The organism is Megalodesulfovibrio gigas DSM 1382 = ATCC 19364 (genome assembly GCF_000468495.1).
In the GTDB taxonomy this organism is placed as follows: Bacteria; Desulfobacterota; Desulfovibrionia; order Desulfovibrionales; family Desulfovibrionaceae; genus Megalodesulfovibrio; species Megalodesulfovibrio gigas.
Genome location: NC_022444.1, coordinates 1,025,839 through 1,081,872, shown reverse-complemented (window position 1 = coordinate 1,081,872; position 56,034 = coordinate 1,025,839). Strand labels below are relative to the sequence as shown.

Annotated in this window: 52 protein-coding genes and 1 tRNA gene (1 of these 53 only partly in view); 30 read left to right on the top strand and 23 right to left on the bottom strand. The window is 65.5% G+C overall.

The window, feature by feature from the left end; genetic code table 11:
• The 3 genes in view from DGI_RS04825 to DGI_RS04815 are tightly spaced (at most 18 nt apart) and all read left to right on the top strand, a layout consistent with a single transcriptional unit that may run on beyond the window.
• On the top strand, positions 1-14 hold the 3' portion of the coding sequence (locus DGI_RS04825) for a hypothetical protein (RefSeq protein ID WP_021759625.1). 505 nt of this gene lie to the left of the window's left edge; 14 of the gene's 519 nt are visible here — the last part of the coding sequence; the start codon falls outside the window, past its left edge; its stop codon occupies positions 12-14.
• The gene (locus tag DGI_RS04820) at positions 11-490 is read left to right on the top strand and encodes a universal stress protein (RefSeq protein ID WP_027193241.1); all 480 of its coding nucleotides are present in this window, start codon (positions 11-13) and stop codon (positions 488-490) included. The genes DGI_RS04825 and DGI_RS04820 overlap by 4 nt, the downstream gene beginning before the upstream one ends.
• Positions 491-508: 18 nt before the next feature.
• On the top strand, positions 509-1,303 hold the full coding sequence (locus DGI_RS04815) for a D-alanyl-D-alanine carboxypeptidase family protein (RefSeq protein WP_051286622.1): 795 nt from the start codon (positions 509-511) through the stop codon (positions 1,301-1,303).
• A gap of 97 nt (positions 1,304-1,400) precedes the next feature.
• On the opposite strand, the gene DGI_RS04810 is transcribed toward DGI_RS04815, so the two are convergent.
• Positions 1,401-3,692 (bottom strand): mechanosensitive ion channel domain-containing protein, encoded by a 2,292-nt coding sequence (locus tag DGI_RS04810; protein ID WP_158407288.1) that lies wholly within the window; start codon positions 3,690-3,692, stop codon positions 1,401-1,403.
• A gap of 214 nt (positions 3,693-3,906) precedes the next feature.
• Here DGI_RS04810 and DGI_RS04805 point away from each other — a divergent pair, with 214 nt between their 5' ends.
• Positions 3,907-5,073: a PAS domain S-box protein gene (locus tag DGI_RS04805; RefSeq protein ID WP_021759621.1), complete on the top strand. Its 1,167-nt coding sequence runs from the start codon at positions 3,907-3,909 to the stop codon at positions 5,071-5,073.
• A gap of 24 nt (positions 5,074-5,097) precedes the next feature.
• Entirely contained in the window at positions 5,098-5,370 is a 273-nt protein-coding gene (locus DGI_RS04800; protein WP_021759620.1) for a hypothetical protein, read from the top strand.
• Positions 5,371-5,373: 3 nt separating this feature from the next.
• On the opposite strand, the gene DGI_RS16930 is transcribed toward DGI_RS04800, so the two are convergent.
• Positions 5,374-5,667, bottom strand: a complete 294-nt coding sequence (locus tag DGI_RS16930) for an EF-hand domain-containing protein (RefSeq protein ID WP_021759619.1) — start codon at positions 5,665-5,667, stop codon at positions 5,374-5,376.
• Positions 5,668-5,907: 240 nt separating this feature from the next.
• Here DGI_RS16930 and DGI_RS04790 point away from each other — a divergent pair, with 240 nt between their 5' ends.
• Genes DGI_RS04790 through DGI_RS04765 form a run of 6 tightly spaced genes read left to right on the top strand, consistent with a single transcriptional unit; the run spans position 5,908 to position 13,208 of the window.
• Positions 5,908-6,729, top strand: a complete 822-nt coding sequence (locus DGI_RS04790) for a MotA/TolQ/ExbB proton channel family protein (protein WP_021759618.1) — start codon at positions 5,908-5,910, stop codon at positions 6,727-6,729.
• A 31-nt stretch (positions 6,730-6,760) separates the two neighbouring features.
• On the top strand, positions 6,761-7,672 hold the full coding sequence (locus DGI_RS04785) for an Lcl C-terminal domain-containing protein (protein WP_021759617.1): 912 nt from the start codon (positions 6,761-6,763) through the stop codon (positions 7,670-7,672).
• A gap of 60 nt (positions 7,673-7,732) precedes the next feature.
• Entirely contained in the window at positions 7,733-9,700 is a 1,968-nt protein-coding gene (locus DGI_RS16925; RefSeq protein WP_021759616.1) for a PP2C family protein-serine/threonine phosphatase, read from the top strand.
• Positions 9,693-10,043 (top strand): hypothetical protein, encoded by a 351-nt coding sequence (locus DGI_RS04775; RefSeq protein WP_034607867.1) that lies wholly within the window; start codon positions 9,693-9,695, stop codon positions 10,041-10,043. The genes DGI_RS16925 and DGI_RS04775 overlap by 8 nt, the downstream gene beginning before the upstream one ends.
• Position 10,044: 1 nt before the next feature.
• Positions 10,045-11,775, top strand: coding sequence for a transporter substrate-binding domain-containing protein (locus tag DGI_RS04770; RefSeq protein WP_021759614.1), 1,731 nt, complete (start codon positions 10,045-10,047; stop codon positions 11,773-11,775).
• Positions 11,772-13,208, top strand: coding sequence for a sigma-54-dependent transcriptional regulator (locus DGI_RS04765; RefSeq protein ID WP_021759613.1), 1,437 nt, complete (start codon positions 11,772-11,774; stop codon positions 13,206-13,208). The genes DGI_RS04770 and DGI_RS04765 overlap by 4 nt, the downstream gene beginning before the upstream one ends.
• Before the next feature lie 90 nt (positions 13,209-13,298).
• Here DGI_RS04765 and DGI_RS18705 read toward each other — a convergent pair whose 3' ends face one another.
• Positions 13,299-13,466, bottom strand: coding sequence for a hypothetical protein (locus tag DGI_RS18705; RefSeq protein WP_154661674.1), 168 nt, complete (start codon positions 13,464-13,466; stop codon positions 13,299-13,301).
• Here DGI_RS18705 and DGI_RS04760 point away from each other — a divergent pair.
• A complete protein-coding gene (locus DGI_RS04760; protein ID WP_021759612.1) occupies positions 13,465-14,895 on the top strand; it encodes an anion permease in 1,431 nt (476 codons plus the stop codon). The two genes, DGI_RS18705 and DGI_RS04760, sit on opposite strands and share 2 nt — an antisense overlap.
• Positions 14,896-15,000: 105 nt before the next feature.
• On the opposite strand, the gene DGI_RS04755 is transcribed toward DGI_RS04760, so the two are convergent.
• Both DGI_RS04755 and nifJ read right to left on the bottom strand, forming a co-directional pair.
• Positions 15,001-15,897: a hypothetical protein gene (locus DGI_RS04755; protein ID WP_021759611.1), complete on the bottom strand. Its 897-nt coding sequence runs from the start codon at positions 15,895-15,897 to the stop codon at positions 15,001-15,003.
• A gap of 101 nt (positions 15,898-15,998) precedes the next feature.
• Positions 15,999-19,640, bottom strand: a complete 3,642-nt coding sequence (gene nifJ / locus DGI_RS04750) for a pyruvate:ferredoxin (flavodoxin) oxidoreductase (protein WP_021759610.1) — start codon at positions 19,638-19,640, stop codon at positions 15,999-16,001.
• Positions 19,641-19,913: 273 nt separating this feature from the next.
• Between nifJ and DGI_RS04745 the strand changes: the two genes are divergently transcribed.
• The 5 genes from DGI_RS04745 to DGI_RS04725 all read left to right on the top strand — a co-directional run bounded on the left by DGI_RS04745 (position 19,914) and on the right by DGI_RS04725 (position 25,590).
• The gene (locus DGI_RS04745) at positions 19,914-20,909 is read left to right on the top strand and encodes a FlgO family outer membrane protein (protein ID WP_027193237.1); all 996 of its coding nucleotides are present in this window, start codon (positions 19,914-19,916) and stop codon (positions 20,907-20,909) included.
• 120 nt (positions 20,910-21,029) lie between these two features.
• Positions 21,030-21,362: a hypothetical protein gene (locus tag DGI_RS04740; RefSeq protein WP_144284120.1), complete on the top strand. Its 333-nt coding sequence runs from the start codon at positions 21,030-21,032 to the stop codon at positions 21,360-21,362.
• A gap of 122 nt (positions 21,363-21,484) precedes the next feature.
• Positions 21,485-22,558, top strand: a complete 1,074-nt coding sequence (locus DGI_RS04735) for a GspE/PulE/PilB domain-containing protein (RefSeq protein ID WP_021759607.1) — start codon at positions 21,485-21,487, stop codon at positions 22,556-22,558.
• Entirely contained in the window at positions 22,549-23,058 is a 510-nt protein-coding gene (locus tag DGI_RS04730) for a Fur family transcriptional regulator (protein ID WP_021759606.1), read from the top strand. Before DGI_RS04735 ends, DGI_RS04730 begins: the two co-directional genes overlap by 10 nt.
• Positions 23,059-23,121: 63 nt before the next feature.
• The gene (locus DGI_RS04725; RefSeq protein ID WP_021759605.1) at positions 23,122-25,590 is read left to right on the top strand and encodes a Lon protease family protein; all 2,469 of its coding nucleotides are present in this window, start codon (positions 23,122-23,124) and stop codon (positions 25,588-25,590) included.
• A 195-nt stretch (positions 25,591-25,785) separates the two neighbouring features.
• Here DGI_RS04725 and greA read toward each other — a convergent pair whose 3' ends face one another.
• Positions 25,786-26,277 (bottom strand): transcription elongation factor GreA, encoded by a 492-nt coding sequence (gene greA / locus DGI_RS04720; protein ID WP_021759604.1) that lies wholly within the window; start codon positions 26,275-26,277, stop codon positions 25,786-25,788.
• 157 nt (positions 26,278-26,434) lie between these two features.
• A complete protein-coding gene (locus DGI_RS04715; protein WP_021759603.1) occupies positions 26,435-27,661 on the bottom strand; it encodes an MFS transporter in 1,227 nt (408 codons plus the stop codon).
• Between the two features lie 191 nt (positions 27,662-27,852).
• Here DGI_RS04715 and DGI_RS04710 point away from each other — a divergent pair, with 191 nt between their 5' ends.
• Both DGI_RS04710 and DGI_RS04705 read left to right on the top strand, forming a co-directional pair.
• Entirely contained in the window at positions 27,853-28,044 is a 192-nt protein-coding gene (locus DGI_RS04710; protein ID WP_021759602.1) for a hypothetical protein, read from the top strand.
• A 360-nt stretch (positions 28,045-28,404) separates the two neighbouring features.
• Positions 28,405-30,864, top strand: coding sequence for a methyl-accepting chemotaxis protein (locus DGI_RS04705; RefSeq protein WP_027193234.1), 2,460 nt, complete (start codon positions 28,405-28,407; stop codon positions 30,862-30,864).
• Between the two features lie 142 nt (positions 30,865-31,006).
• On the opposite strand, the gene DGI_RS04700 is transcribed toward DGI_RS04705, so the two are convergent.
• Positions 31,007-31,525 (bottom strand): DUF3124 domain-containing protein, encoded by a 519-nt coding sequence (locus DGI_RS04700; RefSeq protein WP_051286621.1) that lies wholly within the window; start codon positions 31,523-31,525, stop codon positions 31,007-31,009.
• 35 nt (positions 31,526-31,560) lie between these two features.
• On the bottom strand, positions 31,561-32,856 hold the full coding sequence (locus DGI_RS04695; protein ID WP_027193233.1) for a response regulator: 1,296 nt from the start codon (positions 32,854-32,856) through the stop codon (positions 31,561-31,563).
• A gap of 208 nt (positions 32,857-33,064) precedes the next feature.
• On the opposite strand from DGI_RS04695, the gene DGI_RS04690 reads away from it, so the two are divergent.
• The 7 genes from DGI_RS04690 to DGI_RS16920 all read left to right on the top strand — a co-directional run bounded on the left by DGI_RS04690 (position 33,065) and on the right by DGI_RS16920 (position 41,782).
• Positions 33,065-34,009, top strand: a complete 945-nt coding sequence (locus tag DGI_RS04690) for a GGDEF domain-containing protein (protein ID WP_021759592.1) — start codon at positions 33,065-33,067, stop codon at positions 34,007-34,009.
• 146 nt (positions 34,010-34,155) lie between these two features.
• On the top strand, positions 34,156-34,926 hold the full coding sequence (locus DGI_RS04685) for a GGDEF domain-containing protein (RefSeq protein WP_051286620.1): 771 nt from the start codon (positions 34,156-34,158) through the stop codon (positions 34,924-34,926).
• Positions 34,927-34,935: 9 nt separating this feature from the next.
• The gene (locus tag DGI_RS04680) at positions 34,936-36,213 is read left to right on the top strand and encodes an RtcB family protein (protein ID WP_081696911.1); all 1,278 of its coding nucleotides are present in this window, start codon (positions 34,936-34,938) and stop codon (positions 36,211-36,213) included.
• Between the two features lie 39 nt (positions 36,214-36,252).
• Positions 36,253-38,664 carry a methyl-accepting chemotaxis protein gene (locus DGI_RS04675; RefSeq protein ID WP_456152271.1) on the top strand — a complete coding sequence of 804 codons (2,412 nt, stop codon included), beginning with the start codon at positions 36,253-36,255 and terminating at the stop codon, positions 38,662-38,664.
• Positions 38,665-38,737: 73 nt separating this feature from the next.
• Positions 38,738-39,463, top strand: a complete 726-nt coding sequence (locus tag DGI_RS04670; protein WP_051286619.1) for an AzlC family ABC transporter permease — start codon at positions 38,738-38,740, stop codon at positions 39,461-39,463.
• A gap of 7 nt (positions 39,464-39,470) precedes the next feature.
• Positions 39,471-39,797 carry an AzlD domain-containing protein gene (locus DGI_RS04665; protein WP_034607859.1) on the top strand — a complete coding sequence of 109 codons (327 nt, stop codon included), beginning with the start codon at positions 39,471-39,473 and terminating at the stop codon, positions 39,795-39,797.
• Positions 39,798-40,003: 206 nt separating this feature from the next.
• The gene (locus DGI_RS16920; RefSeq protein WP_144284119.1) at positions 40,004-41,782 is read left to right on the top strand and encodes a protein kinase domain-containing protein; all 1,779 of its coding nucleotides are present in this window, start codon (positions 40,004-40,006) and stop codon (positions 41,780-41,782) included.
• Positions 41,783-41,916: 134 nt separating this feature from the next.
• On the opposite strand, the gene DGI_RS04655 is transcribed toward DGI_RS16920, so the two are convergent.
• Both DGI_RS04655 and DGI_RS04650 read right to left on the bottom strand, forming a co-directional pair.
• Positions 41,917-42,294, bottom strand: coding sequence for a RidA family protein (locus tag DGI_RS04655; protein ID WP_021759579.1), 378 nt, complete (start codon positions 42,292-42,294; stop codon positions 41,917-41,919).
• Between the two features lie 61 nt (positions 42,295-42,355).
• Positions 42,356-43,012 carry an HAD family hydrolase gene (locus DGI_RS04650; protein WP_021759577.1) on the bottom strand — a complete coding sequence of 219 codons (657 nt, stop codon included), beginning with the start codon at positions 43,010-43,012 and terminating at the stop codon, positions 42,356-42,358.
• Between the two features lie 135 nt (positions 43,013-43,147).
• On the opposite strand from DGI_RS04650, the gene DGI_RS04645 reads away from it, so the two are divergent.
• Positions 43,148-44,836 (top strand): FAD-dependent oxidoreductase, encoded by a 1,689-nt coding sequence (locus DGI_RS04645; protein WP_021759575.1) that lies wholly within the window; start codon positions 43,148-43,150, stop codon positions 44,834-44,836.
• 191 nt (positions 44,837-45,027) lie between these two features.
• On the opposite strand, the gene DGI_RS04640 is transcribed toward DGI_RS04645, so the two are convergent.
• Positions 45,028-45,879: a GNAT family N-acetyltransferase gene (locus DGI_RS04640; protein ID WP_021759573.1), complete on the bottom strand. Its 852-nt coding sequence runs from the start codon at positions 45,877-45,879 to the stop codon at positions 45,028-45,030.
• 145 nt (positions 45,880-46,024) lie between these two features.
• Between DGI_RS04640 and DGI_RS04635 the strand changes: the two genes are divergently transcribed.
• From DGI_RS04635 to DGI_RS04625, 3 genes are all read left to right on the top strand, one after another.
• Positions 46,025-46,100: transfer RNA gene (locus DGI_RS04635), tRNA-Phe, on the top strand.
• Positions 46,101-46,439: 339 nt separating this feature from the next.
• Complete coding sequence (locus tag DGI_RS04630) at positions 46,440-46,721, top strand: hypothetical protein (RefSeq protein ID WP_027193230.1); 282 nt, start codon at positions 46,440-46,442, stop codon at positions 46,719-46,721.
• A gap of 162 nt (positions 46,722-46,883) precedes the next feature.
• Complete coding sequence (locus DGI_RS04625; protein ID WP_144284118.1) at positions 46,884-47,252, top strand: hypothetical protein; 369 nt, start codon at positions 46,884-46,886, stop codon at positions 47,250-47,252.
• Positions 47,253-47,337: 85 nt separating this feature from the next.
• On the opposite strand, the gene DGI_RS04620 is transcribed toward DGI_RS04625, so the two are convergent.
• From DGI_RS04620 to DGI_RS18970, 11 genes are all read right to left on the bottom strand, one after another.
• Positions 47,338-48,048 carry a DNA-methyltransferase gene (locus tag DGI_RS04620; protein WP_041725586.1) on the bottom strand — a complete coding sequence of 237 codons (711 nt, stop codon included), beginning with the start codon at positions 48,046-48,048 and terminating at the stop codon, positions 47,338-47,340.
• 10 nt (positions 48,049-48,058) lie between these two features.
• A complete protein-coding gene (locus tag DGI_RS17820) occupies positions 48,059-48,229 on the bottom strand; it encodes a Com family DNA-binding transcriptional regulator (RefSeq protein WP_081696997.1) in 171 nt (56 codons plus the stop codon).
• Between the two features lie 159 nt (positions 48,230-48,388).
• Positions 48,389-48,727, bottom strand: coding sequence for a hypothetical protein (locus tag DGI_RS04615; protein WP_021759568.1), 339 nt, complete (start codon positions 48,725-48,727; stop codon positions 48,389-48,391).
• Positions 48,718-49,737 (bottom strand): hypothetical protein, encoded by a 1,020-nt coding sequence (locus DGI_RS04610; RefSeq protein ID WP_021759566.1) that lies wholly within the window; start codon positions 49,735-49,737, stop codon positions 48,718-48,720. Before DGI_RS04610 ends, DGI_RS04615 begins: the two co-directional genes overlap by 10 nt.
• An 8-nt stretch (positions 49,738-49,745) precedes the next feature.
• Positions 49,746-51,842 carry a host specificity factor TipJ family phage tail protein gene (locus DGI_RS04605; protein WP_041725545.1) on the bottom strand — a complete coding sequence of 699 codons (2,097 nt, stop codon included), beginning with the start codon at positions 51,840-51,842 and terminating at the stop codon, positions 49,746-49,748.
• 7 nt (positions 51,843-51,849) lie between these two features.
• On the bottom strand, positions 51,850-52,848 hold the full coding sequence (locus DGI_RS19190; RefSeq protein WP_041725544.1) for a hypothetical protein: 999 nt from the start codon (positions 52,846-52,848) through the stop codon (positions 51,850-51,852).
• On the bottom strand, positions 52,841-53,293 hold the full coding sequence (locus tag DGI_RS04595; protein WP_021759564.1) for a hypothetical protein: 453 nt from the start codon (positions 53,291-53,293) through the stop codon (positions 52,841-52,843). Before DGI_RS04595 ends, DGI_RS19190 begins: the two co-directional genes overlap by 8 nt.
• On the bottom strand, positions 53,293-53,784 hold the full coding sequence (locus DGI_RS16915; protein WP_021759562.1) for a DUF1833 family protein: 492 nt from the start codon (positions 53,782-53,784) through the stop codon (positions 53,293-53,295). The genes DGI_RS04595 and DGI_RS16915 overlap by 1 nt, the downstream gene beginning before the upstream one ends.
• Positions 53,781-54,809: a WD40/YVTN/BNR-like repeat-containing protein gene (locus DGI_RS18300; RefSeq protein ID WP_144284116.1), complete on the bottom strand. Its 1,029-nt coding sequence runs from the start codon at positions 54,807-54,809 to the stop codon at positions 53,781-53,783. The genes DGI_RS16915 and DGI_RS18300 overlap by 4 nt, the downstream gene beginning before the upstream one ends.
• 187 nt (positions 54,810-54,996) lie before the next feature.
• A complete protein-coding gene (locus DGI_RS04580; protein ID WP_021759558.1) occupies positions 54,997-55,359 on the bottom strand; it encodes a hypothetical protein in 363 nt (120 codons plus the stop codon).
• Positions 55,359-56,034: hypothetical protein (locus DGI_RS18970; protein ID WP_202961833.1), on the bottom strand; the 676-nt coding region annotated here is incomplete at its 5' end. The genes DGI_RS04580 and DGI_RS18970, both read right to left, overlap by 1 nt.

The following is a 56,034-nucleotide window of genomic DNA, read 5'->3' as shown; positions in this document are numbered from 1 at the left end:
AGAAAACCAAGTGATTGCTGCCCCGCACGTGCAGACCATCATCGCCGCTGTGGACATGAGCCCGGTGACCGCCAAGGTGGTGGGCTGGGCCATGGCCCAGGCCAGGGCCTTCAACGCCCAGCTGGAACTGCTCTATGTCACCACGCCGGAGCCGGACTTCATCGGCTACGCCCCTGGCCCCCAGCATGAACGCAACGCCGTGGCCTGCCGCATGCAGGACGAGCAGCGCGCCCTGGCGGCCCTCAAAGCCCAGGTGGCTGCCCAGGGCCTGAAGGTGAGCGAACACGTGTTCCCGGGCGTGCCCGAGGACAAGATTCTGCAGGAAGCCCATCGCCTGCAGGCAGACCTCATCATCTGTGGCCGCCACGACCACGACTTCTTCTATCGCCTCTTCGTGGGCAGTGTGGGCGAGGAGCTGCTCAAACGCTCCCCCTGTCCCATCCTGTTCGTGCCGGCCGACCCCCTGTCCGAGACCGACACGGCGGCGTAGCGGAGTCCTCCGTCAGTGATGCGACGGTGCGTATTTCTGTGCAGCGTGCTCTGGCTGCTGCTCTGGCAGACCGATCCGGCCCGGGCGGCGGCAGCCGCGCTTGCCTGGACGCCGCAGGGCGATCTGGTGCTGTTCGAGGACCATGCCGACCAGCGCCGCGCCCCGGCCTCCCTGGTCAAATGCATGACCGCCCTGCTGGTCTGCGATGCCGCGGCCAACGGCACCCTGCGCTGGGAGGCCCCTGTGGCGGCGCCGCCCGATGTTGCCGCCGTCACCGGGGCGCGCCTGGGGCTCGTGCCTGGCCAGGAGGTGCCCGCGCAGGAACTGCTGGCAGCCCTGCTCATCGGCTCGGCCAACGACGCTGCCGTGGCCCTGGCCGTGCAGGTGGCCGGCAGCGTGCACGCCTTCGTGACCGCCATGAACGCCAGGGCCGCAGGTCTGGGACTCACGGGCACCCGCTTCGCCACGCCGCACGGCCTGCCCGCCCCCAACCAGTACACCACCGCCCGGGACATGGCCCGCCTGGCCTGGGCGCTGCTGGAGCACTACCCGTATGTTGTGAATTTTTCGGCCATGCCCAGCTGTCAGGTGCGGGGCGTGGCGCTGTACAATCGCAACGACCTGCTGCACCTGCCCGGGGTGGACGGCCTGAAGACCGGCGCCACGGCCGAGGCCGGCGCGTGCCTCATCCTCACGGCCCTGCGTCAGGAGCGGCGGGTGATCGTGGTGCTGCTGGGCGCCCGGGACGCAGCCGCCAGGGCGAAGGAAGCCGCTGCACTGCTGGAGCAGGCCTTTGCCGCGCTGCCGCAGTAGGGCAAGGTATCCTTGAAAAGAGTTCTCGGGGGAAAACCTTTCCAGCGCATGTTACTTTTGCAAATCTTGAGAAAGGTTTTCCCCCGGGAGCCGCGCCTCAGCCTTCCCCGGCCTGCTCGGCCTGCTGCTGGGCCTGGGCCTTCATGCGTGCTGCGGCCGAGGCGGCGGCCGCCTCTTCCTCGCCACCCTTGCCGGCAGTGTACACCGTGACGCCAGGCGCGGCGAAGCTCAGATTGTACTTCTTGAATTCCTTGTACAATCTGGAAAAGACTTCGCGCCGGATGGCGAACTGCTTGCCCGGCTTGGTCATGTACTTGATGCCGAAGATCATCACCGAATCCTCGATGCGCTTGACCCCCTGGCTCTTGATGGGTTCCACCAGATCGTTCTTGAATTCCTCGTCCGCCATGATGCTGGCGTTGACCTTCTTGCAGATCTTCTTGAACAGCTTGGGATCCGTCTCCATGGGCAGGGGAATCTTGATTTTCATGACGATGGGATTGCGCGAATAGTTCACCACGTCCTTGATCTGGCCAAAGGGCAGGATCTGCACATAGCCCAGGGTGTGCTGCATGGTGATGTTGCGCACGCTCATCTTGATGACGTAGCCTTCGGTCTTGCCCATCTGGATGTAGTCGCCGACGCGGAAGGCGTCGTCCAGCAGGAAGAACACCCCGGCCACCACGTCCTTGACCAGAGTCTGCGAGCCCATGCCGATGGCCAGGCCGAACACCCCGGCGCTGGCCAGCAGCGGCGCAATCTGCACGCCCAGCTGGGAAAGAATCATCAGCAGCGTGCTCAGGAGCAGGAACACGCCCAGCACCTTTTGCATCAGGGGCAGGAGGGTATTGATGCGCGGGTTTTCCTGCTCGCTCTGATTCTTGGGTTGCAAGGCCCGCTGCATGCCGGCCTTGGCCGCCTCCCAGAGTCCCAGGCTGACGGCCAGAATGAGCATGATGCCCAGCCCGTGGCCCACCACCGCCTGGGTCAAGGCGGTGCCCATGCCCCAGGCTTCGGCCATGGCCGCCCCCAAAAAGCCCAGCAACAGCGCGCGTACCCAGGCCCGAAGCGGGCCGAAGAACCGCATGGTCTCCACGTCCGGCAGCGGCTCGGCCTTGATCACGGTGACCTCGCCCACGGGTTGGCCGTCGTCGTCCAGCTTGGGCGGGGTGGCGGTGTCCGAAGGCCGGCGCTGGAATACGGTGAATATGCGCCGCAGCAGGACGTACCCCAGGCGGTCCAGCAGCAGAAAGGCAGGCACCGCCAGCAGGCCGGCCAGGAGCACGCCGCGGGAGCCCTCGAAGCCCTGCAGCAACAGCAGCGCATACCAGACCAGCGCCATGCCCAGAATGTACAGGATGGCCAGCATGTGCCAGACCGCCGCAAACTGGCGGCGCAGGGGGCCGGGCGTGTCGCCGTCGGTGGTCAGGAGCCAGGCGGCCACCGGTTTGCGATGGAACAAGGTCGCGCCGATCAGCAGCAGCATCCCCGCCAGGCCTATCAGGCCGCGCAGCAGGGTCAGGCTTGTGGGCGCCATCCCGGCATGGGCCAGGGCCTGGAGCACATGCAGCCGGAGCAGACTCAGTCCCAGCAGGGTCAGCAGCAGCAGGGAAATCGCTCTGGCGGCGGTGTCGCCCAGGGGCACGAGACGCACATCGGGCCGGCCGGGCGCCAGCAGCCAGCGCAGCGCCACCCAGACGATGCGCGCGCCGCCGCCGGCGGCCAGGAGGCCCGTGGTCAGCGGCCGGGCGGTCCAGGCCGGATCGAAACACAAGGAATACAGACCCAATGCCGTGAGCACGAAGACCAGCAGGCCGGAGACTGCCCCCACCAGCTCCGCGAGGATCCGGCGAAATCGCGGCAGGTGGGCGGCCAGATCCTCGGCAGAGGCGGCGCGGTGGCGGGCCCGGCGCAGTTGGCGTCCTGTCAGGCGCTCCACCTGCCAGGCCGTCAGCAGCACCAGCAGCACGCCCAGGCATTGCAGCGCAAGGCCCGACAGGCCTTGCGGCCCGGCCAGGACGGTCAGGGCGGCGTGCAGATCTGCCGGCAGGGAGGGCAGGGCGGCCAGCGCGCCGTGAATGCTGGTCTTCATCGCCGTGCTGGTGGCCACCAGCTGTTCCTCAAGGGTGGGCGGCGCTGTAGCCGTGGCGCTCAGCCGGGCCTGGGCGTTGCGATGCACGGTTTCCTGGAGCAACTGGCGCACCTGGGCGTCGGTGAGGCGGGCCAGCAGATCATCCACCGTGTCCGGGGGCATGGCGGCCATGGCATCGGGGTCGGGCAGGGGGGCTTCCTTGGCAGACGCCTTGCCCTTGCTCAGCTCCTTGGCCATCAACACCGAAGACGCACTCGCGGCCGGGATAACACCCCAGAAGCTCACGGCGCACGCCATGATCAGGGCACATACTCGCAAACAATATCGCATGGTTCTCCCCCCCCGCCCCCGGGATGGTATGCCGGTGTCGCGGCAGTTCGGTTGTGTCCTGCAATCTATCCCTTTTTTGCCCCGCCGCCTAGCGGGCAGAGAAGATCTCCCTTGATCTTCCTCTCACAATGCGTAGAAATGACATAATCCTGCCATGGGGGGCATGACACTGAGCGAATCTATGGGCAATCAATCAGAACAGTACCGGCTGTTGCTGGTAGAAGACGATTCCATTTCGGCGAAGACCATCGGCTTCATGCTGAAGCGATTGGGGCACGAACTGGTGGGGGTGGCGGCCACGGGGGAACAAGCCCTGGCTTTGGCGGCGGAGCACCTGCCGGACATGGTGCTGCTGGATGTCCGTTTGGAAGGCGATATGGACGGGCTGGAAGTGGCCCACCGCCTGCGGACCAGCGCCGCGACACGGGGCATGAGCATCATGTTCCTCACTGGCATGGAGCCGTACGAACAGATGGAACGGGCCCTGCCCGTGGCGGACTGTTTTATCCAAAAACCGGTCAAATTTGCGGATTTGTCCGCCAACATGCATATCTGCGTCCAGCGGCGACGCCTGGAACAGCGGCTGGCAGCCAGCGACCGCCGCTACCAGGCCCTGGTGCAGGATGCGCCTGTGGGCATCTACCAGGCCCGGCTCGGCGGCGGCCTCGTGACGGTGAATCCGGCCCTGGCGCGGATGCTGGGCTATGATTCCCCCGAGGAACTGCTGGCGGCCATGACCAATCCGGCGGCCCAGCTGTATGTGGACGACACGCGGCGGGAGGAGTTCACCCGGCTGCTGCACACCGTGGGGGAAGTGCGGGATTTCGAGTCCGAGGTCTACGGCCGCGATGGCGACATCTTCTGGATCCAGGAACAGGCAGCCCTGACGGCGGATGCCGTCGGTGAGCCGCTGGTGGAAGGGTTTGTCATCAACATCACCGCCCGCAAGGATGCCGAGCTGGAACGCGACGTCACCCTGCACCTGCTGCGCCAGACCCTGGACGCCCTGCCGGATCCCGTGGCCCTGGTGGACGACGAGCAGCATGTCATCCTGGGCAACCTTGCCCTGTGCAAGGCCATGGGCGTGCCGGCCCCCTGCGGGCTGGCCAACAGGGCGTTTTCGGAACTGCTGGCCCCACGCAGCCGCAAGGCCTGGGACGCCGTGTTCTCCCGGTTCGTGCAGGATGGCCAGATGCGCCAGGTGCGGTTGCTGCTGGCGGGCAACGCCGGCTGGTACGTGTTCACCCTCTCACCGTATGGCAACCCGTCCGGCGAGCGCATCGGCGCGGTGTGTCAGGGACGCTTCGTGGCCCCGGAAGTCCTGCCCCTGGGCAGGGAAGGGGCATAGCGGCCTGCCGGCACAGGGAGATGCATGCGCAAGCATCAATTCATCAAGGAAAAGTGCGAGTGCCCGCGCCGGGCCACGCGGTTCATCTGCCGGTACTGCAAGGCGCTGGAATACCTGAGCCCGCGCGAGATTCGCCAGCTCACCCTGCAGCAGGCGCGCTGCGATCATCCCGAAGCCCCGGAAATCCCGGCCACGGAGCTGTTCCGCGCCCGCATCGGCGGGGTGGTCAACTGCCTGGCGCCGGACTGGGAGACGCACACCGAGATCCACGACGCCGGCGAATGCGAGGCGTGCTGAGGGCTATTCCGCCCCCCCGCCCTGCTGCCGCATGCGCCGCAGTTCCTGCAGCTGGGTCATGCGCGCGGCCATCTCTTCCTGGGTCAGCACGCCGTCGTGGTTGGCGTCGGTCTGGTTGAACCGTTCCTGCATGGCTGCCTGATATTCCTGCTGATCCACCGTGCCGTCGCGGTTCGTGTCCATTTTGCGGAAGATGAATTCCTGGCCGCGGGACATGCCTGCGCCCGGCTGCGCAGCCACCGGGGCAGCGATGATCATGGCGGCAAGAATGATGAGGATGATGGCGATGTTGCTCATGGGTGACTCCTGCCATGCAAAGAGGTTGACGATGTCAGGCTGAAGCAACATCGATGCCACAAGGTAAACATCTGGTATGATAGGTTTTTTCTGCGAGATTTAGCCGGGGGTGTGCAAAGGGCTGCACATGCGCGGCGGTGTGCAAGGCATGGCGCATGCGGCTGCACAGGGCGGCAGGGCTGCACGGGGCCGGTGAAAACACCTTTCCCAACCGCCGCGGCTGGGGTACCTTCCCGGGCCATGGCGCAATTCGATCTGCTGACACATGTGGCCGGATCCACGCTGGTGGTCCAGGCGGAATATCTGCTGCTCCTGGGCATGAGCCTGGGATCCTGGGCCGCGATGTTCTGGAAGATCCGGCAGTATGGCCGGGCCGGCCGGCAGATTCGGCGCGATCTGACGGTCTTTCGTCGGGCTGCACGACTGCCCGAGGCCGTGCAGGCCGTGGGCCGGGACAGGGACTCCCCCTCCCTGGCCGTGGTCCGCGAGGCCGTGCACGAATACAAGCAGTTGGAAAAGCTGGAAGCCTCCCCCGGCGAAGTGGCGCGCATCATCCTGGAGAACGTCCGCTGGGGCCTGCGGGACGAGCAGGCCGCCCAGATCGCCCGTCTGGCCGTGTCCCTGAATTTTCTGGCCATGTGTGCCAGCGCCGCGCCGCTTCTGGGGCTGTTCGGCACGGTCTGGGGGATTTTCCATTCCTTCCAGGGATTCGCCGAGCTGAATCCCGGCACGCTGCAGATTGTGGGCAAGGGTCTGGCCGAGGCCCTGGGCACCACCATTGCCGGCATGCTGGTAGCCATCCCGGCGGCCATCGGTCACAACATGCTGCTCGGCTGGCTGGCGGATCTGGATGCCGCCCTGGGCGATCTGGGCACCCGGTTCCTCTTTCTGCTGCGCCAGGAACTGGGCGTGCCGCACAAGGAGGAGGACGCCGCCGGCCTCGCCAGATCCGGCCACCCTGGCCAGCCCGGCCCGCCCCCGGGCAAGCCGCGGCGGCTGTTCTTCCGGTTGCCGGGCGTGGGCCGGCGCGATGCCCCCACCGACGACGATCTGCCCACCTGAATCCACCTTTTTTCCGCGTACGAGGATGCTCATGCCCCACCTGCCGCCCTATCTGCACACCGGCCAGCAGTTGACCTTTGACGCCCAGGGCCAGCCCCTGCCGGCCCCGGATCCTGTGCAGGATGGCGCGCATGCGCCGGGCCGGTCCCTGCTGCAGGACCGCTTTCACGTGGTCGGCGAGCTGGCGGAGGATCGCCTGACCGGCTTGGTCTGGCCGCGCTGCGCCCGGCCCTTCGGCGAACCCCAGCACTGGGAGGAGGCCCGCCAGGCCATCGCCGCCTGGAACGCCGAAGCCCGCCACGGCCATGCCGACTGGCGGCTGCCCACCCGCCGGGAGCTGCGCACCCTGGTGGACCATGCCCGGCGTCTGCCTGCCTTTCCCGAAGACCATCCCTTCACCGACGTCTTTCCCGGCTGGCACTGGACCGACACCCCCTGGGCCGATGATCCGGACTATGCCTGGCGGCTGCAGTTCGAGGGCGGCCGGCTGTTCTTCGGTCGCAAGGACGAGTATTCCCTGACCCTGCCCGTGCGCGGCCGTTGTGAGTTCCTTGCCGCCGCGCCGGTCGAACCGCGGTTCGAGACGACGCAGGACGGACTGGTGCGCGACTGCCTGACCGGCCTGCTGTGGGATCGCGACGCCGGCGGCATGCGCATGACCACCTGGAACATGGCCTGTTCCCTGGCCCATGCCCGCCGGCAGGCCTCGGGCCAGCCCTGGCGGCTGCCCACCATCAACGAGCTGGAAACCCTGGTGGACGCCACCCGCGCCTATCCGGCCCTGCCGGCGGGGCATCCCTTCGGCCGCGTGGCCGATGCCTGCTGGTCCGGCACCACCAGCGGCGTGGACCCGGCCTGGGCCTTCTGCCTGTACACGGGCAAGGGCGCGGTGGGCGTGGGGTTCAAGCCGCATCCGGAATTCACCGTCTGGCTGGTGCGTTGAGCTCCCGTCGCCGGCGTGCTAGAATTGTCGCAGCCACCGCCCTGCAACCAGGATTCTTCCATGGCGTCAGATTCTTCCGCTCCGGTCCCCGAGTGTCTCCCCCCCCGGCAGGCGTTGTCCACGGAGAGCACCGGCGCAGAGGTGCTGCCCCTGGCCAAGGTCATCGTGGAAAAAAGCCCGGCCGTGCTCTTTCGTCGCCTCAATGACGAGGCCCACCGCCTGGTCTACGTGTCCGAGAACATCAGCCGCTACGGCTATGCCGCGTGCGAGTTTCTGGAAGGCCGCCGCGAATTCGCCGACATCGTCCACCCCGATGACCGCGACCGTCTGGCTGCGGAAATCAAGGAATATGCCAGGCTGGAGCGGGTGGAATACACCCAGGAATACCGCCTGGTGAGTCCCGGCGGTCAGGTGTTCTGGGTGCATGACGAGACCCTGGCCGAGCGTGACGAGCAGGGCCGCATCACGCATTATCAGGGCATCGTCATGGACATCACCGCCCGCCGGCAGGCCGAGGATGCCTTGCGGCAGGCAAATCTCATCGTGGAGCGCAGTCCCATCATCCTGTTTCGTCGCACGGCCGGCGCCACGGGGCTGGAGTACGTCTCCCAGAACGTCTCGCGCTACGGCTACGATCCCGAGGCCCTGCGCCTGGGCACCTTGTCCTTTCTGGACATCGTGCATCCCGAGGATCACGCCAGCCTTGTCAGCCAGGTTCGCGCCGCCCGGCTGGCCGGCAAGGACGAGTACGCCATGCGCTACCGCATCCGCACCGCCACGGGGGAATTGCGGTGGATCGACGACGTGACCACCGTGGATTTTGACGCCCGCGGCGAGCCCCTGCACTACCAGGGCGTCCTGGCGGATGTCACCGAGCGGGTCCGGGCCGAGGAGGCCTTGCGCAAGAGCGAGGAAAAACACCGCCGCATCCTGGAGACGGCCGCCGAAGGCTTCATCATGATGGATGCGGAACTGCGGCTGGTTTCCTGCAATGAGGCCTACGCCGCCATGCTCGGCTACTCGCCGCACGAGCTGCTGGGCCGGCGGCCGCACGAGTGGTCCACCCCGGAGTTCCGCGCCTTTCTTGTGGCCAACCGCAAGCGCCTGCTCGCCCAGGATCGGCGGTCCTTCGAAGGCTCCCTGGTGGCCAGGGACGGCACCGTGGTGCCGGTGCTGGTGCATGGCAATACCCTGCGCGATCCAGAGGGCAATTTTCTCAACCACATTGCCTTTGTCACGGACATTTCGACCCAGAAAAAGGCCCTGGCCCTGGCCGAGGAAGTGCAGCGCAGCCTGCTGCCCAGTGGCCCGCCCCGCTGGAACGGCCTGGAAGTGGCCGGCCGCATGGCGGCCAGCGAGAGCATCGGCGGCGACTATTACGACTATTTCGACCTCCCGGCCAGTTATCCCGGCTGGCTGGGCGTGGTGGTGGGGGATATTGCCGGCCATGGCGTGGACGCCGCCCTGCTCATGACCACAGCCCGGGCCTTCCTGCGGCAGCGCGTGCAACTGCCCGGCGAGCTGGCCGAGGTGATGATGGACCTCAACCGCGCCCTGGTGCGGGACATGGGCGATTCCGGCCGGTTCATGACCTGCTTTCAACTGCTCATCAATTGTTGCGAGCACCATCCCGAAGCCCTGACCCGGCTGTGCTGGGTGCGCGCCGGGCACGATCCGGCCCTGCTCTACGATCCGGAGACGGACTGCTTTACCGAGCTGGACGGCCCCGGCCTGCCTCTGGGCATTGTGGAAGACTATCCCTTCGAGTCCAGGACACTGGACAGCATCCGCCCCGGCATGGTCATCGCCGTGGGCACCGACGGCATCTGGGAGGCCATGGACACCCAGGGCCAGCTGTACGGCAAGGAGCGCTTCAAGGAGGTGCTGCGCCGGCACAGCCGGGCCTCGGCCGTGGACATGGTGGACGCCGTGTTCCAGGACGTGGGCCGGTTCTGCCAAGGCGTGCGCTTTCAGGACGACGTGACATTAGTGATCATCAAACTGGTTGGAGCTGTGCCCCATGCATGACGATTCCCGCGACCCCCTGTTTTTGACCGACGCCGCCAAGGCCCTGCTGCAGCGTTATTTCAGCCAGCATCCCCAGGCCGGCATCCGCCTGGAGCATGCCGAAGGCGGCTGTGCCGGGCCGCGGCTGCAGCTGCGCCTTGATGAAGTCCTGGATGCGGGCGGCAACCCTCCCGGCCTGAACGACATGCGTCTTGAGCGCGACGGCTTCGTCTTCGTGGTGGACGCCGTGCTGCTGCAGACTGCCATGCCCGTGACCATCGACGCCACCCGGCTGACCTTTGTCATCCGCTCCGGCCTGCAGCTGGAGGCCGGCGGCTGCAAGAGCTGCAAGGGGTGCTCCTGAGGTGCGGTGTGCGCTGCTGTTGGCGCTGCTGTTGCCGGCGCTGCTGCTGACGCCGGACGCCTCGCCCGCCGAGGAGGTGCCCGGCATCCTGCGGCCGGTGATCATCGGCGGCGACCGCGATTACCCGCCCTACGAATTCCTGGACAAGGACGGCCTGCCTGCCGGCTTCAATGTGGACATCAGCCGCGCCGTGGCCGAGGCCATGGGCCTGAAGGTGGAATTTCGCCTGGGCACCTGGTCGGACATGCGCACCGGCCTCATGGAAGGCACCATCCATATCCTGCAGGGCATGTCCTATTCCGAGGAACGCAGCCAGCAGGTGGACTTCGCGCCGCACACCATCGTCAACCACGCCATCTTCGGCCGCCGGGGCTTTGCCCCCGTGGCCACCCTGGACGACCTGGCCGGCAAGCAGGTCATCATGCATCGCGGCGGCATCATGCACGACACCCTGGCCGGCAAGGGCTTCGGCAAGGATCTGATCCTCACGGACACGCCGGCGGACGGTCTCCGGCTCCTGGCCTCGGGGCAGGGCGACTACGCCGTGGTGGCCATGCTGCCGGGCATCTACATCATCCGCGAAAACAAGCTGGACAACATCCAGACCGTGGCCCGCACCGTGTTCACCGTGCGCTATGGCTATGCCGTGAAAAAGGGCAACGAGGCGCTCCTGGCCCGGTTCAGCGAGGGGTTGGCGATCCTGCGGGAAACCGGCCGCTATCAGGCCATTCACGACAAGTGGCTGGGCGTGCTGGAGGCCCGGCGCATGCCCTGGGAAACCGTGGGTGTGGCCGTGGCCGCGGTGGTGACGCCTTTGCTGCTGCTGCTCATCGGATCCATGGTCTGGACGCGCAGCCTGCGCCGGCAGGTGGCCCAGCGCACGGAATCCCTCTCCATGGCCCTGGAGGAGCTTTCCCGCAACCAGCGCCAACTGGTGCAGGCGGACAAAATGGCCGCCCTGGGCATCCTCGTCTCCGGGGTGGCGCATGAGATCAACAATCCCAATGGTCTGATTCTGCTCAATATCCCCATCCTGCGCAAGGCCCAGGCCGATGCCGGCCGGCTGCTGGACGAGCGCTACGAGGTGGAGGGAGAATTCACCCTGGGCGGCATTCCCTACAGCCGCATGCGCCAGGAGCTGCCGCGCATGCTGGAAGAGATGCAGGAAGGCGCGCTGCGGATCAAGCGCATCGTCAACGATTTGAAAGACTTCGCCAGGATGGAGGAAGACGCCGGCCGCTCGCTGATTGACGTCAACGACGCCTCGGCCAAGGCCGTGCGGCTGGTGGAGCCCACCATCCGCAAGTGCACGGAGCATTTTTCCACCTGCTATGAGCCGGATCTGCCCCTGGTCTGGGGGCATTCCCAGCGCATCGAGCAGGTGATCGTCAATCTGGTGCTCAATGCCTGCCAGGCCCTGCCAGATAGAAGCCGGGGCATTGAGATCTTCACCCGGCACGATGCTGCCGCGGGCAAGGTGATTCTCTGCGTGCGGGATCAGGGCGTGGGCATTCTGCCGGAGCACCTGCCGCACCTGACGGACCCGTTCTTCACCACCAAGCGCGAGACCGGCGGCACCGGCCTCGGCCTGTCCGTCTCCGCAGGTATTTTGAAGGAATACGGCGGGATGTTGACATTTGAATCCCTGCCCGGGCACGGCGCCACGGCCTGCATTGAGCTGCCGGCGGCGGTGTCCGACGAGGCCGGGGAGCACACCGGGAGCGCCGCATGAGCACCACCCTGTTTCCCGCCTTCGGCATCCTCATTGTGGACGACGAGCCGGCCTGGCTGCGGTCCCTGTCCCTGACGCTGGAATCCTCGGCCGGCATCACCAACACGTACCTGTGCCAGCAGAGCACCGAGGTCATGGGCCTGCTGGACAACAAGGACCACGGCGGCATCGGCCTGGTGCTGCTGGATCTGACCATGCCCGGCCTCTCCGGCGAGGAACTGCTGGAGCGCATTGCCGAACGACATCCCGAGGTGGTCTGCATCATCATCAGCGGCGTCAACCAGCTGGATACGGCCGTGCGCTGCATGAAGCTGGGGGCCTTCGATTATTACGTCAAGACCGACGAGGAAGACCGCATCGTCAGCGGCGTGCTCAGGGCCGTGCGCATGCTGGAGCTGCGCGAGGAGAACCGGGCCGTCTCCAGCCGGCTGGTGGCCGGCGGGCCGGCGCACCCCGAGGCCTTTGCCGGCATTGTCACCCGGTCCCGGTCCATGCTGGCGGTATTTGCGTATGTGGAGGCCGTGGCCCGGAGCAGCCAGCCCCTGCTGGTGACGGGGGAATCCGGCGTGGGCAAGGAAAACATCGTCCGCGCGGCCCACGCCCTGAGCGGCCGGCAGGGCCGGTTTGTGGCCGTGAATGTGGCCGGGCTGGACGACATCATGTTTGCGGATACCCTCTTCGGCCATGTGCGCGGGGCCTATACCGGGGCAGACGCGGCCCGCAAGGGCATGGTCGAGGAAGCCGCAGGCGGGACGCTGTTTCTGGACGAAATCGGGGACTTGAGCCCGGCGTCCCAGGTCAAGCTGCTGCGCCTCTTGCAGGAGGGGGAATATTATCCCCTGGGCAGCGACCAGCCCCGCCGGCTGCGGGCGCGGGTCATCGTGGCCACCCACCGCAACCTGCCCGCTGCCGAGGCCGAGGGGCGCTTCCGGCGGGATCTGTACTACCGCCTGCGCACGCATCAGGTGCATATTCCGGCCCTGCGCGAGCGCAAGGAAGACATCGCGCCCCTGCTGCAGCATTTTTTGGCCCAGGCTGCGGCCGAAATGGACAAGCCGACCCCGACGCCGCCTCGGGAGCTGGCCGGCTGCCTGGCGGCGTATGCCTTTCCCGGCAACATCCGCGAACTCAAGGCCATGGTCTACGATGCCGTGAGCCTGCACAAGGGCCGCGTGCTCTCCATGGCCAGCTTTCTGACGGCCATGGGAATCAATCAGACGATGAAGCCCGAGACCGCCTGCGCCCCGGCGGTCAATCCCTTTCATCAATTCGAGCGGCTGCCCAGTTTCGCCGAGGCTGCCGAGCTGCTGGTGGAAGCGGCCATGGCCCGTGCCGGCGGCAATCAGACCATGGCCGCCCGGCTTCTGGGCATCTCCCAGCCGGCCCTGAGCAAACGGCTCAAGCAGATGCACAACGGCGAGGAAGGGGCATAACCGCCGGAAGGGGCATAACCAGCGCGCTCATGTGCAACCATCTGGTGTTAAATGCTTTTTCTGATTGTCCGCCGTGGGGCATAACCTGGGTTATGCCCGTTCCGGCGTGAAATCCCGAATATCTGTATTGATTTTTCCTTGTATTCCGTTATGATGATGGAGATTGCCATCCGTTGGCATTGTTGCTGCTTTTGGAGACGCGGCGGCCGTTCGCGCGCGCCGCGTTTCCTGCAACGTGTCCACAAGGAGAACCGTCATGCAACGCGTCCTGAAGATGCTGGCCCCGGTGCTGCTGGGCCTCGTGCTCTGGCTGCTGCCGGCCCCGGCAGGCCTGACCCCTGCCGCCTGGGCGTATTTTTCCCTGTTTGCCGCCGTGGTGCTGGCCCTGGTGCTGGAGCCCATTCCCCCCGCCCTGGCCGGCCTGGTGGGCGTGACCGTGGCCGCCGTGTTCCGTCTGGTGCCCCTGGCTCCAGACAAGGCGCCCAGCCCTGGGGAGGCCCTCAAGTGGGCGCTTTCCGGCTTTTCCGACGGCACGGTGTGGCTTATCTTTGGCGCGTTCATGTTCGCCCTGGGCTACGAGAAGACCGGCCTGGGCAAGCGCCTGGGGCTGACGCTCATCAAGCGAATGGGCAAGAAGACCCTGGGCCTGGGCTACGCCGTAGCCTTGGCGGATCTCATCCTCGCGCCGTTCATGCCGTCCAACACGGCCCGCAGCGGCGGCACCATCTTCCCCATCATCAAGAACATTCCGCCCCTGTACGGCTCCACTCCCGAGAATAACCCCCGCGGGCTGGGTGCGTATCTGATGTGGACGGCCCTGGCCACCACCTGCGTCACGTCCTCCCTGTTCCTCACCGGCCTGGCGCCCAACGTGCTGGCGCAGTCCCTGGTGGAGAAGACGGCCAAGATCACCCTGAACTGGAACTACTGGTTCATGAGCGTGCTGCCCGTGGGCGTGATTCTGTTTCTGGCCACGCCGCTGCTGACGTACATCATCTATCCGCCCACGCAGAAGACGTCCGAAAACGCCCCCATCTGGGCGGCGGAAGAACTGGAGAAGCTGGGCCCCATCAGCGGGCGCGAAATCAGCATGGCGCTGCTGGCCGTGGGCGCGCTCCTGGGCTGGATTTTCCTGAAGGATTACGTGAACGGCACCACCGTGGCGCTGGTGGTCATCTGCGTCATGGTGACGGCCAAGGTGGTGAGCTGGGAAGACGTGCTGGGCTACAAGCAGGCCTGGAACGTGCTGGCCTGGTTCGCCACCCTGGTGACGCTGGCCGACGGCCTGAGCAAGACGGGCTTTCTCAAGTGGTTTGCCGGCACGGCCTCGGCGTACATGCAGGGCTTTTCGCCCACGGCCACGCTGCTGGGGCTGGTGGTGCTGTTCTTCGTCAGCCATTACATGTTCGCCAGCGTTACGGCGCACGTGGCGGCGCTGCTGCCGGTGATGCTCGCCGCGGCCATGGCCGTGCCCGGGCTGGACATGACCGTGGCCTCCATGGCCCTGTGCGCCACGCTGGGCATCATGGGCATCATCACGCCGTACGGCACCGGCCCTTCGCCCATCTATTTCGGGTCCGGCTACATCAAGAGCAAGGAATTCTGGTACCTGGGCTTCATCTTTGGCACCATTTTCCTGGCGGTGTTCCTGCTGGTGGGCTTCCCCTGGATTCTGATGCGCGGCTGAAACTACGCCTGACTGGCACTGACACAGGGAGAATCTCCGCGGGAGGTTCTCCCTGTGTGTGTTCGTGCAGTAGTGTGAGGGCGCTGTCTCTTTGCAGCAACAGGTCTACTCTTCCTCGGGCAGCATGTCCGGGTCAATGGGCACGTGCTGCTCATGGGTCGGGGAGTCCAGGGGGTCGGTGCGGCCATAGATCGTCAGGCTCAGGGCGTCCAGGGAGCGGATGCGCGCAAGGGCTTCCTCCACGGTCATCACCGGCGGCGTGGCGCCCTTGGAGATGAGGGCCTCCATGGGCAGGCCCTGGGCTGTTTCCTGGAACTGGCGGGCCTTCTCCAGGGCGGCGTGGTAGAAGCGTTTGCGGTCCATGAGGGAGGCGTAGGTGGCGCGGCCGGCAGGGGCTTCTTCCAGAAAAGCGAGGGCGGCGCGGAACAGATCCTGGTAACGGGCTTCCTGACCCGGGGCCGGGGTGGCGCGCAGCAGAAAGGCCTGCATGAAGGCGATGTTTTCATCGCTCCAGGCGCAGCGGGAGTTGCGCAGCAAGGTGCGGTAGGGCAGGGCGCGGTTCTGGCCGAGGGCGGCATCCAGCTGGTCGAGCAGCGGCAGCGGGATGTGCCGGGTGAGCCGCATGCGGGAGAGCATGCGCTCCAGCACCCAGCGCGGCGGGGCCAGCTCCAGGGTGCTGCCGTCGGGAAAGCGCAGACAGACAAGGCGGCCGCGGGCTTCCACCTGATCCAGCAGCGTGCCGGCGGCGGCAGGCGAGAAGCCTTCTCCCAGCAGGGGTTCCAGGCGATTGCGCAGTGCCCGTTCGGGGAAAAAGATGAGCTCCAGGGCGCTGTGCCCTGTGGAGTCGTCCTCATCCAGCAGCGCTTGCAGGGCCTGGGCCGAGATTTCTCCGGTCATGCCTTCCAGAAAGGCCAAGACTTCCGAAGGCAGGGTCATGCCTGCGGCAAGGGACTCGTCGATGGCGGCGGCCACGGCTTGGATATTCGCGGTGGAGGCGTCCATAGCGGGTGTTCCTCGAACGAAAAAGGCGGCGGGAATATTCCCGCCGCCTTTATCAGTACGTCAGGGTTGCATATTAGGCAACCAGTTCGCGGGCTTTCCGATTAGGAAGCGTCGCAGGGGGCGCCTTCTTCGGGCCGGGCGTGTTCAGCAGTCTCGGTGAGAGTGCAGAACTCGGGAGCCGGGGCGGCAGGCATGCTCACCTTGGCCAGTTCGCAGGCTTCTTCCAGCACCGGGGCTTCGGCCATGGCCTTCAGACGGGCGTAGCGGGCCTTGACCTGGGCTTCGATTTCGCAGCGCAGGCGCTTGGATTCTTCCGGATGGCTGCGTTCCAGCATGCTGAAGCGGGATTCGCCGCCCAGGAAGTCCTGGACGGTGCCGTCCGGGGCCTTGGAATCCAGCTGGAAGGGATTCTTGCCTTCGGCCAGCAGCATGGGGTTGTAGCGGAAGAGCGGCCAGTAGCCGGAGAGGGTGGCCTGCTTGCCTTCTTCCTGGGTCTTGCCCATGCCCCTGCGCAGGCCCTGGTTGATGCAGGGGGCGTAGCACAGGATGAGGGAGGGGCCGGGGTAGGCTTCGGCTTCCAGGAAGGCCTTGAGGGTCTGCTGCTTGTTGGCGCCCATGGAGACGGAAGCCACATACACGTAGCCGTAGGTCATGGCCATGAGGGCCATGTCTTTCTTGGCGGTCTTCTTGCCGGAGGCGGTGAACTTGGCCACAGCGCCGGTGGGCGTGGCCTTGGAGCTCTGGCCGCCGGTGTTGGAGTACACTTCGGTATCCACGACGAGGATGTTCACGTCGCGGCCGGCGGCAATCACGTGGTCCAGGCCGCCGTAGCCGATGTCATAGGCGAAGCCGTCGCCGCCGAAGACCCAGAAGCTCTTCTTGGTCAGCAGGTCGCGACGGTCCCAGATGGGCTGCAGGGTGGGGCAGAGCTTGCCCATTTTGCCGAGCAGGAACTTGATGCGATCGCCCCAGCTCTTGGAGGCTTCGGCGTGGTTCATGTTGCGCAGCCAGCCGTCAAAGGCGTCCTTGAGTCCCTGGGGGATGTCCATGCCCAGGGCGGCGCGCATCTGCAGGGCCAGGGTTTCGCGGCCCTGGGTCACGGCCATTTCCATGCCGTAGCCGTATTCGGCGGCGTCTTCAAACAGGGAGTTGCCCCAGGTCGGGCCAAACCCTTCGGTGTTGGTGGTGTAGGGGAAGGACGGTGCGGAAGCGCCCCAGATGGAGGTGCATCCCGTGGCGTTGGCCACGAACATGCGTTCGCCGTACAGCTGGGTGAGCAGCTTGACGTAGGGGGTTTCGCCGCAACCGGAGCAGGCGCCGGAGAATTCCATCATGGACTTGATGAACTGGGAGCCCTTGAGGGATTCGCGCTTGAGCAGGCCTTCCTTGTAGGAGATCGCGGTCTCAGCGTAGTTGTAGTTGGGCACCTGGGCAGGAGCCTGGGTGTCGATGGGCTTCATCACCAGGGCCTTTTCCTTGGCCGGGCAGATGTCTGCGCAGTTGCCGCAGCCCATGCAGTCCAGGGTGTTGACCTGCATGCGGTACTTCAGGCCCTTGAGTTCCTTGCCGGTGGCGTCCAGGGTGCCGAAGCCTTCGGGCGCGCCTTCCAGCTCGGCGTCCGTGGCCAGCACGGGGCGCAGGGCGCTGTGGGGGCAGACAAAGGAGCACTGGTTGCACTGGATGCAGTTTTCAGCAAGCCATTCGGGCACCAGGATGGCCACGCCGCGCTTTTCGTACTGGGACGTGCCCACGGGGAAGCGGCCGTCGGGCTCAAAGGCGGAGACGGGCAGGGTGTCGCCCTTCTGGGCCAGGATGGGCTTCATCACATTGGTGATGAATTCGGGCTCGTCGGTCGTCGTCGCAGCATGGTCCACAGCCTCGGCCCAGGTGGCGGGGTAGGCCACTGCCTGCAGGGCGTCCACGGACTTGTCCACGGCGTCCCAGTTCATCTGGACGATCTTGTCGCCCTTCTTGCCGTAGGCTTTCTTGATGGAGGTCTTGAGCAGCTCAATGGCCTGCTCGAAGGGCAGCACGCCGGCCAGCTTGAAGAAGGCCGTCTGCATGATCATGTTGATGCGGCCGCCCAGGCCCACTTCACCGGCGATCTTCACAGCGTCGATGTTGAAGAACTTCAGCTTCTTGCGGGCGATGGCGCGCTTGATGGAGGCAGGCAGCTCGCGTTCCATGTCTTCCAGGGTCCAGGCGGAGTTCAGCACAAAGGTGCCGCCAGCCTTGATGTCGCCCAGGATGTCATAGATCTTGACGTAGGTGTCCTTGTGGCAGGCCACGTAATCCGCGCTTTCCACCAGATAGGTGGACTTGATGGGCGAAGAGCCGAAACGCAGGTGGGAGACGGTGATGCCGCCGGACTTCTTGGAGTCGTACGCAAAGTAGCCCTGGGCGTACATGTCCGTGTTGTCGCCGATGATCTTGATGGCGGTCTTGTTCGCGCCCACGGTGCCGTCGGCGCCCAGGCCCCAGAACTTGCACTGCACGGTGCCAGCGGGGGTGGTGTCGAAGGCCGGGCCCACAGGCAGGGACTTGAAGGTCACGTCGTCCACAATGCCCACGGTGAAGTGCGTCTTGGGCTGGGCGGAGCGCATGTTTTCGTACACGGCGAGCACCATGGAGGGAGTGAACTCCTTGGAGCCAAGGCCGTAGCGGCCAGCCACCACGCGGGGCTGGATGTCCTTCTCCAGGAAGGTGGCGCACACGTCCAGGTACAGCGGATCGCCCGTGGCCTGGACTTCGCGGGTGCGGTCCAGCACGGTGACGCAGGCGGCGGTGGCAGGCAGGGCCTTCAGGAACTCGTCCTGCAGGAAGGGCCGGTACAGCCGGACCTTGATGAGGCCCACGGCCTGGCCTTCATCGTTGAGGCGGTTGACCACTTCTTCGATGGCTTCGCAGCCCGAACCCATGGCCACGATGACGCGGTCCGCTTCGGGATGGCCCACGTAATCGAAGGGCTTGTAGGAACGGCCGGTGATGGAAGCCACCTTGTCCATGCACATGGGCACGATGTGCGCCAGGGCCTGGTGGAAGGGGTTGGAGGCTTCGGCAGCCTGGAAGTAGATGTCCGGGTTCTGGGCGCTGCCGCGCATGTGCGGGTGCTCGGGGTTCATGGCTTTGTCTTTGAAAGCCTTGACCTTTTCCCAGTTCATCAGCTTCTTCATGTCGTCATAGTCAATGACTTCGATCTTCTGGATTTCGTGGGAGGTCCGGAAGCCGTCGAAGTAATGCAGGAAGGGCACGCTGGATTCAACGGCCGCCAGATGCGCCACCAGGGCCAGATCCATGACTTCCTGCACCGAGGAGGAGCAGAGCATGGCAAAGCCGGTCTGCCGGCAGGCCATCACGTCCTGATGATCGCCGAAGATGGACAGCGCATGGGAAGCCAGGGCGCGGGCGGACACATGGAACACCCCGGGCAGCAGCTCGCCGGCAATCTTGTACATGTTGGGGATCATCAGCAGCAGGCCCTGCGACGCCGTGAACGTGGTGGTCAACGCGCCGGCAGCCAGGGAGCCGTGCACCGCGCCGGCAGCGCCAGCCTCGGACTGCATGGTCCGTACATCCAACACCTGGCCGAAGATGTTTTTACGGCCGGCCACGGCATATTCGTCCGCCAGTTCGGCCATGGTGGAAGAAGGAGTGATGGGGTAGATGGCGGCTGCCTCGCTCATCGCGTATGCGACGTGCGTTGCTGCGGTGTTGCCGTCCATGGTCTGGGTGCGCTGGGCCATCGAACGCTCCTGTGAGTAAGAGTGAGAGGTGCGGGCTGAAATTTGTTGGTTCTTACACGATGCTGTTTGATTCATCAATCAAAATCTTGTTTGATGAATCAGTTTTTATGCTCGTGCCCCTTGACCATCTCCAGGCCCTCAAGCATACCCCAAGGGCGTCTGCTTTGGGAAGACGCGTCCCGCCCTGCCTGCCCTGTGAGGATCTTCATGCCTTCCAAACTGTTGCCGACTTCTCTTCGCATCGCGCTTCTAGTTCTTTTTTGCACATGCAACATGCTGCCGGCACAGGCTGCCAGTGCAGGCCGGCCGCGCGTTGTGGCCATTCTGGGCTTTGAGTTTTTGGGCGAGGTGTCGGGCGGTCGTGCATCCATCAACGCCACGGCGGCGCACCGCGGCCGCATGGTCACGGAGATGTTCACCACCGAGGCCGTGCGTAGCGGCGTGTTCCATGTGGTGGAGCGCACGGTGCTGGACACCGTGCTGGCGGAAATGGAATTCGGCGATGCCGGCCTTTCCGGCTCTGCGGCCCAGAAGATCGGGCGCATGGTCAATGCCGATGCCGTGCTGTCCGGGGCGGTTTCCGAGTATCGCGGCGAGTTGCGCATTGACGCCCGGCTCATCAACGTAGCTGACGGCCGGGTGGTCCTGGCAGACAAGGCCTTTGCCGCGGACACCTTGCCCTCCATTTCCGACGCCGTGGAAGAAGTGCTGGAAAAAATGGCCGATGCCCTGGCCCCCACCACGGGCACGCCGGACGCCCATTCCCTGGCCAACGCCCCGGTAAAGGCGCCGGCGGCGTTGCAGTTCTCGGCCAGGGCTGCGCAGCCTCTGCCTGCGGCGGCCGTGCGCGTCACGGCGTCTTCCTTCGATGCCCCCACGGAACAGGCCAATTTCGAGCCGGACAATGTGACCGACGGCGACCCCACCACCGCCTGGGTGGAGGGCGGCGGCGAGGGCGGGACAGGCGAATGGCTGCGCATCGCCTTTGACACCCCGCAGCAGGTGACGGACATCCAGTGCGTCAACGGCATGGGCGCGCCGGCCATGTTTGCGCAATACAGCCGCATCCAGGATCTGGAGGTGGAATTGTCCACGGGCCGGCGCGTGCGCGTGCAGCTCCAGGATGCCAACGGCTGGCAGCCCATGGTGCGGGTGGACGAAACCGTGTCCTGGATCGCCTTCCATATCGTCTCTGTCTATCCCGGGGAACGTGCCCGTCGGGCGGCGCTTTCGGAGGTGGAGATTGCCGTGGGGGGAACCCCCCGGTGAGCCCGGACATTTCGCTCCGCGCTGTACAGAAGGCGTCTGATTTGATATGGAATGATTCCCACTGCCGGAAAATATGAATTTGCCGAGGACGGGACGTTGCCCGTCGCCTCTGGAGGTTTCATGCACGGGTTTCGGTTTTCACGCGGCCTGATTGTTGTGGCGATGTTCGCCGTCCTGTTTGTCCTGGCCGCCTGCACGGCCGTGGTGGTGGACGACCCGTATGTGTACCGGCCGGCCCCGCCGCCGCCAGCGGTCATCGTCCTGCCTGGAGAAACGTATGGCTCCCCGCCGCCTGACCGCAACCGCATCAACCGTCGTCTGACGGTCTGCAACGTGAACTACAACAATTGTCTGGTTTCCTGCAATGCACTTCCCCATCCTTCGCAGAAGGCGTTGTGCACGAGCCAGTGCAATGCGGCATTTCAGCAGTGCCAGCAGCGTTCGGTTAACTGAGGTTGCGTCCATTGGTCGTCTACTTTTTTGAAGTGGACATGAAATGCGCATCAGGACGAAGCGCGCGAGATGCGCAGTATTTCGAAATGAAATAAGATGTGATTTTGCATGGAGGCTCCGCCATGACGTCCGCTTCGTCCCCGCCCTCTGCCCCGCCCGCTGCCCCCCAGCGCCGCAGGCTCGGTGAACTGCTGGTCACGGCCAAACTCATCAGCCCGGAGCAGCGCAACCAGGCCCTGGATGAAGCGCGCCGCAACAGGATGCGGCTGGGGCAGTATCTGGTGTTGCAAAAGCTCATCAAGGAAATCCACCTGGTGAAGGCCATCAGCTTTCAGCTCAAGGTGCAGATGTTCCATCCGGAAAAGCATCGGGTGGATGCCGGGGTCCGGGAGTTGCTGTCCAGGGCGTTTGCGGTGCAGGGCAATCTGTGCCCCGTGTTTCGGGATGAGGACGTGCTGTACGTGGCCATGCTGGATCCCACGGACATGCATGTGGTGGACGAGATTATTTTTGCCACCGGCCTGGACGTGGAGCCCCTCATCTGCACCAAAAGCCAGCTGGGCGTGCTGCAGGCGGAGCTGTACGGGGCGGACGTCCTCGGGCAGGTGACCACGCCCATTCCCGTTGGCCTTCGCGATGGCGGGCTGGTGCTCAGGGACGCCATTGATCTGGAAGCCATCCAGAAACCCGGCGCCTTTGCCTCGCCCCAGGGGCTGGCCGCCAACCGGTTCCTCGACCAGTCCGAAAGTCGGCCGGACAGTCCCCCCGCGCAGACCGCCGGGGACGTGGCCGAACTGCCGTCTTCCCGTGCCGTGCTTTCGGGACCCGAAGCCGCGGCCCTGGCCAGCGATCTTTCCGAAATGGCCGCCAACACCGGCGCGGCCGTGTCCGCAGCGCAGCCTTCCCTGGAGCTGACCGGCGACCCCGAGGACGACCTGCCCTATGTGGAGGCCCTGCCCGTGGAGGAACTCCCGCAGGACGCTGCCGCCGTGCCCGCAGGGGCAGACACGGACGCCGCAGCGGACATCTTCCTGCGCGATACGTTCATCTCCCGGCGCATCCAGAAGGTGGCCGGGGTGAAGTACGAGCAGGCCGAAGTGGTCCGCGCGGCCCTCATGCTCGGCCTGGCGGTGTTGGAGGAGGAGCCCGGTCTGGTGGCGGCCCTGAACCTCCAAACCCGCGACCCATGGCGCTGAACGGCTCGCCCGGGCCTGATGTCCCGGTTGCGCAGGCGCGGCTGGAGCGGATGCTGGCCCGACTCAAAGAGGAAGGCCACCGCCTCACGCCGCAGCGCGTGGCCATCCTGCGTGTGCTGGCCGAGAGTGCAGGGCATCCCTCTGTGGAGCAGGTGCACCAGCGCGTACTGCGGCAGTACCCCAACACCAGCCTGGCCACGGTGTACAAGGCCGTGACCCTGCTCAAGCAGCGCGGCGAGGTGCTGGAGCTGGGCTTCAGCGAGCGGGACAACCGCTACGACGGCGCGCGGCCCGAGCCGCACCCGCACCTGATCTGCACTGCCTGCGGGGCCATCCTTGATCCACAGACGCACGATCCTGGCGTCCTGGAGGAGATGGCCCGGCGTGTGGCCGCGGAAACCGGCTACGCCATTGCGGCCTTCCGACTGGATTTCTACGGCCTGTGCCCGGCCTGCCAGGCCGGACAGCAGGTCCCCGGCATGTCCGGCAATCGCGGCTGAACCGCCCTCGACAGGTCCTGGCATCTGGCGTAGTGGAGGGGCAACAAGGAGCCGCCTTACACCATGACAATGCCTCGTCCTTTGCCTGCCGAACGTCTGCGTGCCTGGCTTGATCCTGCCAAGCTCCCCTGCGACGACTCCACCGCCATCTCCCTCGTTGCCAGGCTGCCCGACTCCCAGCCCCGGCCCCAGCCCCGGGCCCTGGACGCCATGCAGCTCGGGCTGGCCATCAACGACCGCGGGTACAATATCTACCTGTGCGGCGAGGCCAACCTGGGCCGCACCTACCTGGTGCGCGATTTCCTTGCGCCCCACGCAAAAAAACGGCCCACCCCGTCGGATCTCATCTACGTCACCAATTTCGACGATGTGGACAAGCCTCGGCTCATTGCCCTGCCTCCCGGCGGCGGCAAGCTCCTCAAGCAGGAGCTGGCCCAGGCCTTCACGCGCATCAAGCGGGACGTTCCGGCCAAATTCGAGCACGAGACCTACTTCAACCGGCGCAAGGCCATCACCGATGGCCTGCAGATTGCCCGGGACGAGTTGCTGGAGCAGATGGCCCAGGATGCGTCCTCCCAGGGCTTCAACCTGGACATGGACGACGAGGGCGGCTACACCATCTACCCCCTCATGGAAGGCAAGGTCCTTTCCCAGGACGAATACCAGCGCCTGGACCCCACCACCCGCAAGACCATCAAGCAGCGCAGCGATGCCCTGATGCACGCCATGAACGGCCACATGCGCAAGATGTTCCTGGAAGAACGCGACGTGCGCGAACGGGAACGCACCCTGGATGAAGACACCCTGCGCGAGGTGCTGGCCGAACATCTGCATCCCCTGCGGGATCGCTTCAAAAAAGAGTGGAAGAACAAGGCGCTGCAGGAATTTTTTGAGGGCATCGACCGCGATGTCATTGAGCATCTGGATCTGGTGGCTCCCCGGGAAGGCGGGTCGCAGGAACGGCCGGCCCAGGCTGGCAGCGCCTCCGGCCCCATGGCCTTCGAGGGGCCGCCGCCCTCCCTGGAAGACTTTTTCCTGCGCTACGAAATCAATGTCTTCGTGGACAATGCGGATACCCAGGGCGCGCCGGTGGTCATCGAGGATCATCCCACCCTCTCCAACCTGCTGGGCTGCGTGGAGCGCGAGGCCGAGATGGGCGCGCTGGTGGCGGATTTCTCCCTCATCAAGTCCGGCGCGTTGCACAAGGCCCAGGGCGGCTTTCTGGTGTTGCACGTGGAGGACATCCTCCAACACGCCGGGGCCTGGGAAGGCCTGCTGCGGGCGCTCAGATCCGGCCTGGCCAAGATCGAGGACCCCGCCGAGCAGCAGGAGACCGTCCGCACCAAGACCATCGAACCCGAACCCCTGGCGCTGGATGTAAAGGTTGTGCTCATCGGCGGCGACGAGGCCTACGAGGCCCTGCTGCACCACGACGACCGCTTTCACAAATTCTTCAAGATCAAGGCGCACCTGCAGGAGCACATCCCCCGCGACGCCAAGACCATCAAGCAGTATCTGGGCAGCCTGGGGCGCATCATCCACGAAGCCGGCCTGCTGCCCTTCGACCGGCACGCCCTGGCCCAGCTGGTGGATTACGGCTCCGTGCTGGCCGAGGACCAGAAAAAGCTCTCCCTCAAGCTGCCGCTGCTGCGCGAACGCATGCTGGAGGCCTCGGCCCTGGCCCGCATGGAAGGCGCAGCCATGGTGGACGGCGCCATCCTGGCCCGGGCCATCCAGGCCAAGGAATACCGCTCCAATCTGTACGAAGAAGAGTTCATGGAAGAGTACGACCGTGAACTCATCAAGGTGGCCACCTCAGGCTCGCGCGTGGGCACGGTGAACGGGCTCTCCGTCACCTGGTACGGGGACTACGAAATCGGCCTGCCGCATCAGATCAGCGCCACCGTGGGCGTGGGGCATGGCGGCATCGTGGATCTGGAGCGCGAGGCCGAGCTGGGCGGGCCCATCCACACCAAGGCCATGATGATTCTGAAGAGCTACCTCGTCTCCCTCTTTGCCCAAGATAAGCCCTTGGTGCTCACGGGCAGCCTGTGCTTTGAACAGAGCTACGCCCATGTGGAGGGGGATTCGGCCTCCGGTGCGGAACTGGCGGCGCTGCTCTCGGCCCTGTCTGGTGCGCCGCTCAACCTCTCCCTGGCGTTCACCGGCGCGGTGAGCCAGTCCGGCGGCATCCTGGCCGTGGGCGGCGTCACGCGCAAGGTGGAGGGCTTCTTCAAGGTCTGCAAACGCCGTGGCCTCACAGGCACCCAGGGCGTGCTCCTGCCGGCAGACAACATCGTGCACCTGATGCTGTCCGAGGAGGTGCTGGAGGCCGTGCGCGCCGGGGCCTTCCATGTGTATGCGGTGGCCTCCATTGAGGAAGCCATGGAGTTGCTGACGGGCATTCCGGCCGGCAAGCCGCGCAAGGACGGGGGCTTCACCAAGGACAGCCTGTATGATCGCGTGGACAAACGCCTGGCCGCGCTGGCCAAGACGGCGCGGGAGTACGAAGGGCGGGGCAAGAGCCGCTAGAGCATGTTGATTTAAAAAAGGACGTTGCGAGAGGGGAAACCTTTTGCAAAAGGCTCTCCCCTCTCTCGCTCTCCCCTTCAAAGATTCGAGAGTGACTTTGAATCACCATACAAATCTTTGGAAAGGGGGTTCGGGGGAAGAGTCTTTCTTTAGAAAGGTTTTCCCCCGACAGCTCTTTTCAAATGGTACATTGCCCTAATTCAGCCCGTGCGCGCCGCCCAGGTATTTGATGGAGACGATTTCGTACTGGATGCGGCCCTTGGGCGCTTCCACGGTCACTTCGTCGCCTTCTTCCTTGCCCATGAGGGCCTGGGCCACAGGGGAAAGGATGGAGATGGAGCCCTTGGTGGGTTCCGCTTCGTCCGGGCCGAGGATGGTGTAGGTCTTGCTGTCGCCGGTGTCCACATCCTCGATTTCCACGGTGGCGCCGAAGGTCACCTTCTCGCTGAAAATGGTCTTGAGGTCGATGATGTTGGCCGTGGCCATGCGCCCTTCGATGTAGCGGATACGGGCTTCCATCATGCCCTGGCGTTCGCGGGCGGCGTCGTACCCGGCGTTTTCCCGAAGATCGCCTTCCTCGCGGGCTTCCTTGATGGCCTGGATCACTTCCGGCCGAGCCGCCTTGAGCTGTTCCAGCTCCTGCTCCAGCCGTTTGAAGCCTTCCTTGGAAATGGGGATGCTGCTCATGGATGCGTCCTCGAAATGCCTGCAGGTGGATAAAAAAAATCAACCGCCGGCGAATCGCCGGCAGTCGATGTGAGCCTGACCGATGTGTTTGGGGTGGGTATGTTGGAAGTCACCCTGTATAGCAGAATCTGCCCCAGGTCAAGGCCCCCTGGTGTTGTTATGGGGGCGTCCGGCGTCCGCCGGTCAGGCACAGGGCCAGGGCGACCAGTTGCATTGCGCCCAGGGCGGCCATGGTCCAGGCCCAGGAACTGTGCCGATACAGTACCGCCGGCAGGGCGGAGCCGGCCGCGCCGCCCACATAATAGAAGGAAAGGTAGAGCCCGTTCACCACGCTGCGCTGCTGGCTGCCCAGCTCGTTGAGCCAGCCGGGCAGCACGGAATGCACCTGGAACATGCCGATGCACAGCACCAGCACGGCCACGAAGGTCAAGCCGTAGGTGGTGGCCAGGAACAGCGGCACGCACAGCAGAAGCACCAGTGCCCCCAGGCGCACGGTGCGCGCCTCACCGCCCAGACGCAGCACCGTCCAGGGCGCGGCCAAAGAAATAAGGATGCCGATCAGATATCCAACATAGAGCACGGCCACGCGAAACGGGGAGCTGCCGGCGCCAATCTCTGCTATGCGGAAGGGCAGGAGGTTCAGCAGCGCGGTAAAGATGAAAAATTCCACAAAAATAAAGCAAAAGAACGGCAGGAATCCCGGCTTGCGGAGCACCTCTGCCAGGGCGGAAAGCTCCAGCCGGGCAAAGCTGCCGCCGCGGCTGCGCGGGATGCCCAGGGCCATGAGCCACGCCGCCACCGTCAGCAGGGAAACAGCTCCCAGCCCCCAGCGCCAGCCCCACACAGACGCCACCGTCCCGGCCAGAAACCGTCCGAAAAAGCCGCCGAAGATGGTGGCCGCCACATACACGGCCATGGCCCGGCCGATGGAATGCTCGGACAGCATGCCCGCAGCCTGGCGCTCGCGCATGGTGGCGCCGGCCAGGGTCATCAGGGAGGTGAGTACCGCCGGCGCCAGCAGGCCCTGCACTACCCGCAGGCCCAGGAGCAGGGGGAAGTCCGGCGCCATGCTCAGGGCCAGGGTGGCGGCCATGAGCAGGCCCGAGCCCCACACCAGCAGCCGGTGCGCCGGGAACGCGCGCAGCAGGAGTCCGTAAAACAGGGGCGCCAACCCCAGGGGCAGGAGGGTGGCTGTGGTGACCAGGGAGACGGTAGTCTTCTCCACGTCAAAGGCCTGCTGCAACAGCGGCAACAGCGGCTGTGGACAGTGCATGGCCGAAAACGTGGCGATGGCGATGACGACCGGGGCGGTTTTGTCAAAGCCAAAGGATCGCAGGAGCCTGGCGCGCGCAGGCTCATTCGCAATGCTTATGGTGGTGCTCAAGGCGCATCCTCCTGCAATGGCGGCAGTTGCAATCGCAACGCACAGTACTGGCTGCGATGCTGCCGCGCCTTTTCCCGGCCCCGCTCGTCAAATGATGTCCCGCTGCTTGTCGCAGCGCGGTTCTTGCGCTATGGTCATGGCATTCCAATCACTCCGACCATCCCGCGAATTCGCGAAATCGGGAGGCAGCCATGGCGTTTTCAGAGTCCCTGCCCTTCAAGGGCGAAACGGTTGAGTACGATCCTGACCGCAACGTCGCCCTGGTGCATTGCGAACGCTGCAGCCACCCCAACGAGGTGGAATGCTTCAAGGCCCGTGACGGCAGCGTGGAAGTGCCGGGATTTTCCTGCGAAAATTGCGGACACTGGAACGCGCCGGAATAGCGATAGCCGAATCGCCGGACTGGTGCGGATTCGTAACATCTGTTTTGGTACGAGGACAAGCGACCGGGACTTTATTCCATAGCCTGCGGCAAACAGGCAGGTCTTTTGCGATGGATTCGGCGCGGTCACCGTCCTTGGAATGTGGGCAGGGGAAAAAACCGTGCTGACGATACGGTTTTTTCCCCGTAATTTATTTCGGAAGCAGATCCAAGCTGTTGGAGGCATGGAGATTGTGTCGGCGGCATGGCGTCAACGAAATGTCGCAAAACTGTCACGCGCAAGGCGCGGAAGAGGGGCATTGTCCCTACGTGAAAAGATGCGTTGCCGCCTCCGGCACGCTCCACGCAAGGAAGGCCCCCCATGCAACTGTTCCGCGCCGTGTCGCTTCACGCCGTGTCGTTCAAGGTCAAACTGCTCGGCGGTATTCTCACCACTGTGGCTGTGGTCATCCTGGCCATGACCGCCATCAACCAGTCGCTGGTGGGGGACTCCCTGGCCGTGCTGGGGCGTGCCTCGCTGCATTCCTTTGGCAAGTCCGTGGAAGCGATGATGGAGATGCAGCAGCGCCTGCTGCAGGAAAAAGCCCACACCGATACCGGCGTGGTGCTGCGGGAAGTGAATTCCAAGGGCTTCCCTTCCTTGAACAAAATGAACACGGCCCGCGTTGCCGTGCAGCATGAGGACGGCACCAAGACCACGGTGGAATTGCCCACCATCGACCTTGGCCCCGTGACCCTCACCGGCAACCACGAGTTTTTCGGCCCCATCCGCGAGGCGGTGGGTGGGCATGTTAGTCTGTATCAATTTGTTGATGGAGGCATGGTGCTCGTGGCCAGCACCATTCCCGGCGCTGCCCCGGGGCGCGATGCCCTCATCCCCAAGGACTCCCCCCTGGCCCAGGCCCTGGCCAAGGGCGAGGAATACTACCAGGTGGCCAGCATTGCCGGGCAGCTTCTCTTCAACGGCTATGCGCCGCTCATGGATTTTTACGGCGTGCCCCTGGGCGTGGTGGTGGCCAGCCGGCCCATCATCACCCCGGATTTCGAAAAGTCCATCCAGGCCCTGAACGTGGGCGGCAAGGGCGAAAGTTTTCTGTTTGATGCTGATGGGCTGCTCGTGAGCCATCCCACCAGGGCCGGGGATACCCTGGCCGCCGCGTCGTACTGGTCCGGCTTCAAGTCCACGAAGGATGGCTTTGTGGAATACAAGGACGCCGGGGAGCCGCGGGTGGCCTTTTTGCGCTACTATGCCCCCTGGCAACTGACATACGGCTTCAGCCTTTCGGAGTCGGAGATGTCCCACGGGGTGGACGTCACCCTGCGCAACGCCGGGCTGCTCATCGCCGCCGGGGCCATCCTGCTCACCGGGCTGGTGGTCTGGGTGCTGGTGAATTCCGTGGTCAAGCCCCTCAAGCGCATCGAGGCGTATGCCGCCCAGGTGGCCGAGGGCGATCTGACTGCCCGTCTGGAAGGCAAATACCCCGGCGAGCTGGGCCACGTGCAGCGCTCCATTGAACAGATGGTAGCCCGCCTGAAGGACCGCCTGGGCTTTTCGCAGGGCGTGCTTTCGGGCATTGCCGCGGCCTTGCCGTGTATGACCCTGGACCCCGTCGGGAACATCACCTTTGCCAACAAGCTGTTGCTGGACATTCTGGAAAAGCGGGGAACGCCGGAAGACTACATCGGCCGCCATGCCGGCGACTTCTTTTACGGCGAACCCGGCCGGCGCATCCGCACCGTCCAGGCCATGGAGGAAGACCGCACCCTGCAGGGCGAAATGGAGGTGCGGGCTCCCAGCGGCGAGCTCAAGGTGATGCAGGTGAACGCCAACCCCATCAAGGATCTGGACGGCGTGCTCATCGGGGCCTTCACCATCTATCACGATCTGACCACCATCCGCCGCCAGGAGCGTGAAATTCGCTCCCAGAACGATACCATCCTCACCGCCGCCGAGCGGGCCAACACCATTGCCGACGCCATCGCCTCCGCCGCGGTGCAGCTTTCCCAACAGGTGGGGGCCACCTCCCAGGGGGCGTCGCACCAGCGCGAGCGCATCGCCGATACTGCGGATCAGCTGGACAAGATGGCCAACATGAGCAACCAGGTGGCCCAGAACGCCGCCGGTGCGGCCGACGAGGCCAGCCAGGCCCAGAGCCAGGCCCAGGAGGGCCGCCGCACCGTGAGCGAGGCCGTGGCGGCCATGACACGCATCCGCGAACAGATGCAGGGGTTGGACCAGTCCATGGCCACCCTGGGGGCCAAGGCCCAGGACATCGGGCGCATTATCACCGTGATCCAGGACATCGCAGACCAGACCAACCTGCTGGCGCTCAACGCCGCCATTGAGGCCGCCCGGGCCGGGGATGCCGGCCGCGGCTTCGCCGTGGTGGCCGACGAGGTGCGCAAGCTGGCCGAAAAGACCATGACCGCCACGCGGGAAGTGGGGCAGACCGTGCGCGCCATCCAGGACAGCGCCCGCAGCACCGGCAGCGCCACGCATCAGGTGCTGGTGGCCGTGGAAGACGGCGCCACCCTGGCCGCCAGCTCCGGACAGACGCTGGAGCGCATCGTGGCTGTGGTGTCCCAGACCGCAGGCAAGGTGCTGGACATTGCCCAGGCCGGGCAGGAGCAGGCCTCCGTCTCGGTGGCGGTGTCCATGGCCATGGAGGACGTGAGCGGCATTTCTGCAGAAACCGCCCAGGGCATGCGGGCGGCGGATCAGGCCGTGACGCAGCTGAGCGACCAGGCCGCGGCCCTCAAGATCATCATGGCCTCGCTGCAGCAGAGCAAAAGCGCCTGCGTGACGCTGCTGCAGAACTGACGCGGCCGCTAGAGCAAATTATCTTTGAAAGGGTTTCCCCCGACCCCCATTTCCAAAGACTTGTATTGTGATTCAAGGTCACTATCAAAGTTTTGGAAGNGGTTTCCCCTCTCGCAACGTCCTTTTTCAAAATTAAAATGTCCTACTCCGGCACTTCCTCTCCGCGACAGACAAAGGAGATGCCCTGCCCGCCGGTGGTGGAGATCATCACCGTTTCCACCAGGGGCGGGGCCACGGGAGCATCCGCCTTCCAGCGCACCAGAAAGCCCGCGCCTGCGCCGCCGCGTTTGTCGGATTCGTCGATGATCATTTCCAGCGCCGCCAGCGGACCGAGCACCTTCTTGTTCACGTCGAAGACTTCCAAATGCTTGCCGTCGCCGTCGAAGTACTGGATGGATTCGATGCTCACGGGGCGGGCAGGATCCACATTGCGCACGGCAAGGATGACCGTGAGCAGGAACGGCTTGTTGCGGGAGCCCTGGTAGATGTGGGAATAGGCCGGCACGTGGATCAGCGCGCCGGTTTTGCGCACCGGCTCGGCCGTTGCCGGCCGGATGCAGGCAAGGGCCAGCACCGCCGCCAGGCAGAGGACCGGGAGCATGCGGCAGGCAGGCAGGCGCACGGGTCGATGAGAGTACGGGAGGCAAGGGGCAGAGGGCATGGCGGCTCCTGAAATGTCCGGTCGAGGGTGGCGGGTTACGCGCGCGGGGCGTCCTGCACCGTCAGGATGCCTTCGCAAACCCGGCCCAGCTCCTGGCGCACGTCGTCGAGCTGGGGCTTGATGCGCAAGGTGCGCGCCTGCAATGCCTCTTGCAGGGTCTTGGCCTTGGTGTGCAGGATGCAGGCGGACACATTGGCCGCCGCGCCGGCCAGGGTGTGTGCCAGCATGGCAGCGCGGTCGAAGTCCCGGGTGGCGGCGGCGAGCAGTATTTCCGAGTCGTAGTCGTCGAACTCCTCGTGAAAAGCCAGCAGAAAGCGCCGGAACATGGCAGCATCGCCGTCGAACCGGATCAGGCCGTCGGCCAGATCCAGGCCGGGCAACTCCTCCGGCAGCCCTGCGGGCCGGGGCGCGGCGGCCTGGGGGCCCTGGAATTCCTGGGATTGGGCGGCCGGCCGGGCCTGCTTGCGCAGCAGCCAGGTGCGGATGGTGTCCAGCAGCCCCTGGCGATGGAAGGGTTTGCCGAGATAGGCATCCATGCCGGCGTCCAGGCAGGCGCGCACATGCTCGGTGCTGGCATTGGCGGTGATGGCCACAATGGCCACATCCTGGCGATCCGGCAGGCTGCGGATGGCGCGTGTGGCGGCAACGCCGTCCAGGGTGGGCATCTGCACGTCCATGAAAATGATGTCATAGGGACGCCGGCGCACAGCCTCCACGGCATCGCGGCCATTGTTGGCCGTGTCCAGTGCGCCAAGGACCGTCTCGAACGGTTCCAGCATCTCTCGGGCCAGGACCCGATTGAGGGGGTTGTCGTCCACCACCAGCAGGCTGGCGCCGCGCATGAGGGCGTGCAGATCCGGATCGGTTCGGGCCGGAGCTGCCGCCGGAGCCGGCGTGTCCAGCCCGAGCAGGGCGGTGAGCGTGGCGGCAAGCTGCTCCCTGGACGTGGGCTTTTCCAGCAGGTGATGCATGCCGGCCTGCGCCGCCTTGCGTCGCTCCCGGGTATTGAAGCAGGCAGCGGTGAGCACCGCGGGCACCGGCTGCGCGCGGCCCTTGCGCATGGATTTGAAGACGTCGATGCCGTCCTGGCCGGGCAACTGGATATCCAGAAACAGCACGCTGAAATCCAGCGTGCCCCGCAGCAGGGCGGCGGCCTCGTTGCCGTCGGCCACGTGCACGCAGGCAATCCCCAGGGACGACAACTGCGCGCACAGGTGCTCACGGCTCACGCGGTTGGAGTCTGCCACCAGGGCGCGCATGCCGGCAGGCCACAGGGGGCGGGGCGGCACGGGCGTAAGATCGAAGGGGTGCATGGGGTCCGTCGCGTCCATGACGATGCTTCCTGCGCGCGCGGCGTGGCTGGAGGGGGAACAGTTCCCGGCATCATGAATGCTCTTGCGGGTTTTGACAAGCCCTGGTGCGGGAAGCGCCACGTCACACGCCTGTCATACTGGGGCCCTATGATGCACCGCCTGCACAGGCCCGGCTGACGGCAGGCACACGGCCCTGATGCAGCGGGCTGCCAAGGAGACCACACGCATGCAGCAGACAGGCACTCGCCAGCGGGTCCTCATCGTCGATGATGTGGCCATGAACCGCGCCATCCTCGGGGAAAGCCTCCAGCGCGATTACGACACCCTCTATGCCGAGGACGGCGAAACCGCCCTGGAGCTGGCAGCGGCCGATCCGGCGCCCGACCTCATCCTGCTGGACATCATTCTGCCGGGCATGAACGGTCACGAAGTGCTGCGCCGCCTCAAGGCCCATCCTCGCACCAGGAACATTCCCGTGGTCTTCATCACGGTCAAGGGCGAGGAGGAGCACGAGCAGCGCGGTCTGGAACTTGGCGCCGTGGATTACATCTCTAAACCGTTCAGCCTGCCCATTGTCCGGGCCCGGGTGCGCACCCATCTGGAGCTCAAGCGTCACCGCGACATGCTGGAGGACCTCTCCACCCAGGACGGGCTCACCGGCATCCCCAACCGCCGCCGCTTCGACGAGGTCTTCACCCGCGAATTCCGACGCGCCCAGCGCGAGGAAACACCCCTGGGGCTGGTGTTGGCGGATATCGATTTCTTCAAGGCCTTCAACGACCACTACGGCCACCTGGCCGGGGACGACTGCCTGCGCAATGTGGCGGGAATCCTCTCCCACTCCCTGCGCCGGCCCATGGACGTTTTGGCCCGCTACGGGGGCGAGGAGTTCGCCATCATCCTGCCCAACACGGACTTGCCGGGGGCGGTCATTGTGGCGGAATGTCTGCGCAAGGCGGTGGAGACGCTGGGTATCCCCCATGCCTGCTCCCCCCATGGCAGGGTGACAGCCAGCTTCGGCGTGGCCGCAATACACCCGTGCGCCGGCGCGCCGCTGGCGCCGGACTGCCCGGAGCCCGAGACGCTGTTTTCCCTGGCAGATCAAAGACTCTATCAGGCCAAAGCCGCCGGCCGTAACGCAGTGGCGGCCGAAACGCCAGAGGGCCGGTGATTGGCTGATGGTGGCCAATACAGGCGTCGAGATCGAAGGCATGTGATATTCCAGGAAAAATCGATATCGTCTCTTGCTCTTCAGCCCGGAGTAGGATAGGTTGGCGTCTCGGGTATTACCCCGGTCCATTGAAACCAGGAGACGCCATGGCCCTTGCCCATCGGCATCGCCGCCTTGTTGAAGGGATGCTGCTCGGGGCGTGTGCGCCCGTGGGGTGGTCGGTCTTGTGCTCGGTGCACAATCTCTGGCCCATGGCGACACGCGAGTACGCCATCTGGCTCTTCAGTTACATGGCCCTGGGCACAGTGGCGGCCTTTGGTGTCTTCAGCTACCTGATAGGCTGCAACGAAGAACGCTTTGCCCTGCAGTCCATCCGCGATCCCCTGACCAAACTGTACAACCGCCGGCTGTTCCAGGAGCGTTTCGAGCAGGAATTTTCCCTGGCCATGCGACAGGAAACGCCCCTGACCCTGGTGTTGGCGGATCTGGATCACTTCAAGCAAGTCAATGACATCTACGGGCACCCGGCTGGGGACGCCGTGCTGCGACAGGTGGCGATCCGCATGCAGCGGCTGGTGCGCCAGGGCGAGGTGGCGGCGCGCATCGGCGGGGAGGAGTTTGCCATCCTGCTGCCGGGGTCGGATTCGGAACAGGGGCGGGTGCTGGCCGAACGGTTGCGCGCGGCCATCCGCAGCCAGCCCATGTCCTTGCCCGGCGGGGCCATGCTGCCGTGCAAGGTCACCCTGGGGGTGGCTGGGCTGGATGTGGTGGCAGCCACTTCGCCCGAGGCCCTGCTCAGTGCGGCGGATGCCGCGTTGTACACGGGCAAGTGTCAGGGGCGCGACCGCGTGGTGGTGCAGACGAGCGGATGGCGCAGCGCCGGCACCGCGTGCGACCTGAGCGCCACCTGGGAGTAGCTGCCGGGCATGACTGCATCGTCCCGAAAAAAATCCTCCCGCGTCAAGGCCCAGCGCCGCGCCTCGTCATGCCCGGATGCCGCCGGCCCGGCGCGGGGACGCGAGATTGCCTTGCGGGAGACGCCGGCTCCCTATGCGCACTTCCGCTGCGCCGAATCTGCCGAGCCCCATGGAGACGATGCCGGGGCCGTGGACCAGATGGAAAACGCCCTCTGGCTGCCCATGGCCATCGCCGGCGCGCTCATGCCCGACGCCCACACCGGCTACGGCCTGCCCATTGGCGGCGTGCTGGCCGTGGACAATGCCGTCATCCCCTATGCCGTGGGCATGGACATCGCTTGTCGCATGCGGCTTTCGGTGCTGGATTTTCCCCTTGCGCGCATGCGGGAAAAGCGCGAGTCTCTCCTTGCCGCCCTGGAGACTCAGACGCGATTCGGCGTGGGGGGCAGCTTCCGGCCGCCCCTGGAACACCCGGTGCTTGCCGAGGACTGGGGCTTCTGCCGTCTGCTCAAGGAGCAGCGGCACAAGGCCGCGGAACAGCTGGGCACCAGCGGGTCAGGCAATCATTTTGTGGAGTTCGGCGAACTGCACGTGCTGGATACCTGGGGCGATCTGCCGGCCGGCCGGTACTCGGCGCTGCTCTCCCACAGCGGCAGCCGCGGCGTGGGCGGTGCGGTGGCGCAACACTATTCCCGGCTGGCCAGGACGTTGCTGCCAGGGCTGCCCAACCGGCTGCGGCATCTGGCCTGGTTCGAGCTGGGCAGCGCCGAGGGCCGCGAATACTGGGCAGCCATGGAGCTGATGGGCCGCTACAGCGAGGCCAATCACCAGCTCATCCACCGTCGCATCGTCGGCGCGCTGGGGCTGGAGGTGCTGGCCACGGTGGAGAACCACCACAACTTCGCCTGGGTGGAAACGGTGGCCGGTCGGCCGGCCGTGGTGCATCGCAAGGGGGCCACGCCGGCGCACCTGGGCCGGTTGGGGGTGATTCCGGGATCCATGACGGCGCCGGGATTTGTGGTCCGCGGCAAGGGCAATCCGGCGTCGCTGTGCTCGGCGGCCCACGGCGCCGGCCGGCGCATGAGCCGCACCGAGGCCCGGAAGCGGGCAAACTGGCACCAGATGACGCGCGAGCTGGAGGCCCACGGCGTCACCCTGATGGGTGGCGGCCTGGATGAAGCGCCCTGCGCCTATAAGGATATTCATGCCGTCATGGCAGCCCAGGCCGAACTGGTGGACGTGGTGGGCCGATTTTCTCCAATGCTTGTGAAAATGGACACATTCTAGTCTGTGTAGTTGCGCCACAGGCTTTTTCCGTAGTAAGCAATGTTTTTCCCCTGCCTTTGGCAGGGGGTTACGCATCATGACGCTGTCACCTTGGGGGACTTGATGGGTATTCGCGCAAAAATCGGACTGCCGCTCGCAGCCTTGACCTTTGTGCTCGGATTCGCCTGCTATTGGTTCATTGACCAGCAGTTGCAGGATCTCAATCAGAAAAACCTCATGCAGTCCATGCAGGCCAAGGCCCTGGAGGTGGAGTCGGCCATTGCCGCCAGCGCACAGATGGCCCTGGAAATGGCCGCCACGACCAGCGCCCTGCCCGAGGTGGCCGAGGCCTACGCCCTGGCTGCCAGCGGCGACATGGCCGACGAAAAAAGCCCCCAGGCCCAGCAGGCCCGCGAGCACTTGCGCCGCGTGCTCAAGCCCGTGCTGGACGGCTACCAGGCCGCCACCGGTCAGAAGCTCCAGTTGCACTATCATCTGCCCAATGGCCGCAGTCTGGTTCGGCTGTGGCGCGACAAACAGGTCAAGCGCAACGACCAGTGGGTGGACGTTTCCGACGACCTCACCTCCTTCCGGCCCACGGTGCTGGAGGTGAACCGCCAGGGCCGCCCGGTCAAGGGCATCGAGTTGGGCCGGGGCGGTTTCGCCATCCGCGGGGTTACCCCGGTGGTGGATGCCTCCGGCAACCGTCTGGGGAGCGTGGAAGTGCTGGCGGATTTCGGCCAGGTGTTCAAAAAGTCCGTCTCCAGCGCCTCGGAAGCCGTGTTGCTGTACATGAATGCAGACAAGCTCGGCGTGGCTGCGACGCTCAACGATGCGGGCAAGTACCCCGTCCTGGACGGCAGGTTCGTGCGGGTGGCGGCGGAAGGCGATCTCATCAAGGATTTCACTCCCGCCATGACACAGTTGGAAGATGGCAAGCGCAGTGTGGCCGTGGCCGTGCAGCAGCATATGGCTGTGGCCGCCTTTCCGGTCAATGACTACACGGGAACGCAGATCGGCGTGATGGTGTATCTGCGCGATGTCGCCGAGCAGGATGCCATCATCGCCGAGACGGGCCGCATCCTGCTGGCCGTGCTGGCGGCCCTGCTGGTCATCCCGGTGGTGTACGTATTCTTCATCGTGGGCCGTTGCGTGGTCCGGCCGGTGACGCTCATCCGTCAGAAAATCCAGGATATCGCCGAGAACAAGGCCGACCTCAAGTCCCGTGTGGACAACACCCAGAACGACGAAGTCGGCCTCCTGGCCACATGGTTCAACCGGCTCATGACCAAGATCGAGGAAACCCTGTGCGACGTGGAGGGCTACAAGAACCTCATCAACGCCGTGCCTGATCCCATCTTCGCCGTGGACGACAACTACACCATCCTCATGGCCAACGACGCCACCACCAAGTTGCTGGGGTGCTCCCAAGAGGAGCTCAAGAAGTCCACCTGCGCCAGCAAGTTCAAGACCAAGGTCTGCGGCACGCCGGATTGCCCCATCGCCCACGCCAAGCGCACGCAGGGCTTCTGGCAGGCAGACATTCTGGACATCGGCACCAGTGCCAAGCCCCACTACATCCAGCCTACGGGCGACCTGCTCAAGGACTGCTACGGCAAGGTGGTGGGCTATGTGGAAGTGGCCCGCAACGTCACCCGGCTGGTGGAAAAGGAAAACGAACTCTCCGACAAGATGCGTCACCTGGCAGAGATGAACACGGAACTGGTGCGGGCCTCCGAGCAGATCGTGGACGCCACCGACGAGATGCTGCAGCGCTTTGGCCAGATGACGTCCAACTCGGACCGTCAGTCCCATCGCGTGCAGGAAACCGCCACCGCCATGGAAGAGATGAACGCCACGGTGCTGGAAGTGGCCCAGAATGCCTCCCACGCCGCGGAGCAGGCCGGCGACGCCAAGACCAAGGCCGAGGATGGCGAGGCCGTGGTGGAACAGTCCGTCCAGGCCATCGCCGCCGTGCGCACCCAGGCCCAGGCCCTCAAGCAGAACATGGGCGAGCTGGGCCAGCGGGCGGAGAACATCGGGCAGATCATGAACGTCATCTCGGACATTGCCGATCAGACCAACCTNGAGGTGCGCAAGCTGGCGGAAAAGACCATGCACGCCACCAAGGAAGTGGGCGAGGCCATCCGGGCCATCCAGGACGGGGCGCGCAAGAATGCCGCCGTGGTGGACACGGCCTCCCAGGCCGTGGATTCCGCCACCACCCTGGCCAGCCAGTCCGGCGAGGCCCTCAAGGCCATCGTGCGGCGGGTGGTGGAAACCACGGCCCAGGTGCAGGCCATCGCCGCTGCGGCCGAGGAACAATCCGCCGCCAGCGAGGAGATCACCCGGGCCATTGCCGAAGTCAACGACATCAACAGCGCCACCGTGGCCGATCTGCAGGCCTCGGATGCCATGCTGGTGCGGCTCGCCAGCCTGGCCGGCAAGTTGCGAAGCCTGGCCAGCTCGTAGTAGACAGCAGCAACACGAGCGGCATGGCAGGGGGAGGGCGCTTCCCCTGCCATGCTTTTTTGAAGGAGACGCCATGCAACGAGCCGCGGTGCAGGCCCGCCGGGTCCGGGCGGGGATGATGGAAGGCGCGCAGGCCATCCTGCCGGTGCTGCTGGGCGTGGTGCCCTTTGGCGTCACCTTTGCGGTGCTGGCCATGGCTGCCGGGGTGGACACCTGGGGCATCATGGCCATGAGCGCGCTGGCCTTCGCCGGGGCGTCCCAGCTGGTGGTGGTGGATCTGCTCAGCCAGGGCGCGCCCATGCTGCTGGCCCTTGTGGCCGGGCTCACGGTGAATCTGCGGCTGCTCATGTATTCGGCCTCCATGGCGCCGCATTTCGCCACCACGTCCATGTGGTGGCGGGCCGTCGTGGCGTTTCTGATGACCGATCAATCTTACGCCATCTGCACCATCCGCTACTCGCGCGATTCCCGGCTGCACCGTCTGGGATTCGCCATCGGGGCGTCCTTTGTCCTGTATTTGTCCTGGCTGCTGGGCAATGCCCTGGGGCTGGCTCTGGGGGCGCTCATCCCCAGGCATCTGTCCATGGATTTTGCCATCCCCGTCACCTTCATGGCTCTCATCGCGCCGACCCTCAAGGACCGGCCGGCCCGGTACGCCGCCCTGGCCGCGGGGGTGGTCTCCCTGCTGGCCAACGACCTGCCCAAGGGCTTTGGGCTGATGGTGGGCGCGGGCTGTGGCATCGTCGTGGGCATGTGGTCGGAACACGTGCTGGCCAAACGAACCGTTTCACCTCGTTGAGTTGTCCATGAACCCCACGGACTTTTGGATCGCATGCATCCTGCTGGCCATCGGCGCATTTTCGCAGCGGTTTCTCTTCTTCTATCTGGAAGGACGCTGGACTATGCCCGAGGGGCTGCGCCGGAGCCTGCGCTTCATCCCGCCGGCGGCCCTGACGGCCCTGGTGACGCCGATGTTCCTGCTGCACGGCGAAAATTTCTGGGGCATCTCCTCCTGGACACGGCTGGTGGCCGGGGCCCTGGCTGTGCTGGCGGCCTGGCGCACGCGACACATCCTGGTGGTCATCCTGGTGGGGCTGGGCAGCCTGTGGCTGCTGGAGTGGCTGGTGCGCTAGAGCATTTTACTTTTGAAAAAGGACATTGCGAGAGGGGAAACCTTTTGNTTGAAGGGCGGAAGAACATTTCTTCAGAAAGGTTTTCCACCGAGAACTTCTTTCAAAAATAAAACGCTCTAAATGTTCACGGCATGCAGCAGGATGCACGCCGGCGCAGCGCATTCCCGGGGTCAGGGCTGGAAACCCCTTGCCCATTGCCGGACCTCGTGCCATTTTTCCTTTCCATGAACACCACAGGCGCCACCAGCAGCACCATGCCCCGACCCGGCCGGCGGGATCGCCGCCATCGGGAGGATCCGCGTCTGGCGCCGTCCCTGGCCGTGGCGGTCCGGGTGGGCGACACCCCGGCACAGTTGTTCGGTGCGCTCTGGCCCCAGGACCTGCTGGAGCTGCAGCCCAACCCCCATGCCGCGGGAGGGCTGGAACTGCCCCGTCTGAAAGCCGGCGCCACACTGGAATGTCTGGTGCGCGGCGCTGCCGGCCCCCTGGCCAGCGTTTGGCGACGCATCCGGGCCACGGCCGTGCCCCATGGGGCGCACGAGGTCAGCCAGTTCGTCCGTCTGGTGGATCCTGACGTGCTGGACGATCCCCTGTGCCCGGAGCTGGCCGCCTTGCGCAGGGATCTTGATGCCCTGCTGCGCGCGCCTTTCCTGGCCATCCTGGACGCCGAGGAGCTGCCCACGGTGCTGGCCATGCTCCGGCAGCGGCATTTCGCCATCGGCGCGCGGCTGATGACCCAGGCCGAGGCCGGCAACTCCCTGTTCATCATCCAGCACGGCGTGTGCAAGGTGCTGGTGGAGAAGGACGGCCGCCAGTACGAGGAAGCCCGCCTGGGGCCCGGCGAGGTGGTGGGGGAGATGGCCGCCCTCACCGGCGACCGCCGCAGCGCCACCGTGGTTGCCGAAGATGAAGTGCTGGCCTGGGAGCTGCAAGCCCGGGACTTCGAGGCCATGGCCGCCGCCACGCCGGAGTTGCGGCAATTCCTGACGGAGCTGCTCACCCACCGCCTGGAAAGCGCCCTGCATCCGGCAGATCGCGTGGTGGGCCGCTACCGCATCCAGAGCAAGCTGGGCCAGGGCGGCTATGCCCTGGTGTACGCCGGCGTGCACGACATCCTGGGCCTGCCCGTGGCCATCAAGATGCTCAAGCATACCCTGGCCATGGAACCGGAATTCGCCGCCACCTTCCGGCGCGAGGCCCAGGTGATCGCGCGGCTGAACCATCCCAATGTGGTGCGGATTTTCGACATTGAAGAACACTGCCGCACCATCTTCATCATCATGGAGCGCCTGGAGGGCCGTTCCCTCAAGGAAGAGCTGCGCCGCCAGGGGCGACTGCGGCCGGCCCAGGCGGCAGACATCGCCCGGCAGATCTGCCAGGGGCTGGAGTATGCCCACGGCCACGGCATCATCCACCGCGACATCAAGCCCGCGAACATTTTCCTGCCCCTGTGCGGGCCGTTGAAGGTGCTGGATTTCGGCCTGGCCTGCGTCTCCGGCCTGGATGACCGCTGCTTCGAGGGCACGGCGGCGTACATGGCGCCGGAACAGATCCTCGGCAACGTGCTGGACGCCCGCACAGACCTGTACGCCCTGGGCTGCACGGTCCATGAACTGGTGACGGGCCGGCTGCCCTTCGAGGCCGAGGATGTCCTGCAGTTGGAGGAAATGCACCTCACCGCCCCGTTTCCGGACCCGGCTGCCAGTGTGCCGGACCTGCCGCCGGTGCTGGCCGCATTCATCCGCACCTGCACGCAGAAGGACCCGGCCGCCCGCTACGCCTCGGCCGCCCAGGCCTGCGAGGCCCTGCGCCCCCTGCTGGACCCGGCCGCCGCCGTGCGCCCGCCCTCGCGCCGCCTGCTCACCCTGCACTGCGTGCACACGGAGTCCCAGCGGCAGGCCCTGGAGGCGCTGGTCCAGGAGTTCACCCAGCGCGCCCAGAGCCTGGGCGTGACCCTGCGGGCCTCGGAATTCGGCGAACTGTAGGGTGTGTTCTTTTTAGGGCATGTTATTTTTGAAAAAGGACGTTGCGAGAGGGGAACCCTTTCTTCAGAAAGGGTTCCCCCCGAGAACGCCTTTTAAAGATACCGTGCCCTAAAAGACCCCGCCCTCCCGCGGCCTTATTTCTTCACCGCCAGGCACTCGATCTCCACCAGCGCGCCCATGGGCAGGCCGGCCACCTGGATGGTGGTACGCACGGGTTTGTGTTCGCCAAAAAACGCGGCGTACAGGGTGTTCAGGGTCTGAAAATCCTTCAAATCCGCCAGAAACACCCGGGACTGCACCACGTCCGCCGGGCTGCAGCCTGCGGATTCCAGCACGGCGGCGATGTTGGCCAGCACCTGCCGGGTCTGGGATTCAATATCCGTCCCGGCGAGCTCCGTGGTCCCGGGAATCAGCGGAATCTGGCCGGACATGAACACGAAGCCGCCGGCGATGACGGCCTGGGAGTACGGGCCGATGGCCTTGGGGGCCTTGTCCGTGTGCAGGAATTGCATGGGCGCTCCTTGCTATGATGATTGCGGGTTGGGGGCGTGTTGGGATGATCCGGAAGCGGGCTCAGAGATGGTCCGCAATGTCCGCGAATGCATTGATCCGAAACAACGGGTTGTATTGCACCAGACGATCCATGGGGCCGTAGCCGTAGGTTGCGAGGCAGGCGGCCGCGCCCAGGGCCTTGGCAAAGGCCATGTCCGGTTCGCCGTCACCCACCACCAGCACATCTTCCACAGCCACGCCGGGAAAGTGCGGGGCCACGCGCCGACGCCAGGTGTCCGGATCCGGCTTTTTGGGTTCGCCGGGCAGCTCGCCGATGACCAGTTCAAAGTACTGCAGCAGGTTGTGGTCGGCCAGGCCGGAGCGCAACAACGGCTCGCCCTTGTTGCTGGTCACGGCCAGACGCTTGCCCGCGGCCAGCAGGGCTTCCAGCGTCTCCACCACCCCGGGATACGGCCGGGCCAGGGCCGCGCCTTCGGTGCGGTAGATGTCCCGGTAGGCGGTCACCCAGGGGCCGGTGTGGTCCTCGGGGATGTCCGGAAACAGGAACGTGACGCATCGGGCCAGGGAGCCCATGCCCATGGCCAGCCCGGTGTGTTCGTCCGGCGGCGGCGTGCGGCCCAGCCGCTCGGCCGCGCCGCGCATGCTGTGCAGGAAGGCCGGCATGGTGTCCATGATGGTGCCGTCAAAATCCACACAAAAAAGCGTATAGGTGCGCATGCACGGGTGTGTACGCCCTGACGGCCCGCTTGTCATCCCGGGAATGCGCGCTGTGCGACGCGGGGAACCCTTGAATGCAGGGCGCGGGTTGTGCTATGCAACAGGCACTCTCGACCCCCAACCCCCAGGAATGCCATGAGCCCTTTTTTCTCCAAGAAGAACGACACCCCGGCAGAAGACGCCTGGTTCCTGCCCGAGGACGCCCGCAAGGCCCTGTTGGAAACCTTCAAGGCGCTCAGGGACGATGTGCCCCTGGAAGTGTTCACCCGCGAGGGCGAGAACGATCCCTACAACGACTTCCTGCGCAAGTTCGTGCGTGATCTCGGCCGGCTGGACGCTAAGATCAAACCCGTCTACCATACCCTGGATTCGGACCGCGCCCGGGAGCTGCAGGTCACCTTTTCCCCCACCTTGTGCGTGGTGCCGGGCAAGTACTCCCTGCGCTACCTCGGCGCGCCCCTGGGCGAGGAAGGCCGCAGCTTCATCCAGGCCATCCTGCTGGCGTCTTCGGGGGAGAGCCATCTTTCGGCCACGTCCCGGCAGATTCTCAAACAACTGGACGAGCCCCGCCAGGTGCGGGTGTTCGTCAATCCTGGCTGCCCGTACTGTCCGGGCCAGGTGTTCAACGCCTTCAAGGCCGCGGTGGAGCGGCCGGATCTGGTGCGCGCCGAATGCGTGGACAGCGCCCAGCACACCGCCCTGGCCGACGAATATCACATCAGTTCGGTGCCGCACACGATCATCAACGACGAATTGCATCTGTTGGGCCTGGAGCAGGAGGAACAATTCCTCGTGGAGCTGGTCAGCCTGCAGAGCGCCCAGCAGATCCTGGGCGATGACGAGCATGAGCATGAGCATGACCACGACCATGCGCATCATCACCATCCCCCGGTGGAGCAGGTGGATGTGGTCATCATCGGTTCCGGGCCGGCAGGGCTCACGGCTGGCATCTACTGCGTGCGCAGCGGCCTGAAGACGGTGATCCTGGAAAAGCTGGTGGTGGGCGGGGCTGTGGCCATTACGCCGGTGGTGGAGAACTACCCCGGCTTTGCCAACATTCCCGGCAAGAAGCTCATGGACATCATGGCCGAGCACGCCCGCGGCTATTGCGACATCCGCGAAGGCGAGGAAGTGGAGGAGATCAAGCTCGGCAAGCAGGTGGAAATCCATACCAATCGCGGAATATATGCAACCCGGGCTGTGCTCCTGTGCACCGGGGCGTCATGGAAGAAGATCGGCGCCGTGGGCGAGGACACGTATTCCGGCTTCGGTGTCAGCTACTGTTCCTCCTGCGACGGCTATCTGTACCGCGACCGCACCGTGGCTGTGGTGGGCGGGGGCAACTCGGCCCTCACCGACGCGCTGCACCTGAAAAATCTTGGCGCAGACGTGACCATCATCCACCGGCGGGAGACCTTCCGCGCCCAGCAGCACCTGCAGGACAGCGTGGCCAAGGCCGGCATTCCCGTGCTCTGGAACAAGGAGGTGCTGGAAATCCTCGGCAAGGACAATCGCGTGACCGGGGCGCGCCTGCGCGACACCGTCACGGCGGAGGAAACTTCCCTGACCCTGGACGGCGTGTTCGCGGCCGTGGGCGTCTCCCCCAACACGGCCCTGGCCCAGGATCTGGGCGTGCAGCTGGACGAGCACGGCTTCATCCAGGTGGATCGCAGCATGCGCACCAACATCCCGCGCGTGTACGCCGCCGGCGACGTTACCGGGGGGGTGCAGCAGATCGTCACCGCCATCGGGGAAGGGTCCGTGGCCGCCCTGAGCGCCTTTGAGGATCTGGCCCATCCCTACTGGGTACAGCCGAAGCGGTAGCTGCAGGGGCAGCCAGGGACAGGCCAGCGCCTGTTGCCCTTGCAATAGATCTGTGCGAGGGATGCCCCTTTCTGCAGAAAGGGGCACCCCTCGCGCTCTCCCCTTCCAAAGCCTTAATAGCACGCTGGAATTGCTATAAAAAGTCTTTGGAAAGGGGTTCCCCCGCGAGTTCTTTTCAAAAACAACAGGCCCTAGCCGAGTTCGAAGCTCGTGACGCCGTAGATGCGTTCCAGGGGCAGGATTTGCGGCGGCCCCAGGTGGATGCGGGCGGTTTCGAACACGGGCCGCATGCCGTGCCGGGCCGCCAGGGCCAGGGCGGCGGCGTTGGGGACCGGGGTGTCCAGGTACACGGGTCCGCCGCAGGCCAGGGCGCGCAGGCCCAGGTACAGGGCCTCGGCGGCCTCGGGATGCGGCGCGAACAGCGGGCCGATCTTCCAGCCGCGGACGCAGGGCCGCACCACGCCGTAGCCCGTCAGGCGGCCGTCTTCCACCCAGGCCAGCCCCTCGCCGTGTGCAGGGTTCGTCCAACAGCGCAGAAAGGCCTCCCGCCATGCGCCGAAGTGGGCGGCATCCAGGGCCAGCAGGGCCTGGGGGTCCACCTCGCGCAGGGGCCGGAGCCGGGGGTCTCCCGGCGCGGTCCCGCCGGCCGGGCCCTCGTGGCGGATGTTGCCGTAGGCGCGGGTAAAGCCGTAGGCCTCGTATTTGGGGAGCATGGCCAGGACGCCGTCGGCGGCGATGATGGGCACCTGCAGCCGCTTGAGGCGGTCGATGGCCACGGTGCACAACTGCAGGCCATAGCCCTTGCCGCGGTGCGCCGGCAGCAGGACGTAGAATCCCAGAAAGCCGAAGACCCCGCCATACTGCACGGCGGACACGCAGCCCACGGGGGCGTCATCCACCAGGGCGATGAAAAATCCGTCCGGGTCGGCAGCATGGAAGCATTCGGCGTCGTACAGTCCGGGATTCCAGCCTTCGTGGGCGGCCATGTCCACGGCGAAATCGACTTCGGCGCGTGTCATGGTGCGGATGACAAGGGTGTCCATGGGGCCTCCTTCCTGGCTCGGCAGGGCGTTTCCGGCATCCTATTCCGGAATGCCCTTGCATGCCAATGCTGAAAAAAATACGAGTGGCACAAAAAAAAGACTTGCCAGCAGGCGCAAACGGCGCTAAAGACAACTTTCTTCACACGCCGAGGTAGCTCAGTTGGTAGAGCAGGGGACTGAAAATCCCCGTGTGGGGGGTTCAATTCCCTCCCTCGGCACCAGAAAGTTTAAGGCACTTAGGGTAAAACCTAGGTGCCTTTTTCGCTGTGGCGGTCTGTTTGGGTACGGCATGGGTACGAAAAATTCGTTGTCAGGGCTGTAAATTCGCGCGCGATTTGNTGCTTTTATCACAACCTGCTCGTGCTTTTATCACCTCCTGTCGCGGGATGGATTATGCACGGCATGGTGTTTGCTTCATTCTCCATCTCTTCTGCCGCCTCTTGCCCCCCCCCCTCTGTAAATTTGCGCGCGATTTGGCGCAAAATGTGTATTGTTGTGTATTTTCCTACACGATTGCTTGTGATATTATTCTATCATATCATAATTCCCAGGAGGATCCCATGCCCACCACATCCACTGCCAGCGCCACCACCCGCGGCCAGGGGCGACCGAGCACCGGCCGCTCCGTCCGCTCCGTCAGCGTCACCCTGCCGCACACCCTCCTGGACTCCCTGGCCGCGGCCCGCGCTCCTGGCCAGAGCGTCAGCGCCCAATTTGCCGAGCTCCTGGCAATCGGCCTGCACGCCCAGCCCAGCCAAGCGCCTGACCGCCTCGCCGCCCTCGAAGCGCGGGTGGCGGCCCTGGAAAATGCGGCTACCGCGACAGATAACATGCATGAATAATAGGAGTTTATTTAATACGATCTAATCATATTTTATATTGACAAATCGGGCGTTGCGCCTTACCTCTCTCTCAACAGGGCGGCAATCGACGATAGCCGCTAGCCACACAGCCCCCACAAGAGGAGAGAGACCATGCCGCACTACACCGAATCCACGCCACTCGTGCCCACCCCCCCGATCAACGCTGCCCTGGTCGCTACCAATCGCGTCAGCACCGTGTGCGACAGGTACCTTGAGGCGTGCCGGCGACACCGCCCGGCCCTGGCCGTCAATGAATGGCTGTTCCTCTGCGACGTGCTGGGCGGGGACGGGGACCTCCTGCCCCGCTACACGTCGAGACTCCGCGACTCGCTCGTAGACGGTATACACCGCAAGTGGGACATGGACGACGGCACGGCAAAGTCGCTCCTCTGCCGGCTGGAGGACCAATCTTTTGTTGAGGACATGGCCACCATCGAGGTTGTGGACAGGTATTGGGGTCAGGACAGCTCGCTGCCTCCGCAGGACGCGCTCAAGCTGGCACTGGGCTAGCCGGCCGCCGGCCGGCCCGTGTCCCCAGGCGCTCGTGTAGTGCGACCGCCTGGGGGGTCTGGATCATCCAGCCAGCCGAGCAGGCCTAGCCCGCGACCGCGGCCTCCGCCTGCCTGATGCGGTCTGCCGCCAGCTCGGCATACTCCGCTGACAGCTCCACCCCCACGAATCGCCGCCCTGTTTCAATGCAGGCGATGGCGGTTGTCCCACCGCCCAGGAAGGGGTCCAGCACCGTGCCACCCTCGGGAGTCACGGCCAGGAGGTCCTTGAGCAGGGCCACGGGTTTGCCTGTGAGATGCACCTTGCGGGAGGTGTCCACGGCGTGGCGCAGGACGCCGGGGTGGCAGGTGCGGTTGAAGGTTTTGGCCGGGGGCTTGGCGGCGTGGACGATGAATTCCGCGTCGCGCCGGAACTCGCCCAGCAGGGGCCGGGCACTGGGTTTGTGCCAGACCACCACGCCCCGCCACTTGAAGCCGGCGGCCTGGACGGCGTCGGTCATGGCCGGGAGCTGCCGCCAGTCGCTGAAGATCAGTGCCGGCGCGCCGGGCCTGAGCAGCCGCCAGCACTCGGACAGCCAGAGCGTGGCCCAGGTGATGAAGCTGCGCTGGTCCTTGCAATCCCCAAGCATGGGCGGGTAAGTGCGCTTGGTGCCGGTGGTCTGGTATTTTTGGGCCGGATCGGCGCGCCTGGCCGAGGCGTGCAGGCCGCCGCTGGAATACGGCGGGTCCGTGACCAGGGCGTCCATTGAGGAGTCAGGCAAGGTGCGCAGCATGGCCAGCGCGTCGCCCTGATACATGATTCCGAAGTCAAATTGGATGCTCACGTGATGTCCCCTGGTGGGCCTCTCGGGCCTCGGGGCTGGGGCTCGCGGCCCGCACGTGATTCATGGCCCTGCAGCGGGGGCATTTGATGGCGATATGAACAACCTCGCCCTTGGCCAAGAGTTTATTGCAGCTGCCGCATCGGATGTGATCCATATCCCTGCTTGATTGTTGGGCCTCTTGCCTGCTACGTCCATGCTGCCCGGGGTCTCGCTCTGGGCCTCATGGCGCAGCGGTTTCGGCCGTGGTCCGGTGTTCGCGCACCGGGCCGGTGGGGTGTCTCACCACCCCGCCTGCGCCTCCGTTACGTCTGCGTCATCCTGGTCCCCCTCCAATCTCCTCCTTGACCGCCCGCGCCACGGCCTCCAGACTCTGCAGCCGGTCCCGGTCGATCTGCGTTGCCGTGCCGAGGACCACCGCCCGCAGTGGATCGATGGTCAGCAGCGCCAGGTCGGTCAGGTCCTGTAAGCACAACTCGTGGTCGGCGGCGGCCTGGTGCTGCGCGACGAGTCCGGCCGCCTGCGCCTGGGCGTCTTCCAGCGTCTCGCAGTCGCATGCCACGGCGATGAGCCCGGGCCGCAGGCCAGTCAGGACGGTGCCGGGCTCCAGCAGATCGAGCGCCGTATGCGTTGCGGTGTCGATGATTACGACCATATCTGCCCCCCTGTGTTTACGGATTCAGCCCAGACGCCTGCCGGCTGCGCGCCGCCTTTGTAGATATTCCCCGCGGCAACCCGCAGCCCGTATTGCGGCAGGTTCGCCGGGTCAGAGGCATTGCCGAGGGACATCATGCTGGAGCAGTTCAGGGATGCGATGCCGTAGCCCCCGCCCGCGAAATAACTGTTGCTGACATTGACGGCTGCCGCGGCACTGGCCTGTACGCCAGCCCCAGCAGTCCCTGGAATAACCGTGGACATTGCCACAAAATGCGCACACAGCAGATTCAGAAAGTATACGGCGTTGTTGGCGTCGCCCATGATGATTTTCAGATACCGCACCACGTATTCAGCCCCGCCGTAGCCCATCAGGATGCCTTCGCTGCCCAGGGCTGCAAACTGCAGCGCCGCCAGCTTGTCCGCGGCCAGGCTTGTGTTTGCCGGGTTGCCCTGCAGGCGCAGGCTGCCGGCGTAAAACCCGAGGAACGACAGCTTCGAGGCCATGGGGTACAGCCCGTTCTCCAGTTGGAACGTCAATGAATAGCCATTCAGGTTTTTGGGTTGAGCGTCAACGGTCGCCTGTATCTGCGCAGCAGACATCGAGGCATTGAGGGACACCGTGACGTGGCCCGTCAAGCGCCGGGCAATCCACGCCGGCACCGGGTGCACATGATCCTGCCGCGCCGGCTTCGTGCTTGTGCCGATGACGCCGGTTTCCGCTACTGCAGCCGGCGTGGCGTCCCCCAGGCCGGTGATGGCCGATGCCGGATGCGTGGCGGGCATTCGGCTGGTGTCCGTCGGGTGGATGTGGTCTTCCCGGGCCGCCTTGAGGCTGGCCCCCACGGCGGCGACCCCGTTCATCGGCGGCACTGCCGTGGCCAAGTTGCGCAGGGTGTTGACCGTGGCCCGGCGGGTCCCGGTGCTGGTGTCCACGGCCAGGGAATCTGTCCCGGCCGGGCTGGTGGTTTCCTCAAGCTCGTTAATTCGTTTTGCAAGTTCACCCGCCATAAATCCTCCTATGCGATAGCCAGGGGCGCCCCGGCATCCGTGATGATGAGCGCGCCCGTGTGAGTCACGAGCCCGTTGGTGGCATCGACGATGGCCACGGCGTCACTCCAGGTCAGGTCAACAAGCTCGCGGGTGGCCGCATCCGTGGCAGCCACGCGGACGTAGCGCAGATACGGCGGGGTGACGTTCATGGGCGCCACAGCAGACGGGACCGTGCCGGCGTAGGCCTGCGTCCCGTCCTCCGGGGCAAAGCCGTCCAGGGATCCCTGGAGCACGATGTACCCGGTGGCCCCAGCGGCGGCGTTCCAGGCCAGCACCACGCCTGCCGTCAACACCCCGGCCACGGCCAGGCCCGTGGGCGCAGGCGGGGGCGGCGTGGTCACGGTCAACACAGCAGCCGCGCCCACCTGGTAATTTGCCGTCACGGCGGATACTTTGACATCCATGGCGGCCCACGGCCCGCCGAGCTGGACCAGCTCCTGCGCAGTGACGGCATGGGCAAGGTCGGACGTCATCCGGCCAGCCACCAGCACCCCGTCCACGGACAACCCCACCTGGTAGGCCGTGGCTCCGGTCACGGCGTCCCAGGCCACGGCAATCCCCGTCGCATCGTTGGCGGTCAGCCGCAAATTTGCGGGCGCGGGGATGGCGGCGTAGGTGGCGGAGAGGCGCTTCGTGGTGTCCGCCACCCCATCAACCCAGGGCGTCACCCGGACTTCCACGGGCAGGCCGGTCGTGCTGAAGGCCAGGTAATAGCCGGCATACCCGGCATGGGTGGCCACCGTCGCGCCGGCCACCCGTATCTCCACCGTGAAGTGCGTGGCCCCGCCGGACCATGAGGCAATGAACGAATACCCGTCGTCGACGGCCTCCACATACCGCAGGGAGACGCCGGCCAGGGCCGGCCAGCCGCCAGTTGTCTGCCCGATGGGCGGCGCGGTCCCGGCCGGCTCATACACGTCCTCATGCACGGCACTGCCCACGATGCGGATTTTGTTGATGCCCTCGTGGGATACGTCCAGCACGCGCACGTTGAGCAACGCCGGCTCCGGCAGCTCGAAGGCGTATCTGGTGGCCTGCAGGTGATGCTGCGCCATGGTGCGCACCGTCGCCGGCACATTGCCCACGACGCAGTACGGCGATTCGCCGGGCGTGACCACGTGCGGGCCGCTGTGTGAGCCGTCTGGCAGGACCACATACAAATTGCCGGCAGATGCACACAAAAATTCCACCGGCTCGGACAGCCAGATGTCGTCCCCGTCAATGCGGGCAATCACCCCGTTCTGCCCCCAGTTGGCCATGGGCACGGTGATCTGGATGCGATCACCCTTGGCGGGGATCAGGCCCGTCAAGCCTGTGGTGAACTCGACGGTGATGCGGTTCAGGCGGTCATCGCGGTAAAAATACTTGGCCAGTGCATAGGCGTGCTGCCGGCTGGTGCAGCCATACAGCGAGATTTCCTCGGGCTGGTCCTCGCTGCCCTCGCCGGCGTCGAAGTATGTGACCTCCTCTTCCTGCCACGTCACCGGGGAGACGTACTTGGCCACCACGCATGTGGGATCCTCGCTGGTGCGCCGGTTGAACGTCACCTGCAGGCTGTCCAGGTCGATGTCGTCATCCGTGTATGCGTAGACCGGGGACGGCCGCCATTCGTCGCGCACCAGGCTGAACTTGCCCCCGGGCATGAACGGCGCGGCGCGGCACAGCAGGGCGGCCTGGGCCACGGCATCCATCACCGTGGTGCGGGACGGATAGCGCAGGTCGAAATGGTGCCCCTGTTCCGCCATCTGCTGCCGCAGTTCGTACAGCCCCTCCACGTCCAGGATGGATTCCGGCTGATTGCCGCCGTTGGGGGATGTGATCATGTACACGATGGCGTCAATGGGATTGCGTGTGGCCACCGGGGTATCCTCCACGCCATCCGGCCCCAAGGGGGAGACCAGGCGCGTGGCCACCACGTTGATCTTGTCCACCACATTGCCCGACAGCTGGTCCGTGGCCATGATCTTGACTTCCAGCAGCGTGACGTCGCCATAATTGGGGTGCGCCGGCCCGTAGCCCCGCAACCCACCGATGAGGACGGTATCGATGGCGTCGGGCTGCAACAGCTCTTCATTGCCACGGCGGATGCGGAACTCGTAGCGCCCCGGCCCCCAGGGGGCATACAGCCGGTACGACCACCGCAGGGGTTCCTTGTAGGCGAGGAAGTACGGGAATGCCCAGGCCAGCGGGCAGCACGATGTCAAATTCAATTTCGGTGATTTGCGTGCCGGCGGGGTTGACGATGGCCGTCAGATAATTCTCCCAATCAAGCTCCTGGCCGGCGATTTCGTCAGACGTCCAGACCAGCCGGGGGATGAGCGTCGGCGTCCCGCCGGGCGGGACAATGTTGTACTGCGCCCCGGCGTAGTCCGTCAGGGGCGTCTCGTCGATGTAGACCTGCTCGACACTGTAACGCCCCACGCCCAGGCAATAGAGCCCGTAAAAATCCTGCTTCTGGGTGGACCCGTCGATGCTCACATGCCCGCCCTGGAGCAGGTCCGGGTGAAACAACAGCCTCCCGAAATGCTCGGGAAAGGGCTGGGCCAGCCGGATTCTGTTGCCCCCGGCGCTCAGGGTGGCCAGGGATTCCATGCCCAGGTCAGTATCCGGCAGGCTCCCCTTCTTCTTCTGGGCAAACATGAGATTGACCAGCAGGGTGCCGCCCATCATCGTGGCCGCAGACGCCAGGGAGGCGGCGATGCCGGTCAGGGAAAAGGCATACGGCACCAGCATGGCCGCCGCGATGACGGCGATGCTGGCCAGAATCTGCAGGGCGTTGCTGTTGCCCCCGCCCCCGCGCAGGGGCATGGGCATGAAGTGGGCCGTGCAGCACGCCGGCAACGGCGCATCCCAGCTGACGCGGGAGATAGGCTGCCCGTTCACCAGCAGCACGAACGGCTGTGTGAATCCCGGCTGCAGCCTGGCCAGCAGGGTGTTGGCCGTGGCCCCGGCGGGGACGTCGCGCACCACCAGATCATACCCCAGGGTGGCCGGGTTGCGCCGCCATTCCTGGTGCAGCACAATTTCCGGCAGCATGGCGGCCGATGGCTCAATCACGGGCTCAGGCATTGGCGCCCCCCAGGTCCCCCAGGCCGGCCGGATCGGCAGGCGTCCAGTACCCGACGATCTTCCAGCCGTTGACCCGCAGGGTGCGTCTATCCGTGCAGACAACGCCGATGCGCTCCAGCGCGTGCAGCACGTGCAGCCGCCCCCCGTCGCCCCCGGGAAACACGACCATCCCGATATGGTGCGCCCGCTGCCCCTGCGTCATCAGCACGGCGTCCCCCTCTTTGGGAGTCTCCGTCGGCCGGCAGGGATAATGCTGCCCGGGATCGTGCAGGCCGCGCATGGCCTGGGACAGCAGCCGGGTATGGTCCACCCACAGGTTCGGGATGTCCCGGCCGAACTGCTCCCGGCTGATGACCACGAACCACGAAAAACAGTCATGCGTCTCGCCCCATTTCCCGCCCAGATACCGGGCACACCAGTGTTGCTCCAGTACATGGCCCCCCATTACATGGCACCCGGACAGCGCGTGGCCGTCATCAGCCGCCGCGGAAACGGGATGCCGGTCAGGTTGGCGAACCGTGCCCGCAATTCCGCGCCGGCAGGACTCAGCACAATGGACGACACTTTCAGCGCCGTGGGGATGACCATGTCCGGCGGTTGCGCCGGCCCCAGATAGTGCCGGTACGTGATCAGCACGTCCCCACCGAAGCGGTCGATGGTCACCAAGGCATCAAACACCTGGCGCGGCACCGGCCCGGTGCTGACAATCAGCTCGCCGCACACGCGCTCCGACGTCTCCGGCAGCCGCAGCTCGAATTGCGCCGGAAAGTACGTGCCCTGGGGGGTGTGCAGGGGCTCGAAGCTGCGCACCACGCGGATGGGATCGGCCAGGGCGTCATGCGTCAGCTCCAGCGTCTCGTAATGCGTGAGGTCCGCCGGCGCGCAGGCGATGGCCTCCTGCATGGCCTCGGTCATGGAGATGGATTGCAGGGTCACAGGACCTCCTCGATGCCCCGCACCAGCAGCGTGGTGGTGTAGTCGCTGTACAGGTCGCCCCGGCCGGCGCGCTGCGGGGGCGTGAAAAACCGGGCCGCGTGCGCCGGGAATCCCAGCAAGGGCAGCCAGGGGGCCGTGAACCACCGCGCGCCGTTGCGGCAGGCATCCCGGTGGAAGGTCAGCAGGGCGGTGGCCTGATTGCCCAGACAACGGAACGTCACGTCTGCCTGGGCCGGCGCGCCAGACCCGAACCGGCGGACCTCGATGCGGCCGGACTGGGTCTCCCGGCGCAATCTGGTGTCCATTCTGGTGGTGGACACCGTCCGCTGCATGGGCGTGGGCAATGTGGCCGGCCAGGGGTTGATGGTCCCCAGACGCAGGGCAGGGTTCGTCCCCGCTGGGCCATACGACCCGGCCCGCAGGACCCGCAGGCCGCGCCCCAGCAGCACAGGGCTGGCCTCCGTCGTCTGCCCGTCCCGGACACCCTCCCAGGTCAGCCCATCGCTGCTGGCGGCGAAGTATCCGAGGCTACACGCAGCAAGAAACCGCCCGTCAACAAAGGCAATGTCGTAAATGCTCGGCGGATACTGCGCTGGCCAGCCTGACGGCGCAGGCGCTGTCTCCCATGTCAGCCCGTCCGTGGAATGATAGAATTTCCCGTCTCCGCTACCGGCCACGAACCGACCAGCCCCGAACGCGCAACAATACATGAGCGGACCCGTAACGTCGGTAGCCCCGGGTATGCTGGCGCGCTCCCATGTCTCCAACTCCCGGGACACGTAGACCCGCCCCAGGCTGCCCACGACCACAAAGCAGCGGCCGTTCCACGCAATATCCCGATGGCTCCCCCAGACCCCTGAAATTTTTGGCCCTGTCTCCCCGCCTGCCCAGGTCACACCGTCCCGGGAGCTGTAGACGCGGTGGAACCCGCCCACGGCAAAGAACCGGCCGGCAAGGTAGCGCACGCGATTCGCGCCGGTGGTTGTCAGCGGGGCGACTGGCGTTGTCCAGGCCGTCAGATCCATGGTGCTGGCGAGGAAGCGGGACGAGGTGCAGGCCGCCAGCAGCCGTCCCTGGCCATTGGTCANACAATGCCGCCGCTGGACAGCCCCAGCACCCAGCGACCGGCCCAGACCACGCCGGACACGGGCCAGCCGCCGGACGGGAACGTAACGGGCTGCAACTCGCCCCAGCGCCAGGGCGCGAAATCCGTCATGGCGTCACCCCCGCCATGATCTCCACGTCCAGCACCAGCCGCCAGTACACATGCCCGAGGTGACTGGCCTGCGGCAGGTGCTCGCCCAGGCGCAGGAAGCAGCCGGGGTATCCGGCCGTCTCCAGCCACGGCCCCTCGAACGGTGCAGCGCCGTCGTGCAGGGTTTCGCGCACCCAGGTCCAGAACTGATCAAGCTGCGTCGTCGTCACCAGGAAGGTGAACCGGCCGTCCTGCTCCGGGCGCGTGCGCGTGGGCCAGGGGTGCAGGACGTCCTCCGGACGGGACAGTCCATGGCGCGGCTGCCCGTCGAACTCCCACAGGGGCCACTGCGGCAAAAACGCAGGCCAGGGCACGAGCATTACCGCCCCCTCGCGTACGGCCCCTTGCCACGGGCCGCCTGCCGGGTCCAAATGCCGTCCAGGGCCGTGGCCAGCACCTCGATGTGCACGCCGTCGCTGGTGGCCGTGGCCTGCACGTCTGTGCCGGGATTCTTGCTGATGGTCACGTTGACCGGCTGCGGCGCGCCGCCACCTCCGCCGCCACCGGCGCCACCGGCACCACGGGCAGCCATGACCACCCCCCTCGGCAGGGGGGCCAGGGGAGCTGCCACCGCCGCACCATCCCCGCCGAAGATTCCGCCCTGGGCAAAGGGGAATACCGTGGGCTGGCTGATGACCTGGCTTTTGTCCGAGGCGACGTCCCAGCCGCCAGCGCCCACCCCCAGCGTGGCGATGCTGGAAAACCAGTCCGGGGCCTGAGAATCAACGCCGGATGCTGCCGGTTTCACCACATCCCAGCCCCCGGCGGGCATGCCAGCCAGCTCGATGCCGGCCAGCTCGATGCCGGACAGGTCCACCCCGAGGTGCCCGGACGCCGTGCGCGTCAAATCCACGGCCGTCTCTGACCCATCAGGCAACAGGGCACGCACGCCGTAACCGGCGGCAGCGTCCACCAGGGGCATGATGGCCTCGGGACCAGCCTCGCCCATGAGGCCAATGCGAAACGGTTCGCCGCCCTGGGCAAACGGGAACACC

Excerpts from the sequence above, each read along its gene's own strand:
- DGI_RS04815 (WP_051286622.1), top strand. The coding sequence starts at position 509 with ATGCGACGGTGCGTATTTCTGTGCAGCGTGCTCTGGCTGCTGCTCTGG.
- DGI_RS04810 (WP_158407288.1), bottom strand. The coding sequence starts at position 3,692 with ATGGCGTGCGCCGTGAGCTTCTGGGGTGTTATCCCGGCCGCGAGTGCG.
- DGI_RS04805 (WP_021759621.1), top strand. The coding sequence starts at position 3,907 with ATGGGCAATCAATCAGAACAGTACCGGCTGTTGCTGGTAGAAGACGAT.
- DGI_RS04800 (WP_021759620.1), top strand. The coding sequence starts at position 5,098 with ATGCGCAAGCATCAATTCATCAAGGAAAAGTGCGAGTGCCCGCGCCGG.
- DGI_RS16930 (WP_021759619.1), bottom strand. The coding sequence starts at position 5,667 with ATGAGCAACATCGCCATCATCCTCATCATTCTTGCCGCCATGATCATC.
- DGI_RS04790 (WP_021759618.1), top strand. The coding sequence starts at position 5,908 with ATGGCGCAATTCGATCTGCTGACACATGTGGCCGGATCCACGCTGGTG.
- DGI_RS04785 (WP_021759617.1), top strand. The coding sequence starts at position 6,761 with ATGCCCCACCTGCCGCCCTATCTGCACACCGGCCAGCAGTTGACCTTT.
- DGI_RS16925 (WP_021759616.1), top strand. The coding sequence starts at position 7,733 with ATGGCGTCAGATTCTTCCGCTCCGGTCCCCGAGTGTCTCCCCCCCCGG.
- DGI_RS04775 (WP_034607867.1), top strand. The coding sequence starts at position 9,693 with ATGCATGACGATTCCCGCGACCCCCTGTTTTTGACCGACGCCGCCAAG.
- DGI_RS04765 (WP_021759613.1), top strand. The coding sequence starts at position 11,772 with ATGAGCACCACCCTGTTTCCCGCCTTCGGCATCCTCATTGTGGACGAC.
- DGI_RS04760 (WP_021759612.1), top strand. The coding sequence starts at position 13,465 with ATGCAACGCGTCCTGAAGATGCTGGCCCCGGTGCTGCTGGGCCTCGTG.
- DGI_RS18705 (WP_154661674.1), bottom strand. The coding sequence starts at position 13,466 with ATGACGGTTCTCCTTGTGGACACGTTGCAGGAAACGCGGCGCGCGCGA.
- DGI_RS04755 (WP_021759611.1), bottom strand. The coding sequence starts at position 15,897 with ATGGACGCCTCCACCGCGAATATCCAAGCCGTGGCCGCCGCCATCGAC.
- nifJ (WP_021759610.1), bottom strand. The coding sequence starts at position 19,640 with ATGGCCCAGCGCACCCAGACCATGGACGGCAACACCGCAGCAACGCAC.
- DGI_RS04745 (WP_027193237.1), top strand. The coding sequence starts at position 19,914 with ATGCTGCCGGCACAGGCTGCCAGTGCAGGCCGGCCGCGCGTTGTGGCC.
- DGI_RS04740 (WP_144284120.1), top strand. The coding sequence starts at position 21,030 with ATGCACGGGTTTCGGTTTTCACGCGGCCTGATTGTTGTGGCGATGTTC.
- DGI_RS04735 (WP_021759607.1), top strand. The coding sequence starts at position 21,485 with ATGACGTCCGCTTCGTCCCCGCCCTCTGCCCCGCCCGCTGCCCCCCAG.
- DGI_RS04730 (WP_021759606.1), top strand. The coding sequence starts at position 22,549 with ATGGCGCTGAACGGCTCGCCCGGGCCTGATGTCCCGGTTGCGCAGGCG.
- DGI_RS04725 (WP_021759605.1), top strand. The coding sequence starts at position 23,122 with ATGACAATGCCTCGTCCTTTGCCTGCCGAACGTCTGCGTGCCTGGCTT.
- greA (WP_021759604.1), bottom strand. The coding sequence starts at position 26,277 with ATGAGCAGCATCCCCATTTCCAAGGAAGGCTTCAAACGGCTGGAGCAG.
- DGI_RS04710 (WP_021759602.1), top strand. The coding sequence starts at position 27,853 with ATGGCGTTTTCAGAGTCCCTGCCCTTCAAGGGCGAAACGGTTGAGTAC.
- DGI_RS04705 (WP_027193234.1), top strand. The coding sequence starts at position 28,405 with ATGCAACTGTTCCGCGCCGTGTCGCTTCACGCCGTGTCGTTCAAGGTC.
- DGI_RS04700 (WP_051286621.1), bottom strand. The coding sequence starts at position 31,525 with ATGCCCTCTGCCCCTTGCCTCCCGTACTCTCATCGACCCGTGCGCCTG.
- DGI_RS04695 (WP_027193233.1), bottom strand. The coding sequence starts at position 32,856 with ATGGACGCGACGGACCCCATGCACCCCTTCGATCTTACGCCCGTGCCG.
- DGI_RS04690 (WP_021759592.1), top strand. The coding sequence starts at position 33,065 with ATGCAGCAGACAGGCACTCGCCAGCGGGTCCTCATCGTCGATGATGTG.
- DGI_RS04685 (WP_051286620.1), top strand. The coding sequence starts at position 34,156 with ATGGCCCTTGCCCATCGGCATCGCCGCCTTGTTGAAGGGATGCTGCTC.
- DGI_RS04680 (WP_081696911.1), top strand. The coding sequence starts at position 34,936 with ATGACTGCATCGTCCCGAAAAAAATCCTCCCGCGTCAAGGCCCAGCGC.
- DGI_RS04670 (WP_051286619.1), top strand. The coding sequence starts at position 38,738 with ATGCAACGAGCCGCGGTGCAGGCCCGCCGGGTCCGGGCGGGGATGATG.
- DGI_RS04665 (WP_034607859.1), top strand. The coding sequence starts at position 39,471 with ATGAACCCCACGGACTTTTGGATCGCATGCATCCTGCTGGCCATCGGC.
- DGI_RS04655 (WP_021759579.1), bottom strand. The coding sequence starts at position 42,294 with ATGCAATTCCTGCACACGGACAAGGCCCCCAAGGCCATCGGCCCGTAC.
- DGI_RS04650 (WP_021759577.1), bottom strand. The coding sequence starts at position 43,012 with ATGCGCACCTATACGCTTTTTTGTGTGGATTTTGACGGCACCATCATG.
- DGI_RS04645 (WP_021759575.1), top strand. The coding sequence starts at position 43,148 with ATGAGCCCTTTTTTCTCCAAGAAGAACGACACCCCGGCAGAAGACGCC.
- DGI_RS04640 (WP_021759573.1), bottom strand. The coding sequence starts at position 45,879 with ATGGACACCCTTGTCATCCGCACCATGACACGCGCCGAAGTCGATTTC.
- DGI_RS04630 (WP_027193230.1), top strand. The coding sequence starts at position 46,440 with ATGCCCACCACATCCACTGCCAGCGCCACCACCCGCGGCCAGGGGCGA.
- DGI_RS04620 (WP_041725586.1), bottom strand. The coding sequence starts at position 48,048 with ATGTATCAGGGCGACGCGCTGGCCATGCTGCGCACCTTGCCTGACTCC.
- DGI_RS17820 (WP_081696997.1), bottom strand. The coding sequence starts at position 48,229 with ATGGATCACATCCGATGCGGCAGCTGCAATAAACTCTTGGCCAAGGGC.
- DGI_RS04615 (WP_021759568.1), bottom strand. The coding sequence starts at position 48,727 with ATGGTCGTAATCATCGACACCGCAACGCATACGGCGCTCGATCTGCTG.
- DGI_RS04610 (WP_021759566.1), bottom strand. The coding sequence starts at position 49,737 with ATGGCGGGTGAACTTGCAAAACGAATTAACGAGCTTGAGGAAACCACC.
- DGI_RS19190 (WP_041725544.1), bottom strand. The coding sequence starts at position 52,848 with ATGCCTGAGCCCGTGATTGAGCCATCGGCCGCCATGCTGCCGGAAATT.
- DGI_RS04595 (WP_021759564.1), bottom strand. The coding sequence starts at position 53,293 with ATGGGGGGCCATGTACTGGAGCAACACTGGTGTGCCCGGTATCTGGGC.
- DGI_RS18300 (WP_144284116.1), bottom strand. The coding sequence starts at position 54,809 with ATGGATCTGACGGCCTGGACAACGCCAGTCGCCCCGCTGACAACCACC.
- DGI_RS04580 (WP_021759558.1), bottom strand. The coding sequence starts at position 55,359 with ATGCTCGTGCCCTGGCCTGCGTTTTTGCCGCAGTGGCCCCTGTGGGAG.